We start from the raw sequence: 54,740 nt of genomic DNA on the forward strand, positions 1-54,740 counted from the left end.
GGCGCGGGGGGCCGGGGCCGCGGCCGGCGCCCCCGCCGCCCCCGGCGCCCCCCTGAGCTCCCTCCCCCCCCCCGGGCCCCCCGCCTTCGGCCCCAAACACCCCTCCCCCCCCCACGGCCAGGGAGTCGCTCTCGTCCCAGGACCTAGCGCTCCGCGGCCGGCGCGTGCATCTCGACGCTGATCTGGCTCGCGTCGAGCACCTTGAGCGTCTCGTCCATGGCCCCCGAGCTGTAGGTGCCGTGGTCGCGCACGTGCAGCAGTTCCTCGCGCTGCGCGGCCAGCACCGCGAGCCGCAGCTCTCGGTACTGCCGGTGCTGCTCGTCGGCCTCGGTGGCCTCGCGGTCCACGAGGTCGTCGTGGGCGATCTCCTGCCGCACCCGCTCGATCGTCTCCGGTGCGTAGGGGGTCCCGTCGGGGCGGACGAGCCCCGGTGCGTCGATGACCTCGGAGGCCACCCGCGACAGCTCGCCCAGGAGTGCGAGCCGCTCGTCGCTCTCGGTCGAGGCGTCGACCGTCAGGTCGAGCTTGCGGACGACCCACGGGAGGGTCCCGCCCTGGACGAGCAGCGTCCCTGCCGCGACGAAGAACGCGATGAGGATGAGCAGCGCGCGGTGCGGGGTACCGCTCGGGAGCGACTGCGCCGCGGCCAGCGTGACGACGCCGCGCATGCCCGCCCACACGAGCAGCACTCCCTCGCGGCGACCGAGCGGCTCCTGCGCCAGGTAGTCGATGTCCGCGATACGGCGCGTGAGGAAGGTCTGGACCCGGGCCATCCGCGACCGGAACCGCGGGTCGTCGGCCGCGAGCGGCTCGGCGCCCGGCCCGGGTCGCGCCGAGGACAGGCCTCCCGGCCCACCCAGGCCGGGGACCATCGTGCCGTGGGGTCCGCCGCCCGGCCCGCCGGTGGCACCACCGACCCCGCGCCCACCCGGTCCGCCACGCGCCCGTCGCGCGCGCCATCCCTTGCCCTGGCCACGGTCCTCGATCGAGGGCAGCTCGCCGCGCTCGAGCTTCTCGGTCACGGCCGAGAGCTTCTCGCGGACCTCGGGGTTGCGCCGGTTGGAGCGCTTCATGAGCCACAGCAGCACCGCGACGAACACCGACCGCAGCGCGATCACCACGACCGCCGCCATGAGCGCGAGCCCCGCGGCCATCCACAGGCTGCCGTGCTCCTCGCGGACCTCCTCGACGAGCCCGAACACCTCGAGCCCCATGAGCAGGAAGACCCCGCTCTCGAGCAGGAGCTCGACGGTCCGCCAGTTGGCCTTCTCGGCGATCCGGTCCTGCGGGCTCAGGTGCTTGGGTGCGCCGAGCCCGGTGACGATGCCGGCCGTGACGACCGCGACCAGGCCCGAGGCGCCCAGGTGCTCCGACGGCAGGAACGCGATGAACGGGACGACGAACGAGATGGCCGTGTTGGACGTCGCCTCACGCACGCGCGAGCGCAGCCACAGGTTGGCCTTGCCGACGACGAACCCGATCGCGACCGCGACGGCGACCGCGTAGACGAAGTCGCCCGCGACCTGCCCGACCGAGACGGTGGCGGCCGTGGCCGCGATGGCCGAGCGCAGCAGCACCAGGGCGGACGCGTCGTTGAGCAGGCTCTCGCCCTCGAGCACCGTCACGATGCGCGGCGAGACCCCGGCCTTCTTGACGATCGAGGTCGCGACCGCGTCGGTGGGGCTGATGATCGCCCCGAGCGCGATGCCCGTCGCGAGCCCGATCCCCGGGATGAACAGGTGGAACAGGAAGCCCAGGACAACGGCGCTGATGACCACGAGGACCACCGAGAGGCCGCTGATCGCCTTGAGATCTCGCCGGAAGTCCATGGCGGGCATGCTGACCGACGCCGAGTAGAGCAGCGGTGGCAGCACCCCGGCCAGGATCCACTCGGGGTCGACCTCGACGGCCGAGACCGCGGGCAGGAACGACACCGCGACGCCCAGCAGCACGAGGATCAGCGGGGCGGCGACCCCCAGGCGCGGCGCGAGGGCGGTCACGCCGACCACCGCCAGGACGCCGGCGATCAGGTAGGGGGCGAACTCCATGGGCTTCTCGTCTCGCTCGGGGAATTACTTCCTATCAGACGAAGCTTCTTCGGCCGTCACCGCTACGCGTCGCGCGAAACCCACTCGGCGGCCTGGTCGCGCGCGGTGCGCAGCATCGCCGTGGCCTCGTCCTGGTTGACGCGGGCCAGCGCGAGGGCGCCCAGCAGCAGCGAGAGCAGCATGCGTGCCCGCTGCGCGACGACCTCGTCCGCGAGCGCCGGGGTCGCGGCGCGCAGGGCCCCGGAGAGGGCGTCGGTGAGCTCGGCCCGGTAGGCGTCGACCACGGCGCGCAGCGCCTCGTCGTGCCCGGCGGGGCCGGTCGCGCAGTCGACCAGGAGGCAGCCGCGCCGCGGGGAGTCCGCGGGAAGCTGCCCGACGGCGGTGGCCAGGCCGTCGAAGTAGGTCACCACGGCGGCACCCGCCTCGGGCGGCGCGGCGCTCCCCTGGGCCGCCGTGACGAGGACGCGCAGACGGGGGCGGATGACGGCGTCGAGGTAGTCGTCAACGGCGGCGTCGAAGAGCCCGCGCTTGGATCCGAACGCGTGATAGAGGCTCGACCGGTTCAGCCCGGTGGCGCGCTCGAGGTCGGGGAGAGATGCTCCCTCCAGGCCCTGGTCCCAGAACACGTCCCGGGCAGCCTGCACCACCGTGGTGGTGTCGAACGACTGCGACCTGCCCACGTGAACCACCTCACTTTCCGCGCCTCGTATTGCACCGACCGGTACACAACTGTACCGTCGATTATTGGACCGAGCAGTTCACAATACCGTTTCCGTCGGCAGCGGCAGGCACGAGAGCCCGCCCCCTCACCCTGAAGGACACCTCCCATGACCGCGACCGCACTGGTCTTCGCCGGGCTCGCCGCACTGATCCACGTCTACATCTTCGTGCTCGAGTCGGTGTCCTGGACGTCCCCCCGGACCCGTGCGACGTTCGGGACCACCGAGCAGGAGGCGCAGGCCACCAAGGAGCTCGCGTTCAACCAGGGCTTCTACAACCTGTTCCTCGCGGTCATCACCGCGATCGGGATCGTCGTGCTCGCGGCCGGGCACACCGGCGTCGGCGCGGCCCTCGTGCTGAGCGCGACCGGGTCGATGGTCCTCGCCGGGCTCGTGCTGATCGTGTCGTCGCCCGCCAAGGCGCGGGCCGCGCTCGTCCAGCTCGTCCCGCCCGCGATCGCGGTCGTGCTCCTCGTGATCGCCCTGGTGTCCTGACCGCGAGCAGGCCTGCGCACGCCGACCACCCCACCCCAGCCCCACCGCCCGCCGCACCGGCCCACCCGGCCGGGCTGCGCCGTCGGGCACGCCCTCCAGAACCACGACCGAAGGACCGAGAGACCCTCATGACCTCCTCCACGCAGATCCAGCTCGTCGCCCGCCCCACCGGCTGGCCCACGCACGACGACTTCCGCACCGTCCAGGTCGAGCTCCCCGAGCTCGCCCCCGGCCAGGTGCGCGTCCGGAACGAGTTCGTGTCGGTCGACCCGTACATGCGCGGGCGCATGAACGACGTGAAGTCGTACACCCCTCCCTACGCGCTGGGCGAGACGATGACGGGCGGCGCCGTCGGGCGGGTCGAGGCCTCGACGGCCGCGGGCTTCGCGGTCGGCGACGTCGTGCTGCACCAGCTCGGGTGGCGCGACGTGGCCCAGGGAGACGCCGCCGCCTTCCGTGTGGTCCCCGAGATCCCGGGCGTCCCGCTGTCCGCCTACCTGGGCATCCTGGGCATGACGGGGCTCACGGCCTACGTCGGGCTGCTCGAGATCGCGGGCCTGCGCGAGGGCGACACCGTGTTCGTCTCCGGTGCGGCCGGGGCCGTGGGGACGGCCGCGGGCCAGATCGCGCGCCTCAAGGGCGCGGGCCGCGTCGTCGGGTCGGCCGGCACTCCCGAGAAGGTTGCGCTCCTGACCGAGCGCTACGGCTACGACGCGGCGTTCAGCTACAAGGACGGGCCGGTCGCCGACCAGCTCGCCGTGGCCGCGCCCGACGGGATCGACCTGTACTTCGACGACGTCGGCGGCGAGCACCTCGAGGCCGCGCTGGGCGCGTTCAACGACTTCGGCCGCGCGGCCCTGTGCGGTGCGATCTCGCAGTACAACGAGACCGGGCCCGCGGTGGGCCCGCGGAACATGAGCAACATGGTGACCCGCAGCCTCATGCTCAAGGGCTTCACTATCGGCAACCACCTCGAGCACTTCCCGGCGTTCTCGCGCGACATGGGCGCCTGGCTCCAGGCGGGCGACGTCGTGTTCGACGAGACCGTGGTCGACGGGATCGAGAGCTCCGTCGACGCCTTCCTCGACCTCATGCGCGGCGCGAACACGGGCAAGATGGTCGTGCGCGTCTGAGGTCTCCGACCGGCCTCGCGCCGGTCCGGCCCGGGGCCGCGCCTAGAACGCCACCGAGTGCGTCCTGAGCGCGGCCTCGTCGCGTGCGGGCGGGGCACCCGCCGGCCCGCCGCTCCCCCGGCTCTCCTGCCCGACGGCGTCACACGCCCCGGCCGGGCGCGTCACCCCGCGCTGGTCGAGGATCGGGCGCACGCCCTCGGCGAACCAGTGCGCTTCCTCGAGGTGCGGGTAGCCCGAGAGCACGAACTCGTCGAAGCCCGCCTCGTGGTACTCGTGCACGAGGTCGGCAACCTCCTCGTGGCTGCCCACGAGCGACGTCCCGGCACCGCCGCGCACGAGCCCCACCCCTGCCCACAGGCCAGGGTGCACCTCGAGCGAACGCGTGCGGCCGTCGAAGCGTTCGCCGTTGAGCGCGGCCATACGGCGCTGGCCCGTCGAGGACGACGAGCGGAACTGGGCCTGCGCGGCCGCGACCTGCTCGGGCGACCACGCGTCGAGGAACTTCTCGGTGACCCCCCACGCCTCGGCCGACGAGTCGCGGCTGATGGTGTGCAGCCGGATGCCGAACCGCAGGGTCCGCCCGCGCTCGGCCGCGAGCTCGCGCACCCGGTCGATCTTGGCCTTGGCCTGGGCGGGCGGTTCTCCCCACGTGAGATAGACGTCGGCGTGCTCGGCCGCGACGGGCAGCGCGGCGTCCGAGGACCCGCCGAAGTAGATGGGCGGCGCCGGGTCGGGCGGCACGGGGACCCGGCCGTCACGGATGCGGTAGTGCTGCCCGTCGAGGTCGAGCGGCTCGCCCGAGAACAGCCCGCGCACCACCGCCAGGAACTCGGCCGTGCGCGCGTAGCGCTCGTCGTGCTCGAGCCAGTCGCCGAACCTGCGCTGCTCGCTCTCGTCCCCGCCGGTCACGACGTTGAGACGCACACGCCCGCCCGAGAACCGCTGGAGCGTCGCGGCCATCTGCGCGGCGAGCGTCGGAGACACCAGCCCAGGACGGAACGCGACGAGGAAGTGCAGCCGCTGCGTCTCGCGCAGCAACGCCGCGGTGGTCAGCCAGGCGTCCTCGCACCAGGTGCCGGTCGGGGTCAGGACGGCCTCGTAGCCCAGGCGGTCGGCCGCGCGCGCCACGTCGGTGAGGTAGTCGAGTGTCGGGGCCCGGAAGGCCTGCGCCGTGCCGGGGGTCGTCGCGGCGTGCGAGGACCCGACGACGGTGCGCCCGTCCCCCGACGTCGGCAGGAACCAGTGGATCGCCGCGGTCATGTCTCCTCCGTCCGGCGCGGCCCGTCCGGCAGCCCGTCCTCGCGGGCCCGGCGGGCCGTTCGGTCGAGGAGGTCGCGGGTCGCGCGCGTCGGCGGACCGTAGGCCGGGAGAAGGGGGCGGTCAAGCAGATCGTGGAACCTCTCGCGGGCTGGGACGAGGGGTGCGCTCGCCCAGGAACGCGAAGGCCACGATCGCGACTCCGACGTAGAGCGGCACGAGCAGCAGGACGTCAGGGCTCGCGAGGTCGACCTCGACCCCCGTACCGCGCGCCGAGAGCACGACCCGGTTGACCGTGAGGAAGGCCAGGTGCGCGCCGACGCACGTCCACACGCTCCCGGTCCGGCTCGCCTCGCGCGCGTAGGCGAGCATGAGACCGAACACCACGAGCAGCATGGCGTACGAGACCGGCTCCTCCCCCGGCGGGACGACGCCCCACGGGAACGGCTCGACGCCCAGCAGGCGCGTGAGCCCGGCGCCCACGACGACCGACGTCGAGGCCGCCGCGAGGAACAGGGCCGTCGTGACCAGGATGGCGACCCACCGCGCATACCGGGACCGGAGCGTCGTGAGCACGTAACCGCGGAGCGAGATCTCCTCCGGCACGGCCTCGTAGAGCAGCGCGATCAACGCGTTGGTCACGAGGAACAGCAGCAGGTCTCCGGCCGCGACCGCGCGCCACGTCACCCAACCCGCCGCGGTCGCTCCGCCCAGGACGACCAGGGCCGCAGCCAGGACGACGCCGAACCCCAGCACCGCCGTCCGGACCGCGGTGAGCGGGCCGACCAACCCGATGCCGCGCAGCGGACGGCCGTCGACCCGGCGGCGCAGGACCAGGATCGTCGGGACGACCAGCACCGTCACGAGCAGCGCGGGGGCGAGGCGGGCGAGGAACCCGTCGAGTCCCCAGAGCTCCGCCGCCGCGATGCCGAGCGCGACCGAGGCACCGAGCCCGAGGCCCATGACGACGGCGCCGAGCACCGCGCGCGCGAGCGCGGACGGGAGCGGCGGTTCGGCCGAGACGGGCGAGGTCCGCAGGGCGGCCGACGGGGGCTCTCGGCGGCCCGGCGCACGAGGCGTGGCGCGTGCGGCCACCGGGGGCGCGGCATCGGCCGGTCGGGAGGTCCTCGTGCTGGGCGTGGTGGGATCCGCGTCGTCGGGGGCCATCGGTCCATCCTGCCGTCGGGCCGGCGCGCCACGCCAGGGTCCCGCCTCAGGTACGTCGTGCGCTCCTCCCCCGCAGGAGGGAGAGATGGTCCGTCGCGGGCCGGTGCCGCGTGGCGCCGGGACCCGCAAGAATCGTCCGCATGGTCATCGCCGCCCGGGCCCCCGGGTCCACCACCCCGCCGCCACCCTCCGCCACCGACGGCGAGCCCGGACGCTCATGGGAGACCGGAGCCAGTCCCGGGAGCGAGCGTGCGGACTGGCGGCCCTGGGTCTTCCCCGGCGTGCTCGCGCTGCTCGTGGGGCTGTTCACGCTCTACACCCCGATGTACTCGTCCTACGGGGCCACGGGGCTCTGGGGCGATGACCTGACCACCCTGACGAACATGAGTCCCGTCGTGTACCTGGGGATCCTCAGCGCGATCGTCGGGGTCCTCGTCTCCCGCCGTGCGACAGCCCTGGCCTGCCTGCTCGCCGGGTGGCCCTTCCTGGTCGTCCCCGTCATCGGGATGTTCGTCTGGTCGTGGTGGCTCGCCCTCCTCGCGATCGCGGTGGCCACCGCCTACGACGGCATCCGGCGGGCCGCCCTGCCGCTCGGGCTGACGCTGCTCGTCGCGGCGGGATACTGCGCATTCCCGGTCGTGGCGCTCCTCCCGGTCGGACCCGTGACCGCCGGCCCCGATCGCGGGGACACCGCGATCGTCTTGGTCCTGTATGCGGCAGCCAGCATCGCGGCCGTCGCGATCAGCGCCGCAGCCGGCACGAGCAACCGCGCAGCGCTCCGCGCCGCCGCCGCCGACCGCGCCTCCGAGCACGCCCTCGGCGTCGAGACCGTCGCGGTCGAGCGGGCCAGGATCGCTCACGACCTGCACGACGTCGTCGCGCACCACATCTCGCTCGTCGCCGTCCGCGCGGAGTCGGCACCGTACGTGCACCCGTCGATCGACGCCGAGTCGAGGGTCGTGCTCGCGGAGATCGCCGACGACGCCCGGCACGCGCTGGGCGAGCTGCGCCAGGTGCTCGCGGTGCTCCAACGCACCGAGGGTGCCGACCGGTCCCCTCAACCCGGAGCCGCGGACGTCGTGACGCTCGTGGACGCCGCCCGCTCGGCCGGGCAGCAGGTGAGGGTCGTCGGTGACGTGCCGGTGCTGCCGTCGGCGCAGGGGCTCGTCCTCTATCGCGCGGTCCAGGAGTCGCTCACGAACGCGCGACGCCACGCCCCGGGGCAACCGGTGACGCTGACGCTCGGGACGGGAGCGGCGCCGTCGGGCACGGATCAGTTGTCAGAACTGAGCCGGGCCATACCTCGGGCCACTTCTGACGACGAATCCCCGCTGGCGGGCTCCCACCAACCCACCGGTGCGTCCGACCCCGCAGCCGACGCCGCTCCCCCTGAGCCCGACAGCACCCCCGGCACCCGCGGCCCCTCGGAGACCCTGACCGCCCGCATCTCCAACCCTCTGGTCCCCCGCACCTCCCCCGCCGCCCCGGGCCGCGGGCTGCTTGGGATGCGCGAGCGCGTCGAGTCGATCGGTGGCTCGCTCACCGCAGGCGAGGTGGACGGCTCGTTCGTCGTCGAGCTGACGCTCCCCGCGGACGGGCCGGCGCCTGCGCCGGCCCCGGAGCACGCGGAGACCCACCTGCGCTACTCCGCGGGCGATCCCCTGGACGTCCACCTCCTCGACGTCCCGGACGGGACCGACGCATGACCCGCGTCGTGGTCGCCGACGACCAGCCCGTGGTCCGCTACGGCTTCGCCGCGATCCTCGACGCGGCCGACGACATCGAGGTCGTCGGCTCGGCTGGGAACGGCGCCGAGCTGCTCGACGTCGTCGCGGCCCACCGGCCCGACGTCGCGGTCGTGGACGTGCGCATGCCCGTCATGGACGGGATCGCGGCGACGGCCGAGATCTGCGCGCGCCACCCGGGCACGAGCGTCCTGATCCTCACGACGTTCGACCTCGACGAGTACGTGTTCGACGCGCTCCAGGCCGGGGCGTCAGGGTTCCTGCTCAAGGACACCCCGGCACCGCGCCTGGTCGAGGGTGTGCGTCTCGTCGCGGAGGGCTCGATGCTCCTGGGCCCGACCGTCACCCGCCGCCTGGTGGGCGACTTCGCGCAGCGCACTACCCGGGCCGCCCCAGGGATCGAGAACCTCACGGTCCGCGAGCGCGAGGTGCTGCTCACGGTCGCCCGCGGGCTGTCGAACGCGGAGATCGGTGCTGAACTGTTCATCACCGAGCAGACCGTGAAGTCGCACGTCTCGGAGGTGCTGCGCAAGCTCGCGTGCCGCGACCGGGTGCAGCTCGTGATCGCAGCGTACGAGTCGGGGCTGGTCGGGCTCTCGGAACGCGCCTGACCTTTGCGCTGCACGGGCCCGCGCCCTGGTGCGGGGGACGGCCCGCGCGGATACTGGCCGGATGCGCCGCGTGTCCCCGAGCAGGTCGCGGGTCGCCGTCCTCGCGGGCGGCGGTCTGCTCCTCGGCGCACTGAGCGGGTGCGTCGCGGGCAACCCGCCGCCCCCGTCCGCCACCTCGGTCGGGGCGCCCGCGCCCTCGGGGGGCAGCACCGCACCGACCCCCACCCCCTCGAAGCGCTCGCCCCCGGCGCCGCAGGTGCCTCCCGAGCCGGCCACCGCCTCACCGGAACCCGGTGCGCCGGTGTTCAGCGCCGCCGTCGGGCCGGTCACCCCCGAGCTCGCAGAGCGCATGACGCCCTCCTCATGGCGCGAGGGCTGTCCCGTCGGGCTCGCGGACCTGCGCTACGTGACGCTGACCCACCGGACGTTCGAGGGCGGTGTCGCGACGGGCGAGCTCGTCGTGCACGCCGACGTCGCGGACGGGCTCGTCGGGGTGTTCCACGACCTGTTCGACGCGGGCTACCCGATCCGGTCGATGCGGCTCGTCGACGACTTCGGGGGCGACGACGACGCCTCGATGGCTGCCGACAACACCTCGGCGTTCAACTGCCGCCCGGTCGCGGGCACGGACCGGTGGTCCGAGCACGCGTACGGCCGCGCCCTGGACCTCAACCCGGTCGAGAACCCGTGGGTCTCGGGCGACGCGGTCGAGCCGCCTGCAGGAGCCGAGTTCGCGTCGCGCCCTGCGGTCGCAGGCGTGATCGCGCCCGACGACGCCACGGTCCGCGCGTTTCTGGCCGCCGGGTGGCAGTGGGGCGGGTACTGGACCGGGCCGGTCGACCATCAGCACTTCTCGACGACCGGGACATGACGTCCTCACGGGCACTCGATCGTCCCTGCGCCCGGACCGTGCAGAAGGCCGGCCGCCCGACGATGCACGCACATCGGCAGATGGATCTTACGATGAGCCGTGAGTTCCGACTGGTTCGACCTGGCCACCCAGGGCACCGAGAGCGGTGAGCTGGCCCGGTCGATCGACTGGTCCGCCACCTCGATCGGCGCGCCCGACACCTGGCCCAAGACCCTGCGCGCCGCCGTGCGGCTGTGCTTCAGCACGCGCTTCCCCATCTTCATCGCCTGGGGCCCCGAGCTCCTGATGATCTACAACGACGGCTACCGTCCCATGCTCGGCGAGGACAAGCACCCGTCCGCGATGGGCTCGCCGGCGAGCATCGTGTGGGCCGAGATCTGGCCCGACATCGAGCCGTTGTTCGACTCGGTCCTCGCCACGGGCATCCCCACGTGGTCCAAGGACCAGCCCCTCCTCATGAACCGCTCGGGGTACGACGAGGAGACGGCCTTCACGTTCTCCTACAGCCCGCTGCGCGACGAGGAGGGCACGATCTGCGGCGTCATGGACGTCGCGACCGAGACCACCGACCACGTGGTCGACGCCCGGCGCCTCCAGACCCTCGGCACGCTGACCGCTGCGCTCCAGCGGCTGCAGGGCGACGTGGACGAGCTCGCGGCCGCGACGGTGGCCGTGCTCGGACGCAGCCAGGACGTGACCCGCGCAGACCTCTACCTGGACAGCTCGGCCGGGCTCGTGCCCTTCGCCTCGACGCACGAGCGGCACGACGAGTCGGTCCCACCGCACGTCCTGCGCGAGGTCGCCGACCGGCGCCGGCTCGACCACGTCGGCAGTGCTCTGGTCGCTCCCCTCGCGGCGACGCGCGACCGGGTCGCCGCGGGCGTGATCGTCCTCGAGGGCAACCCGCACCGGCCCGACGACGACGCCCAGCGCTCGTTCCTCCAGCTCGTGGCATCCGCGGTGGGCACGGCGCTGAGCAGCACGCTCGCCCAGATCCGCCAGGTCGACGAGCTGCGCACGGTCGCCAACGCGCTCCAGGACGCGATGCTCCCCGACGACCCGACTGCCCCCGGCTGGCACACCCGCTACCGCCCGGCAGATGACAGCCTGCTCATCGGTGGCGACTGGTACGACGTCGTCGACCTGTCGGACGGGCGGTTCGGCCTGGTCGTCGGCGACTGCGTGGGCAAGGGCCTGCGTGCTGCCGCCGTCATGGGTCAGCTCCGCAGCGCGAGCCGCGCCCTGCTCCTCGAGAACCTCGGTCCGGCCGCGACGCTCGAGGGCCTGGACCGCTTCGCCCGGACGCTGCCCGGGGCCGAGCTCGCGACCGTCCTGTGCGCGATCGTCGACGAGAACGCCCGGACCATCACCTACTCGGCCGCAGGTCACCTGCCGCCGCTCGTCGTCAACAAGGCCGAGACGTGCTGGCTCAACGACGGTCGGGGAACGCCACTCGCGCTCACCATACTTCCTCGCCAGGAGGCCACCGCGGAGCTCGACAGCGGTGACGCCGTGATCCTCTACACCGACGGGCTGGTCGAGCGTCGCGGCGAGCACCTGTCGGAGGGCCTGCGGCGGCTCGCGGACGTCGCGCTCGCGATCCGCGAGGAGCGCCCCGCGGCCGACCTCCCGGACGCGCTGCTCGCCGAGCTCCTCTCCGGCGGCGCGCGCGACGACGTCGCGCTGCTCCTCTACGAGGTCCCCTGACGCCGCAGCTGCGCGAGCCGCACGCGCGTCTCAGGCCAGGCCGGCGTCGTGCACGCAGATCGCGACCTGCACGCGGTTCTCGGCCCCGAGCTTGTCGAGCACCCGCCCCACGTGGGTCTTGACGGTCGCGACGCTCAGGAACAGCGCCGCGGCGATGTCCGCGTTGGACAGCCCGGACCCGATCGCGACCGCGACCTCCCGCTCACGCTCGGTCAGGCGCGACAGGCGCTCGCGCGCGGAGGCCGCGCGGTCGTCGGCCGGCGCCCGCGCGACCGCGGCGATGAGCTGCTGCGTGACCGACGGCGACAGCATCGAGCGCCCCTCGGCGACGAGGCGGACCGCCGCGACCAGCTCGGCAGGCGGGGTGTCCTTGAGCAGGAACCCGGCCGCGCCCAGCCGGAGCGCGGACAGCACCATGTCGTCAGCGTCGAACGTCGTGAGCACGATGACCTTGAGCCCCGGGTCCGCAGCGCGCGCGATCTCCAGGGCCGCGAGGCCGTCGCGGCGCGGCATCCGGATGTCCATGAGGACGACGTCGGGCCGGGCGCGCGCGATCTCCGTGACGGCCGCGACGCCGTCGGCGGCCTCGCCCACGATCTCGATCGACCGGTCGCCGCCCAGGATGAGGCGCAGCCCGGCCCGGACCAGGGTCTCGTCGTCGACCAGGACGACCCGCAGGGGTACCAGATCGGGGCCCTCGGGGTTCACGTCCACGGGAGCCACGCTCTCACGACGAAGGACCCGGCCCCGTCGGGCGCGGCACGGAGCTCGCCGCCCGTGAGGCGGGCGCGCTCGGCGAGCCCGGTCAGTCCCAGGCCCGACGGCGGCGCACCCGACGTGCGCGAGGCGGCGCCGTCGTCGGGCACGCGGATCGTGACGAGCGGGTTGGTGACCCGCAGGAGGAGCCCCTCCCCCGGCACCCCCGAGATCTCGACGCGCACGGGCGCTGCGGGCGCGTGCTTGCGCGCGTTCGTGAGCGACTCCTGGAGGATCCGGTACGCGCTCCGGCTCACCTGCTCCGGCAGGCCCGGGAGCTGCTCGCTCGTCGCGGTGGCGACCTCGCACTCGACGTCCGCGTCGCCACCACCGAGACCGCGGACCTCGTCGAGCAGGTCGGGCAGGGAGTCGAGCGTCGGCTGAGGGCGCTCGGGCATTCCCGCCGGGACGTCGGTCTCGCGCAGGACCCCGAGGACCTCGCGCAGCTCGGTCATCGCGAGGTGCGCGTTGTCCTGGATCACGGCCGCCGCCGCGGACGTCTCCTCCCGCGTGAGGTCCGTGCGGTACGCGAGCGCCCCGGAGTGCATCGCGACGAGCGAGATGCGGTGCGCCAGGACGTCGTGCATCTCGCGGGCGATGCGCGTGCGCTCGGTCGTCCGCGCCTGGTCGAGCCTCGCGGCCTGCTCACGCTCGGCCGTCTCGGCACGCTCGCGCAGCGAGACCAGGAGGTCGCGACGGTTGCCGATCGAGACACCGATCGCCACGAGCAGACCGTAGACGAGCACCGAGAGCACCGCGAGGACGGCACCCCACCACGGGAGGTCGAGCGTCGGGTGCAGAGCCTCGAACGCCAGGGTCGACGCCATCCACACGACCCCGACCGCGCTGATCTCCTGCCAGCGGCGACGGGTCGCGAGCGAGACCAGGACGATGCAGACCGCGCCGAGCGCGAAGCCCGAGAACCCGGACAGTGCCGCGAGGATCAAGGCGATCGTGAGGGGGGCGTGCCGGCTGAAGGGCATCAGGGCGATCGCCACCACGCCCAGGAAGAGGTCGAGCAGCACGACGAGCCCCTGACGGGCGGTGGGCTCGACCGGCACGTCCGAGAGCATGAGCCCGAAGGTCAGGAACCCCACGCCGAGCGCGACGGCCAGGCGCCAGAGGGTGCCCCAGGTGGAGCGGGGGACGTACGTGTCGGTCGGCATGCCGCGAGACTATGCGCGCGGCATGCCGGGGCACATCGGCAGTCGGGACGACCCTGCGTCAGACCAAAGGATCAGCCCTGAGCGGGCGGCCCTTGCGGTGAGTGCGGAGTTCTTGCGCGACACGCCGGGCGTTTCGCGCAAGAGCTCCGCACTCGGCGCGCGATCGTCAGCTCTCGCCGTTCGCCGCACGGTAGGCGGTCAGGACGGCCTTGGGCAGGCGGCCCTTGGGGCTCACGGTGTGGCCGTTCGCGAGTGCCCACGCGCGGATCGCCGCGGTCGTCTCGCCCGGCAGCAGGTAGGCGGTGCTCCTGGGCGCCGCAGCGGTGGCGGGCGCCGGCTCGGCAGCGGGCTTCGCCTCGGGGACCTCAGCCTCGGCAATGGGCTTCGCCTCGGCGACCTCAGCCTCGGGCTCGGCGACCTGCTCGGGCGACTCGGGCGACTCGGGCGACTCGGGCGACTCGGGCGACTCGGGCGCAGTCTCAGGCTCTGCGGCAGCAGCCTCTTCGACCACGTCGACCTCGGCCACCACGACGGCATTGTCGGCCTCGGTGGCCTCGCTGGGCTCCACCTCGGCGACGGGCTCGTCGATCGGCGCAGCGGGCGCGGACTCATCGACCGGCGCGGCCGACTTGTCGGCCTCGGGCTCGACGAGAACGTCGGCCGCTGCGGGCTTCGCCTCGTCGACCGGCGCGGCCGCTGCGGGCTTCGCCTCCTCGACCTCGACGGCCGCAACCGGCTCGGCAGGCTCGGCCGCGACGTCGGTGGTCGGCTCGACCGGCTTCACCGGCTCGGCCTCGGCGACCTCGGCAACCTCGGCAACCTCGGCAACCTCGACGACAGCCTCTGCCTTCGGGGCTTCCTCTCGCTCGAGGACCGCGATGGCGACCGGCGTCGCCGCGGGCTCGGCGACCGCAGCGGGAGCGCGCGTCTCGACAGGTGCCGGCTCGACGGCCGGTGCGTCGGGGGTCTTCTGAGCGACGTCGAACAGCGACGCGACGCTCACCACCGGTGCGTCCTCCGCCTTCTTCCGACGACCCTTGAACCAGCTCAGCAGACCCATGACGACCTCTCCGCGAACGATGCCCACACCGACCGATGTGCGCGCGTCAACTCTTTCACATCTCGGACGAAGGCCCCGCGAGCGCCCATGTCCTCCGGGCCCGGCGTCTCGACAACTCGCTCGACCCGGCCCCCCGGGTCGCGATGTACTGGATCGAGCACGCCCCGCACCGTCGATCGACCACGTCCCCCGCAACCCGCCAGGAGCCGCATGCCCCCCACCACCGCGCACCCCGCCGCCGCCGACCGCGAGCGCCTCGGCCTGCACGCGGACTGCGAGAGCTGCTTCGGGCTGTGCTGCGTGGCGCTGGCGTTCACGCGCTCGGCCGACTTCCCGATCGACAAGGACGCGGGCGACCCGTGCCGGAACCTGCGCCCCGACCACACCTGCGGGATCCACCCCGAGCTGCGCGAGCGCGGGTTCGTGGGCTGCACGGTCTACGACTGCTTCGGCGCGGGCCAGAAGATCTCGCGCTCGACCTTCGCGGGCCAGGACTGGCGCGAGCACCCCGAGGTGCGGTCGTCGATGTTCGCGCTGCTGCCCGTGCTGCGCCACGTCCACGAGCTGCTCTGGTACCTCACCGAGGCCCAGGCGCTGACTCGGGGCCACGACGACGCGCTGACCGCGCAGGTCGCTGCGGCCGTCGAGCGGGTCGACCTCCTCTCGACCGGTTCACCGGACGAGCTGCTCGCCCTCGACCTCGGCGCGCTGCGCGACAGCGTGAACCCGCTCCTGGTGCGCGCGAGCGAGGCGGCCCGTGCCCGGTCGGTGCACCAGCCGCGGGGCGAGCGAGCGGACCGCCGGGGTGCGGACCTGATCGGGCGGCGGTTGGCGGACGCGGACCTGCGGGGCGCGAGCCTGCGCGGCGCGCTGCTCGTGGGGGCCGACCTGCGGGGCGCGGACCTGCGCAGCGCCGACCTCGTCGGGGCGGACCTGCGCGGGGCGGACCTCTCGGGGGCCGACCTCACCGACGCGCTCTTCCTCACCCAGGTCCAGGTCGACGCAGCGAGGGGCGACGCGGACACGCGGCTCCCTGCGGGCCTGACGCGCCCGGCGCACTGGGGCGCACCGCGCGTGACGAGGTCGCGCTCCCGGCGCGCGTGACGGCGTCGGGCAGGACGACGGTCCGACGGCGCGGCGGCGCCCCCGGCGAGCCACCTCACCGGGGGCGCCGCTCCCGTCAGACCCGGCGTCCTCGCGTGCTGCGGACCAGCACGTAGCCTGCCGCGATCAGGAGGCTCGCGAGCAGGGCCACGGGCGCCCCGTCCGCGCCGGTCGAGGCCAGGCCACCCCCGACGGCCCGACGGCCTGACGGCGCAGCCGCGCCCTCTGCGCGCACGTCGTCACCTTCGTCAGGGAACCAGGACGAGCCGCGTGCCCGACGCGGTCCTCGCCTCCCAGGCCGCCGCGACCTCGCGCAGCGGGACCGTGACGACGTCGACCGCGGGCCGTACCTGCGGCAGCAGCGTCGCGAGCTCGGTGACCGCAGCGACCATGCCCTCGGGCGACACCGAGCCCTGACCGCTCCCGCTGACCTGCACGTTCGTCTTTCGCAGGGTCGCCGCGGGCAGCGTGATCGTGGGTCCTGCGGTCGCGCCGACGTGGACCCAGCGCACGAGGTGGGCGGGATCGGAGCGCGCACCCGTCACGGCCGCGAGCGCCAGCTCGGTCGGGGCTCCCCACACGTAGTCGACGACCACGTCGACGTCCGCGGCCTCGCGCGCGAGGCGTTCGGCGACGTCGTCGGCCGTGAGCGGCACGATCGCGTCGGCCCCCAGGCGACGCACGACCTCGAGCGAGGTGGCGTCCCGCCCCGCACCCACGACGCGGCGGGCATCCAGGTGCCGGGCGAGCTGGACGGACAGACGCCCTGCGTTGCCCGTGGCCCCCAGGACCAGGACGCTCTCGCCGGGCTGCAGGTCGGCGCGGTGCCGCAGTGCGAGCCATGCGGACATCGCGGGGTTCATGGCGGCCGCGAGCGTGACGTCGTCGAGACCGGGCGGCAGCTCGACGAGGCGCCCTTCGGGGACGGCGACGAGCTCGGCCATGCTGCCGCGCGGCGCATGGAGGCCCGCGAAGAACACCCGACGGCCGGCGTCGGTGCGGCCCACGCCGTCGAACCCGGGGACGAGCGGCAGCACGCCGTCGCTCGTGTAGTGGGTGCCGGCGGCCCCCGACCGGACGCGCGGGTGCAGGCCCGCGGCGAGGACGTGCACCAGGACCTCGCCCGGTCCGGGCACGGGGTCCGGGACTTCCGTGTACTGCGGGGGCCGGTCGAACGACGTGACGAGGGCGGCGTGCACGGTGGGTCCTCACTCTCGGGTCGTGCCGGACGGTCGGTGCCCGCCGGTCGGCGGGAGCGAGCAGGTCGCCCGTCAGACGGGCGCGGGCGGGACGAGCGGCGGAGCCGGTACCTGGCCCGTCACGACCCACTCGCCGGGGCGGTCGCGCAGCGCCTCGCCGATGGCCGCGACGACCGCCGACGTCACGTGCGGCTCGTTCGTGGGCGCGTGCCAGTAGCGGACGTGGACGGTCGTGCGAGCAGGCTCGACCGAGACGGTCAGGAACTCCGGGGCGGGCCGCTTGTGGACGCCGTGCGCCGTGCCGACCGCGTGCAGGACGGTGGTCGCGACCTCGTCGGGCAGGGCGTCGCCGAGCCGCACCTCGACCGTGGCTCGGCGCGCGCCGAGCACCGAGTGGTTGACGAGCGGTCCCGCGAGCACCGCGGCGTTGGGCAGGTGGACCTCGCGCCCGTCGACCGTGCGGATGACGACCGACCGGCCGTTGAGCTCCTTGACGACGCCCGTCCAGTCCATCGCCTCGATCTCGTCGCCCAGGCGCACGGGCATGCGGGTCTGGAGGATGATCGCGGCCCCGAAGTTGTCCGCGATCCCCCGCAGCGCGAGGACCGCGACGATCACGACGACGATCACCGCGCCGAGGATCGGTTCGGTGCGGAAGCCCAGGAACGCCAGGGCCAGCCCGATCCCCACGAGGAGCAGGAAGTAGTGCACCACGCGTGCCACGACGGCGAGGACCTGCGGCGACAGCCCCTTGGTGCGGGCGCCGATCGCGAGGATCGCCTTGCGGGACAGGCGCGACAGGATCCACGCGCCGAGCACCGCGAGCGCCGCGAACAGGACGTCCCACCCGGTGATGTCGCTGCCGGAGAACCAGCTCGTCACGGTGTCGATCACGTGGCTCCTCCCGGGCGTCGGTGCGCGGCGGCCGCCCGGGGGGTCCGGGCCCGACGGCGGCACGCGCCACGTCGATGCTCGCACCGTGGGAGGGGCTCGGCATCCGGACCGGGACCTGCGGCCCCGGTCCGCAGGGCGGAGGGTCCGACGGCAAAGATCATCCCTCCGGGGGACAACTCCCCATTGCGCAACGTCCGCCCACCACGGAGAGTGGAGAGGTGGCCCCACGCCACACCACCCCACCACCCTTGAGGGAGCCTTCTTCGTGCGTCTCGTCCGCGGTATCGCCGTCCTGTCCGTCGCCTCCGTCGGGGTCCTCGGCCTCGCCGCCTGCTCGTCCGGCACGGACGCGCCCGCCTCGTCGTCCTCCGTCTCCGCCTCGTCCGAGTCGGACAAGGCTCCTGCCGAGAAGGCCTCGTCGGACCTCACGGCCGAGAACTTCGTCCAGCGCATCACCGACGCGCAGATCGCGGCCGGCAGCGTCTCGATGGCGACCACGACCGAGGTCCAGGGCACGAGCATGGACATGACGGGCGACATCGTCTTCACGGACGGGTCGCAGAACCTCGCCATGACCATGACGGTGCCCGGCTCGGGCGAGATGCAGGTCCGGTTCGTCGACGGCATCTTCTACATGAACATGGGCGAGCTCAGCCAGAACAAGTTCGTCGCGATCGACCCTGCGGACGAGTCCAACCCCATGGCCTCGTCGTTCGAGGGCCTGACCGAGCAGATGGACCCCGCGGCGAGCGTCGAGGCGCTCGAGGGCGCGATCACGAGTGTCGAGAAGGAGGGCGAGCTGGTCGACATCGACGGCGTTAAGGCCCAGCAGTACACGGTCGTGGTCGACACGACCAAGCTCACGGGTTCGATCAAGGAGCAGGCGGACGCCGCGGGCACAGCCCTCCCCGAGACCCTGACCTACCAGTACTGGATCGACGCGGACGACCTCATGCGCAAGGTCGTCATGGACGTCATGGGCACGAGCATGGAGATGACGTTCTCCAACTGGGGTGAGGACCTCGAGGTCGTCGCCCCGTCGGCCGACGAGATCTCGACCGAGCCGCTCTTCTGATCCGAGCGTCCTCCTGAGGCCTCGGGCCTCCGACCCGACGGCGGTGCGCCGGCCTCCCCGGCCGCGCACCGCCGTCGTGCTGTCCCGTGACTCGCGCGCGTGAGCTCGCCGTTCGGGGTGCGTGGCGCCGTCGGGCCGGTCAGTCCGTGGGGCGGCGACGCATCTGCTTGGTCGTGGTGCGCTGCTTCTTCGCCGTGAGGCGTCGCTCTTGCGAGCCGCGCGTGGGACGCGTCGCCCGCCGCTGGCGCGCGGGCGGGGCGAGGCCCTCGGCGACGAGCGCCGCGAGACGGGTGCGTGCGGCCGCACGGTTGCGGAGCTGTTCGCGGTGCTCGGACGCCACCACGGTGAGGACGCCCCCGACGAGCCGCTTGTCCAGGCGTTCGAGCAGCCGCGCGCGCTGAGAATCGCTCAGGACGACCGATGCGGCGACGTCCCACGAGAGCTCGACCCGCGAGTCCGTGGTGTTGACTCCCTGTCCCCCCGGGCCCGAGGCACGCGAGAAGCGCCAGGCGAGCTCGCCCTCGGGGATCGTCAGGGCAGGGCTCACGGCGAGACCTCGGTGCGGGGTGGTGGACACGAGACCATCATCCCGGCTCGGGCGGTCCGGTCCACAGCGGACAGGAGGGGCCGGCCGCCTCGACCGCCCCTTCCGAGCGCAACTTCCTGGACGCGTGTGCCAGCCCTACGATGTGGCCCGGGTGCCACCGTCGGCCCCCACCCAGCACAAGCTAGGAGCACCATCGTGCATCTGTCCCGCGGCCTCGCCGCACTCTCGCTCGCGTCGGTCATGACCCTCACCCTCGGCGCGTGCTCGGGCGACACGGAGCCCGTCGCCAGCCCGTCCGCGAGCACCCCCGCGTCCACCCCGGACCCCACGCCGACCGAGGAGGTGTCGAACGAGCTCACGACCGAGAACGTGGTCGAACGCCTCACGGCCGCGCACCGCGCTGCGGGCAGCGTGTCGCTGTCGACGGCGGTCACGATGGACGACCTCCTGGTCGGGCTCACCGCCGACGTCGCCTTCCTCGACGGTACGCAGGACGTCCGGCTCGTGTACGACGTGCCGGACACCATCCAGATCGACGTCCGTCGGGTCGCCGCCACCTACTACGTGGGCGCGGGCGAGGCGAGCGGCAACCTGTTCAACACGATCGACATCGCCGACCCTGCGAGCGAGACCGCTCCCCTGGGACTGATCGCCGCCGCGCTCGACCCCACGCAGAGCCTCGTCTCGCTCGCGCCCGGGATCACCGGCCTCGAGAAGAGCGGTGACCCCGTGGTCGTCGACGGTGTCGAGACCCAGCCCTACGCCCTCACCGTGGACGTCACGAAGCTCGACACGGCCGCCCAGGAGATCATCGTCGGCGACGACGGCGTCCTGCCCACGACCATGACCGTCCAGCTCTGGGTCGGTGCGGACGACCTGATGCGCAAGCACGTCACGATCGTCGGTGCGCAGAACCTGGAGATCGCCTACACGGCCTGGGGAACGGCTCCTGCGGTGGTCGCGCCGGCCCCCGAGCAGGTGTCGGCAGAGCAGGTCTTCTGATCCGTCGTCCCCTCGCCCTCGCCGGTCGGCCGGGGCGAGGGGACGCACGACGCGAGCGCCGTCGTCGTCGCGCAGGGCCTCCCGCCCGACGGCGCCGCTCGCCTCAGGCGCTCGCCGCGCCCACGCGCCCCTCGGCACGGTCACGGATCCCGCGCAGCATGCGGGCGCTCATGACGAAGCTCACGGGCTGGACCGGTTCGACGATCGCGCCCGCCCACCAGCGCGTGTAGCCGTAGCGCTCGCGCACGACCAGGCGCGTGCCGCCGCCCGGTCCCGGGCGCAGCACGAAGGACCAGCTGAAGTCGTACGGCGGGGCGGACGCGCCGACCGGGACGGCACCGCGCAAGACCAGGTGATGCTCGGGGACCATCGCGGCGACGCGCAGCCCGAGGTCGGGGTGCAGCCGGACGTCGTCCCCCACCGCGAGGCGCTGCCACTGCGGGTCGATCCGGTCGGCGTTCTGGATGTCGCAGCCGACGAGGTTCTCGAGCCACTCGTAGCTGTAGAAGCCACCCCGGCCCTGACCGAGCTGGACGAGCCAGCGCCACACCTCGCGCGGTGGTGCGTCGATGCTGACCGCCCGGGTCGCGACGACCTCGGCCTGCGGGACGATCTCGTCGCCCGGGAGCACGTCGGACGGTTCGCCGTCCCTCGTCCCCCAGGTCATGGTCAGACGCCGGGTCAGGAGCAGGGCCCCGAGCACGGCCGCTGTCGCGACCGTCCTTCTGACGAGCGGTCTCATGGCGTCCTCCTCCGGTGCGGGACCTCGATCTGTCTCGATCGTCCCATCTCCGGGCGCTACCGTGGGAGCTTGTGACGAATTGCACAAGGGTGAGCGTGGAGGGCTAGGCCGACTCCCGCCGCACGATCACGGAGGGCGCGGGAGGCTCCGTGTGCGGCTCGCGCCCGAGCACGGCGCGGGCGGCACGACGACCGTGGGCCTCGGCGTCGATGCGTACCGTGGTGAGGGTCGGACGCCAGAGGGCACCGTGACGGCCCTCGTCGAACCCGATGACGGCCATGTCCTCCGGAACCCGGACCCCCAGGTCGGCGAGCGAACCGAGCACGACGAGCGCGACGTCGTCGCTGAACGCGGCGATCGCCGTCACCCCGGGATGGTGGCGACGCAAGGCGGCCAGCTCGCCTGGCGCCTCGGCCCTGTCGGCGAGCCACACCTCGGCCGGCGCGGGCAGCCCCGACGAGGCCGCAGCCTCACGGGCGTGCTCGAGGCGGATCTGCACGAAGCGCGCATCGACGCCGACGCCGGGAAGCGCGAGGGCGATCTCGCGGTGGCCCTGCGCGGCGAGATGACGGATCTGGGCGAGGCCGTGCGCTGCGAGCCCGGTGGACCATCCTCCTTCCCAGCCGGTGTCGTCACCCCCGTAGTACAGCGCGCCGAGGTCGAGGACGGCTCGGGGGGACACCGCGTCGACGATCTCGGCAGGCAGGGCCGCACCGTCGCGACGATGCGTCACGAGCAGGGTGTGATCGAGGGATCGGAGCTCGTCGTCGAGGCCGATGACGAAGCTCTCGAGACTGTGGCCCGACGGCAGACCCGCGACGTTGAGGAGCACCGTCCGCGTCGCGCCCTCCCTCAGGGCGCGCGCGATGCGGTGGGGGGTGTAGCCGAGCTGTCGCGCCGCGGCGCGGACCTTGTCCTGGGTCTCCGGCGAGATGGTCTGCCCAGGGGTCTCGTTGAGCACGAAGCTCACGGTCGCGGGCGACACGCCGCTCGCTCGGGCGACGTCCTTCAGGGTCGCTCGTGCTCGGCTCGCTCCTGGCATGAGGCCAAGCGTAGCTTGAACTAACTCGATTTAGTGGTTAGCGTGCGAAGAGGCTCGCGAGAGCACAACGAAAGCACCGAGGAGATCGTCATGAAGTCCGTCCACGTCACAGGTCCCGACACCGCCGACTGGGTAGAGGTCGAGAAGCCGGTCGCCGGCCCCCGCGACGTCCTGCTGAGGATCAGGGCGTGCGGCATCTGCGGATCCGACGCGTTCTACACGCACGTCGGAGGGATCCCGCCCCGTCAGGGCGCGACGCCGCTCGGGCACGAACCGGCGGCCGAGGTCGCCGAGATCGGCGCCGAGGTGACCGGGATCGAGGTCGGCGACCACGTGGTGATCGACACGACCGCCTTCGTGGACGGGCTGCTGGGATCCGGGGGCGAGCAAGGAGCACTCTCCGAGTACGTCGTCGTGAAGGAGTTCGCACCGGGCAAGCAGCTCAAGGTCGTCCCGAAGCACGTCCCGTGGCACGTCGCTGCCCTGAACGAGCCCATGGCCGTCGCGTACCACGCCGTCAACCAGACGCAGCCGCAGCCCGGGGACAAGGTCGTCATCTTCGGCGCCGGACCGATCGGCCTCGGTGCGCTGCTCGGCTACCGGCGCCGCGGGGCGAGCCACGTCGTCGTGGTCGACATCGTCCCCTCACGCCTGGAGAAGGCGCTCCAGATCGGCGCCGACGCGGTCATCAACTCGGCCGAGGAAGACGTCGCCGCGCGCCTGGTGGAGCTCCACGGCGACGGCGCGAGCGGGCTCGTCCGAGGCGTCCGTGCCGGGACCGACATCTTCCTGGACGCAGCCGGCGTCCCCTCGGTCGTGCAGACGATCGTCGGGCTCGTCAAGCAGGGCGCGACGCTCGGGATCGTCGCGGTGCACAAGAAGCCGGTCGAGCTCGACTTCCCGAGCCTGCTGGCGACCGAGCTCACCATCGTCTGGTCCGTCGCCTACCCGACGGAGATCTTCGAGGTGACCGACGACATCGTCGAGAACTGGGAGAAGTACGCACTCATCGTCAGCGACACGCTCCCGTTCGAGGACGCGCTCGACGCACTCGAGCTCGCGAGGACTCCGGGAGCGGCCGACAAGGTGGTCGTCACCTTCGACTGAACGCGAGCGGGCCTGCTCAGACCACCCGGCCGAACGCGAGGAAGTGGGGGCTCGCGGAGATCATGGCCGGGTCGGTCTCGAGCAGGCGGGCCGCCCGGATCGCGGACCCGAGCAGCAGCTCGGCCTGGTCGAGCGGCAGGTTGTCGAGCGCGGGCGCGCTGGGCCCCTCGACCCCGTAGACCGTGACCTCCCCGAGGCCCGCGTCCGCGAGCTCTCCCGCGAGCTCCTCGGGGTGGTGGAAGTACGCGGTCGTGAAGCTCGAGCGCGGGTCGTGCAGGCCGGTCTCGAGGGCCCTGCGCAGCGAGGGCTCGTTCTCGGCGGAGACCTCCCCCAGGGCCGCGAGCTCGAGCAGGCCCGCGTAGCGGCTGATGGCCGCCGCGACCACGAGGCCCCCGGGCCGCGCGACGCGCGCCGCCTCCCGCAGCGCGAGCGCCCGGTCGGGGCCCTCGGTCAGGTGGTAGAGCGGGCCGAGCAGGAGCACGACGTCGGCCGACGCGTCGGCGAAGGGCAGCGCCCGCGCGTCGCCGACCTGCGCCCGGACTCCCGGGATCTCGCCCGCCTGGGCCACGTGCGAGGGCACGGGGTCGATCAGATCGACCGTGTGGCCGACCTCGACGAGCCAGCGCGCGTGCACGCCCGTGGCCCCACCGACGTCGACGACGCGCGCCGGGGCCACCGGGAAGAACCGCTCGAGGAGCTCGCGCGTGCGCAGCAGCTCGAGGCGTCCGTGGGCCGTGCGGTGGAGCCGCGCGTCCTCCTGGTAGCGGTCGGAGTAGAAGTCGAGGATCGCGGGGTCCAGCGCGGGGTGGGTCACGCGGTCATCCTCGCGGGGAGCACCGACGCTGTCCAGGGTCCCCGGGCCCCGGTCTTCGCCGACACGCACCGGCACCGTCACGTGAGGTGGTCGAAGTCCCCGCGCACCCAGGCCGCGTGCCGGTCGGCCGAGCGGCGCACGACCGCGCGCGCATCGACCGGGATCACGCCCTCGAAGTTGTTGTAGAGGCGGTCGAACGCGAAGCGCTCGACGTGGGTCGCGACCCTGTCCACGACCGCTCCGGACAGCGGGATGCGGTTCGGATAGCTGCGCATGAAGCTGACCGAGGTCCGGTCGGGGTTGGCGAAGATCGTGTCCCCGCTGAGCAGGACCCCGCGTCCCTCCGCTCCCGCAGCCCAGTGGACGACCGCGCTGCCGGGGAAGTGCCCGCCCGGCTGGCTCAGGGTCACGCCCGGCAGGACCTCACGGTCCCCCGACCAGGTCTCGATCACCGGGTCGGGGCGTGCGACCCATCCCGCGTCGGCCTCCGCGACGAGGACCGGCACACCGCCGAGTGCGCGGCTCCACTCGACCTGGACGCCGAACATGTGCGGATGGCTCGCGACGACCGCCACGACCTCGCCCAGCTCACGGACCCGCCGCACGGCCTCGTCGTCGACATACCCGATCGGGTCCCACAGCAGCATCCCGGCCGGGGTCCGGACGATCTTGGACTCCTGCCCGATCCCCACGCCCGGGTGCCCCGCGAGCGCGAAGAGGTCAGGTTCGAGCTCGGTCACCGCGACCTCGTGGCCCTCGGCCGCGAGGTCGTCGAGCGTCGTCCACACCTGGCCGGCCGCGGGCACCCACTGGCGCTCGTCGGCGCAGATCGCGCACACCTCGGGGCGTTCGGCGTGCTCCACGGCGCACGTCCGGCAGATCCACCACGTCATCGGGGTCGTCCTCTCCGTCGTCGGTCCAGCAGGTTGCCGGAGCGAGCGAGACCCATGAGACACCCGGCCACCGACACGGGCAAGGCAGGTCGCCGGAGCCGCCCGGGTCGTGGTCCGGGGCGGCTCCGACAGGGCCTCACGGGTTCAGCGGCTCAGCACCTCGGCATCGCGCGGCTCGTCGCCGTCGGCCGCCGTGCCCCCGGCCGGCGGCACGTCCTGCCCGCGCAGCGGGTACGCCCAGAAGCAGAGCCACGCGAGGCCCGCCACGACGAACGGCACGCCGCCCATGAGCACGCGGATGCCGGTCGACACGGTCTCGGGCTGGGCGGCGACCGACAGGTCGGCGTCGTATCCGGACGTCGTGAGCACCACCGCGATGACGACGGCCTGGACGATGACCGACCCGCGCACCACGAACCCGTTGACCCCGAAGTACATGCCCTCGCGGCGCAGCCCGGTGCGACGCTCGTCGTCGTCGATCACCTGGCCCAGCGCGACCTCGAGGAGCTGCAGCATGCCCGCGACCCCGATGCCCACGAGGGCCGCGACGGCCATCGCTCCCGGCAGCGAGCCAGGGACCATGAAGAGCCCCACGGCCACGCCGTACACCGCGACCGACCACAGCAGAGCGCTGCGCGGCCCCACCTTGCGCACGACCCACGACCAGCCGACGATCGCCGGGATCGCGGCCACGAAGATGGGCGCGAGCACGAGCGTCGCGTCGGCCTCGGCCCCGCCGAGCACGTAGCGCACGTAGAACGGCACCGAGGCCAGCAGGATCGCGGTCGTCGACTGCAGCAGCAGCGACCCCAGCACGTACGTCACGAACGCCCTGTTCGCGAACGTGTACCGGAGCTGGTCCTTGAGGGGCAGCGCGGCCTCGCGCGCCTTGACCGCGGCCTCGTCGACGGGGCGCTCGACCATCCCCACGAGCGACCACAGGTAGAACCCGAGGCACAGGGCGCCGAGCACGAGCGCCATACCGACCCACCCGAGCGCCGACCCGTAGAGCAGCGGCGCGGCCGCGGTCCCCAGGATCATCCCGACCAGACCGAAGATCTGGCGGGGCGTGTTGCCCCGGGCGCGCTCCGCCGTCGTGCGGAAGATCTCCGGGAACAGCGCCGAGGTGTTGAGGACGACAACGACGTACGCGACGTCGTACACCGCGACCACGACGAGGAACCAGACCAGCAGGCCCTGCGCGCTCAGGTCCGGCGGCATCCACACGAGCGAGAACGCCGCGACGAGCGGGATGATCCCCAGGCCGATCCACGGGACGCGCCGCCCCCAGCGCGTGCGGTGACGGTCGGAGGCCGCGCCGACGAGCGGGTTGAGGACCGCGTTGAGGATGCCGTGGGCGACCATCGCGCCCGCGACCCAGCCCGCGGGGAGCTTGAGGTGGTCCACGTAGAAGAACACGACGAACGCGGAGAACGTCTGCGCCATGAGGTTCGCGGGGAACGCCGAGGCGCCGTAGGCGAGCGTCTGCGCGCGCGTGGGCAGCCCGGTCAGTCGGCGGTCGCGCAGCGTGGTCAGGGCGCTCATCGCGCACCCCCGACGGCGTCGCCCACCCGTGCGGCCGGCGCGCCCGAGGCGTCGCGCGCCCGGGGCGGCAGCCCCCGCTGCACGTCGCGCAGGTCGCGCCAGCCCACGCGCACGATCCCCTCCTCGGCGAGCACCTCCGCGACGTCGGGGTCGGCCAGGAGCCTGCGCTCGAACCCGCGCTTGGCGACCGCGAAGTTCGCGACGTCGCCCAGCTCGTCGTCGTCGAGCATGGGGTGCAGGAAGAACTCGGTCACCCCGGGCTCGGTCGCGCGCACCAGGTCGAGGAACGCGGCCTTCATCGAGGCGTAGTCCTCCTCCTCCGCGGTGCCCTCACCCAGCAGCTCGAACGGGTGCGTCAGCAGGTGGTCGAGGATCACGACCCCCGCGGCGTCGGCCGCGGCCGTGGCCTGGTCGAGCACCTCCTGGTAGGCGTCGGGCATGCCCATGCCGCCGATCGTGCGCGGGAGACGGAACGGCAGCCCGTGGCGCGCCGCGAGCTCGAAGACCTGCGGCAGGAACGTGCGTCCTGTCTCCACGCCGTAGACCGACCCCATGTGGTTGTCGAGGTGCGTGACGTCCATGCCGGCCGCGAGCGCCGCGTCGAGCTGGGCGGCGAGCTCGGCCGCGACGTCCGCGTCGCTCGCCTGCTCCTCGACCGTCCGGCAGTCGCCCGGGAAGTACCCGGCCGCGTCCACGAGCGTGGTCCCGACGCCCGTCAGGGGGCGCCAACGGTAGCTCGTCCACTCGCTCGTGAGCACCAGGTGGACGCCGAGGTCCAGGTCGGTGCGGCTCGCCGCGAACGCGAGCGCCTCGGGGGCCCACGGGCACGGCACCATGAGGGTCGTCGAGTCCAGGTGGCCGTCGACGAGCAGCTCGGTGATCGCGCGGTTCGCGGCCCGGCACATCCCGAAGTCGTCGGCGTTGAGGATGAGCGCCCGCGAGCCCGGCGGGAGGCCGAGCCGGGCGACGAGGTCAGAAGGTGCGGGCATCGTCGGGTTCCTGGGAGGTGGGGTCGGTGTCGGGGTGCGCGGCGTCGTCGGGCACGTCGCCCGACTCGGCCGCGTGGCGGACCGCGGCCGAGAAGGCCTGGTCGCGGAGCGTGTCCCGCGCGAGGGCGGCCGCGCCGAGCAGGACCGCGTCGGCCGCGACCGTGCTGGGCTCGACGACGATCGGCAGGATGCCGACCCTGTCCGCGAGGTACGCCTGGACGCGCTGCAGGACCGCCTCCTCGGAGGCCACGCCTGCGAGGAAGATCTTCTGCGGCTCGAGCAGGAGCGAGATCGAGGCGATCAGCACGGCGAGGCGTCCCGAGAGCTCCTCGACGACCGCGACCGCGCGCTCGTCGCCGCCCGCCGCGAGGTCGAGGACCTCGTGCGGTGCGAGGTCGGCGGGCAGGCCTGCGTCCCGCGCGGACGTCGCGAGGGACGCGGCGCCGATGCTCTCCGCGCCGAGCGCGCGGCCTGGTTGAGGCATGAACGCGACCTCGCCGGCACCGCCGGACGCGCCGCGGTAGAGCTTGCCGTCGATGACGATCCCGGCGCCGACCCCGATCCCGAGGCGCAGCAGGACGAACGAGCTCAGGTCCTTGCCCGCGCCCGAGCGCTGCTCGGCGATCGCGGCGAGGTTGACGTCGTTCTCGAGCAGGACGGGGCAGCCGAGGCCTTCCTCGAGGGCGGCGTGCAGCGAGGGCCCGCCCTTCTCGAGGCCGGGGACGCGGCGCACCATGGCGTGGTCGAGGTCCACGATCGCGGGGAGCCCGACGACGGCGCACCGGATCGCGACGGACGCGGTCCCCGCGTCGTGGCTCACCGCGGCGACGCAGTGGGCGGCGAGCTTCTCGACGACGTTCGCGCGGGCCGCGGGGTCCTTGGCGGACAGCGGCTGCTCGGCGCGAGCGCGGACGCGACCGACGAGGTCGATCAGTGCGACCCGGACGCGGACGTGACCGATGTCGACCGCGAGCGCGTACCCGTGCTCCGGGTCGACCCGGTAGAGCGTGGCCGCCGGGCCGCGGCGCTCGTGGTCGAGGCCCGCCTCCTCGACGACGCCCTGCTCGACGAACGTGCGCAGCGTGTGGGCCACGGTGGTCTTGGACAGGCCCGTGGCTGCGACGATCTCGGGTCTGCCGAGCGTGTCGTGGGCGTCGAGCACATCGAGGACGGCCCGGGCGTTGATCTCCCGGAGCAGTCGTTGGTCTCCTGCAAGAAGCATGTCTACCGCTCTCCGTTGACGGTCGTTCCCCTGGGACATGAGTAGGTCGGAAGGTTACCTACCGAGCGAGAGTACATCGGGGGTGTTTCGGGCGCGCGTCGAGCCGGGACGGTCGTCCCAGTACGGCCGCCGACCCGGGCGCTCCGACCGTCTCGCCCGGTTTTCCGCGGCTCTCGGGGTGAACCCCGAGCCGGAGATGGGGGGAATGCCCGATGTCCTCGTTGCGCCCGGCGGCCTAGCCTCGATCGTGGTGGGCCCCGCTGGGGGGTGGGGCCCACCGAGCAGATCTCCCGCCGGCGGGCAGCCGGCCTCCGACCGACACGACGCTCGACGACAGGGGCACGACATGCAGGCCACTCACCGACGACTCGCCACGGCAGGGCTCGTCGCCGTCGCGGCCCTCGCCCTCGGGGCGTGCGGGTTCGGACCCCGCTCGTCGGCCACCGACACCTACACCGAGGACGCAGGGATCACGGCGGTCCGCATCGACCTCGAGGCCGGGTCGGTCACGCTCCGTGGCTCCGACCCCGCGACCGGCCTGTCGATCGAACGCACCGTCGACTTCGTGGGCGAGTACCCCGCGCACGACACGCACCGCGTCGAGGACGGCGTCCTGGTGCTCGCGGGCTGCGGGCGGCACTGCTCGGCGAGCTACACCGTGGACCTGCCCGCGGGGCTGCCCGTCACGGGCGAGACGTCGCACGGGAGCATCGAGCTGGACCGGACCGGTGCGGTCGACGTCCGGACGAGCAACGGGTCCGTCACGCTCGCCGGGATCGACGCCAAGGTCCTCGCGCGGACCTCGAACGGGAAGATCGCCGGGACCGGGCTGGGCGGCACCGAGGGCGTCGACGTCGAGACCTCCAACGGGTCGATCGAGCTCACGCTCTCGACCCCGCAGGACGTGCGCGCGACGACCGACAACGGCGCGGTGCGCCTCACGGTTCCCGAGGGGAGCTACCGGGTCAGCGCGACGACGGACCTGGGCGGCACCGACGTCTCCGTGCCGGACGACCCCGACGCCGAGCACCACCTCGTCGCGGAGTCGTCGAACGGGCGCGTCACGGTCGCCCAGGGCTGAGGTTCCGGGCCGGGTGGTCGTCCCGGAGCGGACCGGGCCGGCCCGTGCCGGCCCCGGGACGACCACCGCTCAGAGCGGACCCAGCACCTCGCGCACGTCCGCGTCGAGGACCAGGGTGTCGAGCACCGCCAGGAGCATGCGTTCCTCGTAGCGGAAGTGGGACTCCATGATCGCGGCGACCCCCTCGAGGTGACGCTCGAGCTCGACCGGCGTCGCCGCCTGGTCGACCGCCGCCGTCAGGCCGCCCAGCAGGTGCGCGATCATCGAGTGGTCCTGCCTCAGGTTCCGCAGCGTCCCGACCAGCTCGGGGAGCGCGGCCGCGATCGCGGGGAACAGCTCGCGGTCCTCGCCCTCGTGGTGCCCCGTCAGCGCGGTGCAGAAGCCGTGGCAGAACAGCAGCAGGTCACGCGTCGCGGGTGCGGCGGGCTCGCCGTCGTCGAGCGCGGCACGGGTCACGCGCAGCGCCTCGCGCAGCCGCTCGTGCACCGAGCGCAGCTCGCGGCTCCAGGCGACGAGCCGGGTCGTCTCGAGAGGTTCGGTCTTCCCGACGAGCTCCGGCGTCTCGGCGAGGTGGTACTTGTCGCCCTCAGTCACGTGAGGGCGAAGGGGTCGACGTGGTCATCGTCGGGCTCCTTCGTGTCCGGCGCCTCCATGCCTGACACGGTCTGCCACCGGCACGCGACGCTGCCCAGACCCTACCCGGAGGCTCGCGCGCGGGGTGCGTGACGCCGTCGGGCCGGGCGAGGCCCTTCCTGCCCGACGGCGCGGCTCCCCCTCCGCAGCACGGCTCACGCCCGCGTGACCCACGCGGGGCGGCGCGCGTCGTCGACGCGCACGACCACGTCCGCGATGCGCTCCGGCGCTGTCTCCGCCCGGTACCGCGCGTACGCGGGCAGCGTCCAGGCGTCCGCGGGCTGCGTGCGGCGCGCGACCGTCGCGTCCTGGAGCGCGAGGTGGACGGTCACGTCGACGTCGAGCCCGCGCCCGAGCGACAGCGAACCGTCGAGCAGCACGACCAGCCCCGGGGGCGCCTCGACGTAGTCGGCGCGCGTCGAGCGCGACGTCACGGGGTCGCGCAGGCTCGGCAGGTAGCGCCCCTCCCCAGCAGGCCCGACGGCGGACAGCACCTCCCGGTTCAGCGCACCGACGTCGATCCACTCGTCGAGCAGGGAGTCCGGGTCCTCGTGCCCGTGCTCGAGCCGCACCGACGCAGGCCGCAGGAAGTCGCGGACGGCGACGCGCGCCGTCGGGCGGCCCGCGACGCGCAAGGGTTCGACGAGCTGGTCCGCGAGCGCCTCCGGGTGCGTCGAGGGGTGCCCGTCGACCAGGACACGCACCGCGCCCACCTCGCGCGGCCGCTCCGCGACGAGCGCGGCGACCCGGGCGACGAGGACCTCAGGACCGACAGGCTCGACGCGCATCGGGTCAGGATGTCACGACGTCGCGAGCAGCCCGAGGACCCAGCGGACGGACAGCCGCCCGGCGACGGCGATCTGGTCCGGGGAGGCACCGGCCTCGGCCGCCGCAAAGACGGCCTCCGCGACCGGTCCGAGGTCACGCTCGCCGGGCGCCTCCGGCAGGTCGGCCGCGAGCGCGGACAGGACGGCGAGCGCCGACGCAGGAGACGGATCCACGCGTCGAACCTACCAACGGGCGCGGGTCGACACACGACCATGACGGCGAGCAGCGCGCGGCGCCGTCGCCCACCGTTCATCTGCGACCCCTGCGCTTCACCTGCGCCGCCCCGGTCGTTCATGGGACCCACCTACCGTCCGTCGACGTGACCCCACGAACCAGCACCTCAGCACTTTCTCGCGCGGCTCTCGCCGTGCCCTCGGCCATGGCGATCGCCCTCACCCTGGGCCTCTCGGGGTGCGCCGCGGCCGACTCCGACGGCTCGGCAGGCACTGCGAGCACCCCCACGACCTCGGCCGACCCCGACGCGATCCTGCCCGGCCTCGGCTCCAAGAGCCCCTACCCCGTCCCCGGCGACGTCACGCTGTCTGCGCCGCCCGCCGGCTACGAGGCGGTCCTCACGCAGTCGATCGCCCGCCACGGGTCGCGCGCCCTGTCGTCCAAGAAGTACGACGACCTCAGCCTGCAGGTGTGGGAGGCCGCCGAGGAGAGCGACAGCCTCACGGCCCTGGGCACCGAGCTGCACGACGCGCTCACCGAGCTCGTCGAGGCGAACGAGACGGTGGGCTACGGCAACCTGAGCGCCCGCGGGATCCGCGAGCAGCAGGACCTCGGCGCGCGCACCGTCACGAGGCTCCCGTCGCTCTTCGACCGCATCGTCGACGAGCAGGGCTCGATCTCGGTCTCGTCCTCGGGCAAGGAGCGCGCCACGGACAGCGCGCTCAACTTCGTCGAAGGTCTGACGGCGCAGAACCCGACGGCAGGAGGGATGGTCGGTGAGGTCGAGGTCGACACGGCGACGCTCTACTTCCACGACACCGACGCCGCGTACCTCGAGTTCGAGGACACCGACCCGCGCCTCGACGTCGTGGCCGACGAGCTCGACGAGCTCCCGGAGACCAAGGAGGTCTCGCGGCGGATGCTCGAGCGCCTGTACTCCCCCGCGTTCGTGGACCGCCTCGAGAACGGCGACTTCGCCTTCACCGACCGGGGCAAGGGCGAGACCCAGGTCGAGGACGAGGTCGACGCCGCGGACATGCTCTACAACGCCTACATCATCACCTCGGGCATGGGCGACGAGATCTCGACCGACTGGAGCCGCTTCGTCACGGCCGAGGACGCCGAGTGGTTCACCTACCTCAACGACGCCGCGGACTTCTACGAGAAGGGCCCGGGCTTCGAGGGCGAGGACGTGACCTACCGCATGGCCGACGTGCTGCTGGACGACTTCCTGACGACGCTCACGGACGGGGCCGCACAGGGATCCCCCGGCGCCGTCTTCCGGTTCGCGCACGCCGAGGAGATCATCCCGTTCGCTGCGCTCCTGCGGCTCCCGGGCAGCGAGGTCAAGCAGGCAGAGGGAGACCTCTTCACCTACGACACCAACCCGTGGCGGGGCGAACAGGTCACCCCCATGGCCGCGAACGTCCAGTGGGACACGTTCGCCGACGCGTCCGGGCAGACCGTCACCCGCGTGCTCTACAACGAGCACGAGGTGACCCTCACCGCACCGTGCGTGCCGGTCGCCGAGGGGTCGCCGTTCTACACGACGGACGAGCTGGTGCGCTGCCTGCCGGAGATCGCCCCCGCGGTCGGCTGATCGCCGGGGGCTTCGGGATCGATCGCGTCCCGCCGTCGAGGCGGGCCCCAGGGTCCGGGAACGCACGAGGCCCCGTCCACAGTCCTGTGGACGGGGCCTCGTGGGCGGGAAGATCAGCCGACGCGGACGAACGTCGGGTTGTTCTGCCAGATCTTGCTGTACTTGACGGTGCTGCCCGGGGTCGTGGCCTCGATCTGCATGCCGTTGCCGGCGTAGATCGCGACGTGACCGGGGGTCCAGATGATGTCGCCGGGGCGAGCCTCGGAGGCCGAGACGGCGGTGCCCGCGTTGCGCTGCGCACCGGACTGGTGCGGGAGCGAGACGCCGAGCTGGCCGTACACGTACTGGACCAGGCCCGAGCAGTCGAAGCCGCTGGGCGAGGAACCGCCGTAGACGTAGGGCACGCCCACGTACTTCATGGCGATGTCGACGACCGACGAGCCGGAGGCCGCGGGCGCCGGAGCGGCGGCCTGGACCGTCTGCGTCGCGGCGGGCGTCGCACGCTCGACCGTGCGCGAGGCCGCGGCGGCGCGCTGCGGTGCAGGGGCGGGGGTCGGCTCGGGCTCGGGCTCGGGCTCGGGCTCCGGCGCGGGGGTGACCGCGACGGGGGCCTGCTCGATCGCGAGCGCCGCGTCGGCGGCGACCGTGACGACGGGGCTGGTCTGCAGTGCTTCGCGTGCCTGAGCGGTGACGGCGGCGAGGTCGACCGTGCCGACCGACGTCTTCGCCTGGTCGGTCGAGGGGGCTGCGTTCGCCGGGGCCGTGAAGACCGAGATCAGCAGACCGGACGACGCCGCGACGACTGCGCTGCGGCGGGCGACCGAGCTGACGCTCGACGCGGCGGAGCGCCCGAGCGACGTCAAGGGGGTGATGGGGCGGTGCGCAGCACGGTGGCGCGCGGAAGGACGTGAGGTCACGAGTGTTCTCCTGGACGCCTGAGAGGTCAGCTGTCGGGTTCGGGTCGGAGAAGCTCTACCCGGCCGTGCGGACCGAGGTCCGTGCGGCTTCACCCCAAGGACACCGTCTCCGGTGCCCACAAGAATGGGTCCCCCACCCCTGTCATGGGTGTAGTTCGTGGCCTCGGGAGGTGACAGGGTTCGGCGTCCACCCGAGGGCTCCGGCGAGAAGGTTCTCTGCGAAGCAGAATCGACGGTACATGGCAAGCGACGGATTGTCACAGTGAGGTAACGAACTCCGCGAGTCGGACATCGATCCCTTTCGACGACGAACCGCACCTTCCACGGGAGGGCGCGGCACGCCGTCGGGCACCTCGGGGCGCCCCGCCCCAGGCCGGCTTGGTCGCCTTGCCGTCCAACCACAAGGTGTCCGACTCGTCGCGGTGCGTACCCGTCGATCCCACGTGCTTGCTGTCGATCGTGGGGCCCTTCTTGATGACGTGGACGAGCGCCATCGCATGGCCGCGACCCAGGTCGTAGTCCTCCTTGAGCCACTCCACGATCACGCCGGCCTTGACCGACGGGTCGTCGTAGCCCTTCTCCTGCGCGATCGTCAGGAGCTCGCGCGGGGTGAGCCCCGTCTTGTCCTCGATGGTGTCCAGGTACGCCTGAAACGACATGGGAATCCTCGGCTCTCTCGGTCCAGCAGGTGCGGTCGAGGGGCAGACCGCACGGACCGGCAGAACTCATCGGTCCGGACGCGGGGCCTGCTTGCCGCGCAGCGCGTCGATCCCTGCCGTCTGCGCGTCGGCCCTCGACTGCGCTCGACCGTCCACAGGCCACGCGGTACACCCGGACCGCGCCGGGCGACCTTTGCTACTGTCCCCTACGACTGCTACGACTCCAGGGGGAATCGATGTCTTCGATGGTCGGTGCGGACGTCGGTCCACGTCGCGGGCACCGGGTCCGACGTGGAGAAGATCGCCGGGGACATCCGACGCGCGACGAACATCCGAGACGAGTCGGAGCTGGTCCTCGATCACGAGACAACGACCCGCGGACCGTCACTCTTGCCGACGGCCCCCAGCACGGCTATTCCGGCCCAGGGGACACGTGGTGCTGGCAGCACAGCGACTACTGGGACATGGACAGGGCCGCTCTCTTCATTCAAGCCGCGATCACCGTGGGACGAGACGAGCTGGTGGCCGTCCGATGAGACGCAGGCACCAAGCACTCGTCGTCATGTCCTTGCTGGCCTGCCTCACGACAGGATGCACCGGCCCCGAGAGATCGGTGGAGTCGATGCAGGACGTCAAGGCCGTCGCCGAGCAGGGCGAAGAGCTGCTCGGCGAGGTACGCACGGCGATCGACCAGGCCGTGGGGCCGGTCGTGTGGGAGGAGGAGCGCGACGAGCACTTCACCGAGACGGGCGAGGTCATCGACGGAATCCGCCTCGAGGAGTACAGGTCGGCGAACTGGGTGATCGACGAACCTCTCGTCGCGGACCCCGACACATGGACCGCAGCCCTCGAAGCCACAGCATCGACGCTTCAGGACCACGGGTACTCGACCGACACCCAGGTCCTCGGTCCCGAGGAGCACGCCGTCGTCGTCTGGCACGACGACACGGGGCGAAGCGTCGAGCTCGGCGGCAGCTCGGCCACCGTCCTGCACTTCGCGTCAGGCCCACAGCTCGGCGAGGCCACCACCCCGTAGCGGCCGCAGCGGTGACGATGCACGACCTCCCTGACTTGGTGAGTTGCTAAACTCACCAAGTCCCCAGGAGGTCCAGTGCCCACCACCGCCACCACGGCGCCGCTCTACGCGATCAAGGCCGAGCTCTTCCGCTCGCTCGCGCACCCCACCCGCATCCAGGCCCTCGAGGTGCTCAGCGCCGCACCCCACCACGAGGCCCCCGTGTCCGACCTGCTCGCCGCGACCGGTGTCGAGGCCTCGGTCCTGTCCCAGCACCTCGCGGTCCTCAAGCGCGCAGGTGTGGTGGAGTCGTCGCGCACGGGCAACACCGTCGTCTACCGGCTGAGCCGGCCCCTGGTCGCCGAGCTGCTCGTCGTGGCACGCGCCTTCCTGCGCGAGACCCTCGACGCGTCCGGCCGCCAGCTCGCGGCTGCGGACGAACTGCCCCCGCTCCACGGGGAGAGCGAACGGACCGGACAGTGAGCCGGGCGGGTCGCTCGGTACGCGACCTGCTGCCGTCGCGATCCGACGTCGACCTCCGGCCGAGGACGCTGCGCTCCGACCTGCTCGCCGGGATCACGGTCGGCGTGGTCGCCCTGCCCCTCGCGCTGGCCTTCGGCGTGAGCGCGGGGGTCGGCCCCGGCCCCGGCCTCGTGACGGCCGTGGTCGCGGGCATCGTGGCCGCTGTGTTCGGCGGCTCGCGCGTCCAGGTCAGCGGGCCGACGGGCGCGATGGCCGTCGTCCTGGCCCCCATCGTCGCCCAGCACGGCCCCGCGGCCGTGCCGCTCGTCGCGATCCTCGCGGGCGTCGTCGTGCTCCTGGCCGGGGTGACGCGGCTCGGCCGGGTCGTGACCTTCATCCCGTGGCCCGTGGTCGAAGGGTTCACGGCCGGGATCGCCGCGATCATCTTCCTCCAGCAGGTTCCCGCCGCCCTGGGCGTCACGGGCGCGGTGGGCGGCAACCCGCTCCGCGTGGCCGTCGACTCCGCCGTCGTCGCGTTCGGCGACGGCCCGACCGCCCTGTGGACGCTCGGGACGGTGGCGCTCGTGGCCGTCGTGATGCTCGTCCTCCCCCGCGTCGCGCCCGCACTGCCCGCCTCGCTCGTCGCGGTCGTGCTCGCGACCGTCGTCGCTCAGCTCGTCGACGCACCCGTCGCACGCATCGGCGCGCTCCCCGACTCCCTGCCGCTGCCGTCCCTGCCACACCTCGACGCCGGGATGCTGCGGTCGCTGATCGGCCCCGCGGTCGCTGTCGCGGCGCTCGCCGCGATCGAGTCCCTCCTCTCGGCCCGCGTCGCCGCGGCCATGCCGTCCCCCGAACCGGCCGGGCGGCGCGGGGCGACCGGGAGCGCGGCCGTGCCCGACGACGCGACCCACCGCTACGACCCCGATCGGGAGCTCGTGGGCCAGGGGCTCGCGTCGATCGCGAGCGGAGCGTTCGGCGGCATGCCCGCGACCGGGGCCATCGCCCGCACCGCGGTCAACGTGCGCGCCGGGGCCCGCACGCGGCTCGCGGCCGTCGTGCACTCGGTCGTGATCCTGGGCGTCATCTACCTCGCGACCGGCCCCGTCTCCGCCATCCCGCTCGCCGCGCTGTCCGGGGTCCTCATGGTCACCGCGGTGCGCATGGTCTCGGTCTCGACCCTCCGGGCCGTGCTGACCTCGACGCGCGCGGACGCCGTGGTGCTCGTCGTGACAGCGGTCGTGACCGTCGCGGTCGACCTCATCGAGGCCGTGCAGATCGGGCTGCTCGTCGCGGCCTTCTTCGCGCTGCGCTCGGTCGCGAAGGCCGCCGCCGTGCACCGCGAGCCCCTCCCCGGCCCGGCCCGTCCGGGCGACGAGCACATCGCGCTCTACCGGCTCGACGGCGCGATGTTCTTCGGTGCCGCCGACCGCATCCACGCGCAGATCCGGGACGACCAGGACGCCCTCGTCGTCGTCCTGCGGCTCTCGCACCTGCGTCTGGTCGACGCGACGGGCGCGCACGCGCTCGGGGAGCTCGTCGCGGACCTCGAACGCTCGGGCGTCACGGTCCTGGTCAAGGGCATCCAGCCCGCCCACCTGCCCGTGCTCACGCGCGTCGGCGTCCTCGACGAGCTGCGCCACGAGAGGCACCTCTTCGAGGACCTCCCGCCCGCGATCGAGCACGCACGTTCGCACGTCGCACGGGCCCAGGAGGCGGCCCCCGACGGGGAGTCCCGAGCAGCGCTCAGCGGTTGACGTCGAGCGTCAGCAGCACCGTGACCGTGTCGCCCAGCTCGACGTCCTCCGCCGCGCGGACCCGGTCCTTGAGCGGGACGACGTACAGCCCGTCCTTGGCGAACAGGGACGTGGTCCACATCGTGTCCCCGATGCGCGCCGAGACCGGGATCATGCCCCAGCCGTAGGTCACGAGCGACGCGACCTCGCGGATGCGCGTGCTCTCGGCGTCGGGCACTGACACGAAGTGGAACGGCGCGGGTCCGCGCCAGTGCCACACCTCGCCCACGGCCTCGATCTCCATCCGCCCAGCATCGCCCCTGCACGCCGAGCCCGCACCGGTGCGCGGCCGCCGGGTGCCCGCGGGCACCGGGGCTGGCAGACTCTGCCTCCATGACGCCCGACCTCGCCATGCTGCGCGACCTCGTCGAGTCGACCCCGGAGATCCGGCGGTGGCCGGGGACCGGGGCCCCGAAGAGCTGGGTCCGGGCGGCCGAGACCCGGGTGGGGCGGCTCCCGGCGTCGTACCGCTGGTGGCTCACGGAAGCTCGCGCGAGCCGCGTCGGGCATGTGGACGTCGCGTCCCTCGCGGACCCGGGGCACGTCGCGGAGGCGGACGACGCCCTCACCGCCGGGTGGCGCTTCACCGGCGACAGGTTGTGCTTCGCGAACGAGCCCGACGGCGCGGAGACCTTCTCGTTCGCTCTCGACCGCACCGATGCCGGCGGTGAGCACCCCGTCGTGCGCGTCGACGGCATCGACGGGTCCGAGGAGGTCGTCGCCGAGACGTTCGCGGGGTTCGTGTCCGTGCAGGTGGCCCTGCTGCGCGGCCTGGGCGACGGGCCGAACCCCACGATCGCCGAGCTCTGGCGCTCGACGCCGGGCGTGCTGCGACCCGACGGCCTCACGGTCCACGGCCCGCACCGCTTCTCCGAGGCCAACGCGGCGCACGACGTGCCGCACCTCGCACCCCGCTGGGTGCTGGTCGGTGAGGACGGTGAGGGGGCGGGTCTGTTCATGCGGCGTCACGGCCGCGACCGGACGAGCCTCCACCGCCTCGACCTCGCGACGTTCGCAGAGTCGCGCCCCGGTGAGGGCGGGTCGCGCATCGAGGCCGACGGCGAGGTCGTGACGACCGACCTGCTCGGCTGGCTCGGCCTGCTCGGCGGCGGCCCCGCCGCCTGAGGGCGCCGCGCGGGACAGGTCGGTCGTCGTCGGGCCGACGACTGACCGCAGCCGCCTAGCGTCTCGTCGCGGCCGCCACCGCTCGATCGAACGCGCCCGCGAGCGCCTCGCGCACCGCGTCCGGTTCGGCGGGCGCGCACCGTGACGCCACGGTCGCGGCCAACGCGGCGAGGTCGCGCTCGGGGCCGCCCAGGACGTTGCGCTGCGTGAGGATCACCGGCCGCCCCCAGGCGACGCGAGGTCGGGAACGTTCTGGTCGAGCAGGTCCGCGAAGGTCTCCGCGAGGACGTACCGCTCCCCCGTGTCGTGGTCGGACGTCACGACCGGCCCGTCGTCCGTGACGACGAGCGGGCTTCCCGACCCGTCGAACCCGATCACGAGGCCTTCCTCCGCGACGTCCCAGCCGTCCCTGCGAAAGGTGCGCGTCAGGGTCGCGACGTCGGTGTCCTCGAGCAGCGGGGCGTTGCGCAGCCCGTGGACGGGGACACCCACGAAGCAGCCGCCGTGCCGCTCGACGAGCTCCACGTAGCCCGGGTCGAGAGCTACCCCGAGGCCGCGCACGGCCTCCTCGAGCCGGGCGCACGTCGCGGGCTCGCCCGCACCGTAGAGGGCGACGGCCGCGTCGAGCCGGGCCAGGAGGTCGGGTGGGAGCGCCATGCCGGCCACCGTAGCCGCGGGGTGGGACACCCTGCCCGACGGCGCCGCTCACGCAGGTGCGTGTGTCACCGGCGAGCGTGACGATGAGGCGACACGTCCCGCCCCTGACCCGCGAGGTGCACCATGACCAGGTTCGTCGTCGACGCCGGCACCGCCCTGCGACTCGTCGCGGAGGACGCCCAGGTCCCGGACGCCCACGGGCTGCTCGCCCCGACGCTCCTGCGGTCGCAGACCCTGTCAGCGCTGCACGAGGCCGTGCACCACGGCGACCTGACGGCCGCGGTCGGGCGCGAGCGCCTGGCGCAGGTCGGCCGCCTCCCGGTCAGGTTGTTCGGGGACGCCGTGCTGCGTCGCACGTCGTGGAAGGTCGCCGACGAGCTGGGCCTGGCCTCGACGTACGACGCCGAGTACGTGGCCCTCGCCCGGCTCCGGGGCATCGCGCTCGTGACCGCGGACGCCGACCTGGCCCGTGCCGTCGTCGGGGTGATCGAGACCGCGCCGTACGAGGCGCTGCTCGGCGGGGAGGCATGAGCGGCGGCCGTCGGTCGGGGGACGAGCCTCAGGAGCCCTGCGCCGCCTGGCGGTCGAGCGCGCCGATGCTCGCCTCGACGATCTGCGCCTGCGCGTCGGCGCGGCTCGTGGTCGGCCGACCGTCTCCCGGTTGCTCGCCGTAGTCCGCGAAGAAGGCGTGGACGCCCCCTGGTACCTCGACGAAGTCGGCGGTGGCGGGCAGGTCGGCGCGGGACGCCTCGATCTTGTCGGGCGTCGTCAGGCCGTCGCTCGATCCCCACACCGAGGTCACCTCGACGTCGGCCGCGCTCATGTCACCCGACGGGTACGACGCGTGCAGGAGCAGGCCCGTGACCTCGTCGTCGTGCGCGGCGGCGAACGACGCCGCGACGACCCCGCCCAGGGAGTGACCGCCCACCGCCCAGGTGTCGACCTCGTCGAACGCTGCCATCGCCGACGCCGACTGGTTCGGCGACGTGAAGGCGATGCCCAGCGGTTCCTTGAGAGCCACGACCAGGTACCCGGCCTCGGCGAGCGGGCGGAGCACGGCGGCGGTCGCACGCACGTCCACCCGGGCGCCGGGCGAGTAGACCAGGCCGGTCGTCGCCGCACCGTCCTGCGGGACGAACGCGATCCAGCCCGCCTCGTCGCGGACCTCGACCGAGCCGTCGCTCTCGAGAGCTGCGAGCGCGGGCGCCGTCGCGGGGAAGGGTCGGAGCCACACGACGGCCGCCGCCAGGACGACCAGGAGGGCGATCCCGACACCCGCTGCGACCCCACGCAGGACCCGGCGAGCCCGCGGTCGCCGTGGCGACGGACCACGATCACGTCGGCGGGCACCCAGGAGGGCCGCGGCGAGCACGAGTAGACCCGCGACCACGCTCGCTCCGAGGACCGCAGCGAGAGACCAGTGCTGGTGGCGGACGGTGTCGCCGGTCGTCGCGACGACCCAGACGGGCGCTGCGACCAGCGCGACCCCCAGGACGACGAGCAGCAACCGCCCGAGGGTCGTGGCAGGAGATGACCTGGGCGGGACGGGCGGATCTGCCTCGGTACCCGATGCCGCGCTCGACGTGTTCACCGGTGCTCCGCACTTCTCGACGACGCCGCAGGGGCTGGGCGTCCGTCACGCTAGCAGCAGCGGGCTCGGCGACGAGGTCGGCAGCGTGCGGGACGACGCCTCCTCTGGACACACTGGTCCGGGCGCGCGCGATGAGTTCCGGGAACGCCCAGGGTCTACCCCGACGACACCACGAGACGGGCCGCGAGCAGACCGGGCCGCTCGAGCTCGACCGACCGAGAGGCTCCGCCATGACCGACATCGAGACCCGCACGCTCGAGGCGCCGGGTGCGACCGTGACCTACGACGTCCGCGGCGACCTGAGCGCCGCCACCCCCGAGGTTCCCGCGCTGCTGCTCATCGGCTCGCCCATGGGGGCCGACGGGTTCGGCACGCTCGCCTCGCACTTCACCGACCGCCCGGTCGTCACGTACGACCCCCGCGGGGTCTCGCGCAGCGTCCGGCCCGACCCCGGGTCGCCCGTCCGCCCCGAGGACCACGCCGACGACCTGCACCGCGTGATCGACGCCCTGGGCGTCGGGCCCGTCGACATCATGGCGAGCAGCGGCGGTGCGATCAACGCGCTCGCCCTCGTGGCCGAGCATCCCGAGCAGGTACGGACCCTCGTGGCCCACGAGCCGCCGTCGGGCCCTGCGCTGCCCGACCGCGACGCCGCGCTCGCCGCGGTCCAGGCCGTGGCGGAGACCTACCGGACCCAGGGGTTCGGCGCCGGCATGGCGCGGTTCATCGCCCTGACGAGCTGGGAGGGGCCGCTCCCCGACGACGTCACCGAGCTCCCCGCGCCGGACCCGGCCGCGTTCGGCTTCCCCGCCGAGGACGACGGGAAGCGCGACGACCCGCTGCTGGGGCAGAACCTCATCTCCTGCACCCACTACGAGCCTGCGTACGACGCACTCACCTCGGCCTCGACCCGCGTGGTCCTGGCGGCGGGCGACGAGTCTGGTCAGCAGATGGCCGCACGCGCGGCGCGAGCCATCGCGAAGAACCTCGGCTCCGAGGCGGTCGCGTTCCCGAGCGGGCACGGCGGCTTCCTGGGCGACGAGTACGGGATGCCGGGCGACCCTGCGGGCTTCGCCGCGGCCCTGCGGACCGTGCTCGACGGCGACGGTCCGCGCTGAGGATCTCTCGGAGGGCGGCGGGCTCCCGCGAGGTGGGCCCGCCGCCTGGGTGAGCACCGTCGTCGGGCACCTGTCGCACCGCGTCCCCCAGATGCCAGCAGCGGCGACCGCGAGGACCATGGCCGCATGACGAACCTGCTGACCGCCGACCCGCCGCCCGACACCGTGGCCCGACGCATCGGGCGCATCGCGCTCGGCCTGAGCCTGGTCTTCGCCGGGATCGGGCACCTGACGTTCTCGCGGGACGAGTTCCAGGCCCAGGTCCCCGACTGGTTCCCGGTCGACGAGGACGTCACGGTCCTCGCGTCGGGGGCCGTCGAGATCGCGCTCGGCTCGTCGCTCATCGTGCTCTCGCGCCGACGCGTCGCGGTGGGGCTCGTCGCGGCCGCGTTCTTCGTCGTGATCTTCCCCGGGAACATCGGTCAGTGGCTCGAGCACAAGGACGGGTTCGGGCTCGACACCGACGCCAAGCGGCTCGGGCGGCTGTTCTTCCAGCCCGTGCTCGTCGCGTGGGCGCTGTGGTCGACGGGCGCGTTCAAGGCGCTGCGCACGCCGCGGGACTGAGGAGACCTACCTGTGCGACGCAGCGTCCCCCGACACCGCGGGCATGCCCAGCGCGGCGTCGACGAGCGTCTCCGCCGCGGCGCGAGCGCGCGCCGCCACGGCAGGGTCCCCCGAGATCGCGGCGGTCGTCTGCGCTCCCTCGGCGAGGATGACGAGCTGACCTGCGAGCGCGGGAGGGGCCCCGACGTCGTCGACCAGTCGCGCGACGAACTGCTCGAACGAGGCCTTGTGCGTGCGGACGGCGTCGGCGACCGCAGGGTGGGTGGTCCCGAGCTCGCCGAACGCGTTGATGAAGGCGCACCCGCGGAAGTCGTCGGCGCAGAACCAGTCGGCGAGGTAGTCGTAGATCGCGAGGAGCCGGGCGCGCGGGTCCGGCTCGCCCTCGACGCGCTCGGTGATCCCCCGCTCCCACTGCTCGTGCTTGCGCGCGAGCACGGCCAGGACGATGTCGTCCTTCGAGGGGAACGTCGCGTACAGGCGCCGCAGGGACACGCCCGACTCGCGGCGCAGCTCGTCCATGCCGACGGCCGCGTAGCCCTTGGCGTAGTAGAGGCGGTCGGCGGCGTCGACGATCTTCTCCCGGGCTTCCTCTGCAGTCATGCCCACCATCCTACTTGCACCGAGAACGATCGTTCTCTAGAGTCAGGACCAGCGGCGAGAACGATCGTTCTCACGCTCCAACCGTGAAGGGACGCATCATGGGCCAGATCACCTCCGGCAACGAGAACAGCACCCCCGTCGAGCTCTACTACGAGGACCACGGGACGGGGCAGGCCGTCGTCCTCGTCCACGGCTACCCGCTCGACGGGAACAGCTGGGAGCGTCAGTCGCGCGTCCTGCTCGACGCCGGGTACCGCGTCATCACCTATGACCGCCGCGGGTTCGGTCAGTCGAGCAAGGTCGGTACCGGTTACGACTACGACACGTTCGCGGCCGACCTCGACGCCGTCCTCGAGACCCTCGACCTGCGCGACGTGATCCTCGTCGGCTTCTCCATGGGCACGGGCGAGCTCGCCCGCTACGTCACGAACCACGGCCACGACCGCGTCGCCAAGCTCGCGTTCCTCGCCTCGCTCGAGCCCTTCCTCGTCCAGCGCGACGACAACCCCACTGGCGTCCCGCAGGAGGTGTTCGACGGGATCGCCGAGACGGCCCGTGCCGACCGCTTTGCCTGGTTCACGCAGTTCTACAACGACTTCTACAACCTCGACGAGAACCTCGGCGAGCGCATCTCCCAGGAGGTCGTCACCGCGAGCTGGAACACCGCGACCGGCTCGGCCCCCGTCGCCGCGTACGCCGTCGTGCCCACCTGGATCGAGGACTTCCGCGACGACGTCGCGGCCGTCCGGGCGAGCGGCAAGCCCGCGCTCATCCTGCACGGCACGGCGGACCGCATCCTGCCCATCGACTCGACGGGCCGTCCGTTCCACGCGGCCTTCCCCGAGGCCGACTACGTCGAGGTCGACGGCGCACCGCACGGCCTGCTGTGGACCCACGCGGAGGACGTCAACCGGGCGCTGCTCGCGTTCGTCCAGAAGTAGCCGTCGCCCCGCGCGGCGCACCGGGCCCCGTGGTCCGGTGCGCCGCGTCGGCGCGCGGGGTGGGCGACCGCCGGGCTACACGGTCGCGGGGAACGCCTTGCGCGCGACCACCACGACGACGAGCCCCACGAGCACCAGCGCCGCCCCCACGAACGGCAGCCACCCGGCGCCGTACCCCGCGAGCACCGCGCCACCGAGGGCCGCTCCCCCACCGATCCCGATGTTCGCGGTCGAGTTCACGAGTGCTCCCACGACGTCGGGCGACGCGCCGTGCGTCCGGATCGCGGCCGTCTGGAAGATCGACGCCACGCCGCCGAACCCCGCTCCCCACACCGCGGCGGCCACGAGCACCGGGGCGAGGGCGGGGAACGCGAGGCCCAGTGCGCACAGGCCCACCGTCAACGTCACCAGGACCACGAGGACCGTCCTGCGCGGCCGACGGTCGAGCGAGACCCCCGCGTACCAGGTCCCGACCAGCCCCAACGCGCCCAGCCCGAGCAGCACGGGTCCCACGCCCGCGACCGAGAGCCCTGCGGCCAGGAGCAGCACCGACACGTAGGTGTAGACCGTGAACTGACCCAGGTAGACGAGCGCGTTCGCGGTCGAGACCACCGCCAGGCGCGAACGTCGGGCAGCCTGCCCGTGACCGTCCCCCCGCGCGCCGCCTCCGCCCGCCACGGCCGGCAGGAGCAGCGCGACCAGCACCGTGGTGAGCGCGCAGACCCCGGCGAGGACCGCGAACGCGGTCCTCCAGCCCACGGCCGCGCCCAGCGAGGTCGACAGCGGCACGCCGAACACGAATCCCGCCGACGCCCCGGCGGTCACGAGCGCGAGCGCACGTCCCGTGAACAAGGGCTGCACGAGCCGCGCGCCGTACCCGATGCTCACCGAGAAGAACAGCGCGTGCGCGATCCCTCCGACGGCTCGCCCCGCCGCGACGACCGCGAACGACGGCGCCACCGCGACCAGGGCGTTGCTCACGGTGTACGCGACGAGCGTCCCGAGCAGCAGCCCCTTGCGCGGCAGGCGCACGGTCGCGAGCGTCAGGGGCACCGCGAGCGCGGCGACCATGAACGCGTAGACCGTCACGAGCAGGCCGGCGGTCGACTCCGTGACGTCCAGCTCGTCGCTCATCAGCGGCAGCAGGCCCACCGGGAGCAGCTCGGTCGTCACGGCGAGGAAGGTCGCGAGCATGAGCGCGAGGATCCCGCCGGCGGCGTCGCGCACGGTCCCCGGGCGCCAGCCGGGCCCGGTGGTCGGCGCAGCATCGGTCACCCAGGCATCTTGGCACGGCACGTCCCCCTCCTCGCGCCCCGAGGCAGGGACGGTGCCGCGAGGTCACACCTAGGGTGAGGAGCAGGACCCGAGGAGACGGGAGGCGCTCATGACCCAGGCCGTCCTGCTCGCCCTGCCGTTCCGTGACCGCTGGCTCGTGCAGAACAGCCGCCCGGCGCGTCCCGAGCCACGGGGTCGACCTCCTGGGCGAGCGGTACGCGATCGACTTCGTCGGCGTCGACGAGCGGCACCGCACGGCCGCGGCGCGTGACTGGCGCACGCTCGTCGCGACCGAGCCGCCCGAGCGCTTCGTCGCGTTCGGGCGCCCGATCCTCGCGCCTGCGGACGGTGTCGTGGCCCAGGTGCACGACGGCGAGGACGACCACGCGGCCCGTCGGTCCCAGCCGGCCCTCGTGCCCTACGCGCTCGGGGCCGCGGGGAGGCTGCGCGAGGGCGTGCACGCGGTAGCGGGGAACCACGTGACGATCGCGCTCCCCGGTGCCCGGGCGTACGTGTCGCTCGTGCACCTGCGACGCGGGTCGCTGCGGGTACGGGTCGGTGACCAGGTGATGACGGGGCAACCGCTCGCCGAGTGCGGGAACTCCGGGAACTCGACCCAGCCCCACGTGCACGTGCAGGTCGCCGACAGCCTCGACCTCACGGTCGCCCAGGGGGTCCCCGTCGCGTTCCGGGACTTCCGCGAGTGGCTCCGCGGCCGGGGCGAGCCCCTCGACCGGGTGACGGGCCTGCCGGGCGAACGCTCCGTCGTCGAACCCTTGATGCTCACCGGGACCTGAGGCGGACCGAGCGGGCCCGCCGGGACGCACAGGAAGCGTCGGCTAAACGCTTCACCCCCTGGCCCCCGGCACCTCGCCCTCCTCACCATGGGCCGGGTCCGCACGACCGTGCGGGCGACGCCGCCAGAGACGAGGACGTCCGATGAGCCGCACCCCCCTCCCACCCGACGCCGCCCCCGGGCGCCTCGCCCCCGTCGTCGCGGGCCTCACGACGGCCGCGCTGCTCGCGACCCTCGCAGCCGTGGGCGTCGGAGCCGCCGCGCGCACGGCCCACGCCGCCGAGACCCCGGGCATCCATGTCGCCGACGGGCGGGTCGTCGAGGGCGACGGCACCGACCTGGTGCTGCGCGGCGTGAACCACGCGCACACCTGGTTCACGGGCCAGACCTCGTCGATCGAAGCCATCAAGGACGCGGGCGCGAACTCGGTGCGCGTCGTGCTCTCGAGCGGCGACCAGTGGACGCGGAACACCCCCGAGGACGTCGCGCACATCGTCGACCTCTGCGAGGAGAACCGGCTCGTGTGCCTCCTCGAGGTCCACGACACCACGGGCTACGGCGACCAGTACGCGCCCGCCGCGGGCACGCTCGACCAGGCCGTCGACTACTGGGAGGACCTGTACCCCACGCTCGCGGGGACCGAGGACTTCGTCATGGTCAACATCGGCAACGAGCCGTTCGGCAACGACGCCGCGACCAACACGCGCTGGGGTGCCGAGACGTCCGCGGCGATCGGGCGCCTGCGAGACATCGGGTACGAGCACGCGATCGTCGTCGACGCCCCGAACTGGGGACAGGACTGGACGAACGTCATGCGGGCCGAGGCCGACGAGGTCTTCGCGTCCGACCCCGACGCCAACACGATCTTCTCGATCCACATGTACGGCGTGTACGCGCAGGCCTCGACCGTCACGCAGTACCTCGAGCACTTCGTCGACGCCGGGCTGCCGTTGATCGTCGGGGAGTTCGGCTGGCGCCAGACCTCGTCGGACGTCGACGAGGACGTCGTGCTCGCCGAGGCCGAGCGCCTCGACCTCGGGTGGCTCGCCTGGTCGTGGAGCGGCAACACCGACCCCTACCTCGACATGGTGCTGGGCTTCGACCCGGCGAACCCGAGCGCCTGGGGCACGCGCGTCATCGACGGGCCCGACGGCCTGCGGGACACCGCGGTCGAGGCGTCGTGGTTCGGCGGCACGGTCGAGCCCACCGAGGAACCCACGGAGGAGCCGACCGAGCAGCCCACCGAAGGGCCCGAGGACTGCACCGCGGCGCTGCGCGTCGTGGGCTCGTGGCCCGGTGGGTGGCAGGGCGAGGTCACGGTCACGGCGGGGGCCGTGTCGATCGCCGGCTGGTCGGTCGGCGTCCCGCTCCCCGCGGGGGTCTCGGTGACCCAGCTCTGGGGCGGGGTCCACACGGCCACGCCCGACGGCGTCGTCGTGACCCCCGCGGCCTGGAACGGGACGCTCGCGGCGAGCGCGTCCGCGACGTTCGGGTTCATCGGGACGGGCGCCGCGCCGTCGGGCAGTGCCGTGACCTGCGCGGGGTCCTGACGGGTCCGCCGGGCGCTCCTCGCGGGGAGCGCCCGGCGGGACGCGCAGGCTCGTGCCCGACGGCGCCACCCGGGTCAGGTTCCCGCCTCGCCCCGGACGCGACGAGTCTCAGGCCACGGGCTGGAGCCTGAACAGACGGACCACCCGGCCCGACTCCCGCTCGTAGGCGCGGTACCCCGGCCACTGCGCCTGGATGAGGTCCCACACGGCCTCTCGCTCGCCGTCGTCCTCGACGAGCGACGCCCGCACCCTCATGTCCCGGCCGCGCACCGTGATCGCGGCGTCGGGGTGCGCCAGGAGGTTGTACGTCCAGGCCGGGTGCCGGTCGCGCGCGAACGACGTCCCTGCCACGATCGCCCGGCCGTGGCCGTCGGGCGTGTACATGAGGTAGGTGCTGCGCGGCTCGCCCGACCGCGCTCCCGTCGTGTGCAGGACGAGCGAGGGCACGAGGATCGCGCTGAGCTGGAGCCGCCCGCCCGACGCACGGGCGAGCACCCGCTCGACCGGCGGCAGCGCGACCGGCGCGATCCTGCGGAAGACGCGCGTGCGCGTGAGCGGGGCGACGACCGACCGGACGACCTGCAGCAGGGAGGTCATGCCCCCATGATGGCCGCGACGGCTGCGGGGTGCGCGTCCGGGGTGGCTCGCTCGCGTGACCGGGCGCCTGGTCCGTCAGCGCGCGGCGTACTCCGCGTCGCTCACGTGCTCGAGCCACCTCGTGGTGGCCGCCGGGTCGTCGGCGTTCTCGAGCATCGCGAGGTGCTCCATGAAGTCGTCCGCGGTCGCGCCGTGCCAGTGCTCCTCGCCCGGCGGGCAGTAGACCGTCTCACCGGGACGCACCTCGACGACGGCCTGCCCGCGAGACTGGACCAGCGCCACGCCCGACACCACGTGCAGGGTCTGTCCCCTGGCGTGCGAGTGCCACGCGGTCCGCGCCCCCGGCGCGAAGCGCACGAGCGCGACGACCATGCGCTGCGACGGGTCCTGCGGCAGCGCGATCGGGTCGAGCCACACGTCGCCCGTGAACTGCTCGGGCGGGTTCTTGGTCGTCGCGGGCTTGGTCAGCTTCTGCATCAGAGGTCCTTCTCGGTGGGGGTGGTGGTCGGACGTCCCGTCGGCCCGGTGGTCGCGGCGGGCGCGTCGGCCCGCACCCCGTGGCCCTCGGCGGCCGTGCCGCCCGCCTCCGCGGCCCGCGTCGCGGCCCACGAGGCGAGGAGCTTGAGCCCGTCGTCGGACGGCGAGCCGGGGACCGCGGTGTAGACGTTGAGCTGCAGCCCGGCGTCCGCGGGCAGCTCCAGCGCCTCGTAGTCGAGCTCGAGCCGGCCCACCACGGGGTGGTGGAAGACCTTGGTCCCCGTCCGGTGGAGCCGCACGTCGTGCGACGCCCAGAGCCGACGGAAGTCCTCGCTACGGGTCGACAGCTCCCCGACCAGCGCGGTGAGCGCCGAGTCGAACGGGTTCTTGCCTGCCTCGGCCCGCAGGATCGCGACCGCGTCATGCGCGATCCGGTCGTACCGGTCTCCCCAGAACTCGCGCGCGGCGTCCGGGTCGAGGAACTGGAACCGGGCCGTGTTGACGGGTCTGTTCGCGATCCGCTCGGGCGAGTCGTAGATCGGCGCGTACAGGGCTCTGCCCAGGGAGTTCGTGCCCAGCACGTCGAGCCGACCGTTGCGCACGAACGCCGGCGCGCCGTCCATCGCGTCGAGGATCCGCTGGACGGCGGGCCGCAGGACCGGGGCCGGGGCGCGGCGGGCCCGCGACCTCGCGGCGCCCGACGCGTTGGCGGCTCGCGCCAGGTCGAACAGGTGGCGGTGCTCGGCCTCGTCGAGCTGCAGCGCCTGGGCCAGTGCCTCGAGCACCTCCTCGGACACCCCGCCGAGGCTCCCGCGCTCGAGCCGCGTGTAGTAGTCGACGCTCACCCCCGCGAGCATCGCGACCTCCTCGCGGCGCAGGCCAGGGACCCGACGGTTGGTGCCGTACGCGGGCAGACCGGCCCGGTCCGGGGTGATCCGGGCGCGGCGCGTCGTGAGGAAGTCGCGGGTCTCCGCCTTCAGGTCCATGCCTACGACGGTACGTCCAGGGTCGGGTCGCGGGGAGGTACTGGCGGTACCCGGGTACGGGCCCGGGACCACCGGGCCCTCGTGAGCCGGGTACCGGCAGGGCCTGCCACGTCCTGGCGACAGTCCCTAGCGTGGGAGCTCCGAGACCCCCACCGAGAGGCACGACCACTTCATGCGAGCAACGTTCATGTACGGCCCGGGCGACGTCCGCGTCGAGCAGGTTCCGGACCCGGTCCTCCAGGCTCCGACCGACGCGATCGTCCGGGTCACCCTGGCCTGCGTGTGCGGGTCCGACCTGCACCCGTACCACTCGATGCCCGCGAGCGCCGAGGGCGTCCCCATGGGGCACGAGTTCATCGGCGTCGTCGAGCAGGTCGGCGACGGCGTGACCGGTCTGACCGAGGGCGACCTGGTCATCTCCCCCTTCGCGTTCTCCGACAACACGTGCGTCTTCTGCCGCGAGGGCGTCCACACCTCGTGCGTGCACGGCGGGTTCTACGCCGCCGGAGGTGTGGGCGGGGCGCAGGCCGAGAAGGTCCGCGTGCCGCAGGCGCAGGGGACGCTCGTGAAGATCCCGTCCGACGTCGACCCGACGCTCCTGCCGTCGCTGCTGACGCTCTCGGACGTCTACCTGACGGGGTACCACGCGGCGCACCAGGGCAAGGTCGGTCCCGGAAAGACAGTGACCGTGATCGGTGACGGCGCGGTCGGGCTGTCCGCGGTGCTGGCCTCGAAGCAGCTCGGCGCGGACAGGATCGTCCTCATGGGTCGGCACACGGCCCGCACGGACCTGGGTCGGCGCTTCGGCGCGACCGACGTCGTGGCCGAGCGCGGCGCCGAGGGCATCGCGAAGGTCCTCGAGCTGACGGGCGGCGAGGGATCGCACGTGGTGCTCGAGGCCGTCGGGCACATGCCCGCGTACGAGCAGGCCTACGGCGTGGTGCGACCAGGAGGCGTCGTGTCCCGCGTCGGGGTCCCTCAGTACGAGGACGCCCCGGTCGGGTTCGGGTCGCTGTTCGGCAAGAACGCGACGCTGACCGGTGGGCCCGCCCCGGTGCGCGCCTACATCGAGGCGGCGATCCCCCAGGTCCTCGCGGGAGAGATCGACCCCGGCCAGGTGTTCGACGCCGAGGTCTCGCTCGACGACGTCGCCGAGGCCTACCGCCTCATGGACACGCGCGAGGCTCTGAAGGTGATCGTGCGGCCATGATCTCTTGACTTCCGCGAGATACCAATCGATCATCGATAGATGAACGAGACGTTGGCGATGCTCCTGCGCCTGACACTCTTCGCCCTGGGCCTGGGCACGCTCCTGGCCCAGGGCCTGACCCCGGTCCTGGCCGGCGAGCTGAGCGCCCCGTACCCCGAGGTCGCCCACCTGGTCGTCCCCTATTCCGTGGCGGCGATCCTCGCGATCGTCTGCGTCCAGGTGGCGCTCGTCGCGGTGTGGAGGTTGCTGTCGATGGTCAGCGGCGACCAGATCTTCGACGTCGCGTCCCTGAAGTGGGTCGACACGATCACGGCGAGCGCCGCGGTCGCGACGGTCCTGTCGGCCGCCGTCTGGGTCCACCTGGCCCTGGTCGAGCAGGTCGGCGGACCGGGCGTGGTCCTCGGCCTCACCGCGTGCGTCCTGGTCGGGACGGCCCTGGCGCTCCTGATGGTCGTGATGCGGGGCCTGCTGAGCGCCGCGATCGCCGACCGCCGCGAGCTCGCCGAGGTGATCTGATGCCCATCGTCGTCGACCTCGACGTCATGCTCGCCCGGCGCAAGATGTCCGTGGGCGACTTCGCGGACGCGGTCGGGATCTCGCCCGCGAACGTCGCGGTCCTCAAGAACAACCGGGCCAAGGCCGTCCGCTTCACGACCCTCGACGCGATCTGCCGGGTGCTCGACTGCCAGCCGGGGGACGTCCTGCGCTGGGAGCCGGACCCCGCGGACCAGGTTCACCTTCCGCCCGACGGCGGCGGGCCCGCCCGGTAGCCCGGCGACGCTCCCGGGTCACGGCGCCACGTCGTACGTGAGGCGCAGCGCCCCCGTCTCGGTCGGCTCGGACGCGGCCAGGCGCCAGCTCGACGCGGGCAGGCCGTCGTCGAACAGCTGGTCCCCGCCGCCCGAGATCTCGGGGCACAGCATGAGGCTCAGGCGGTCGAGCCGGCCCGCGGCGACGAGCTGTCGCAGGATGGACGCGCTCGACATGACCCACACGTCGCCGCCGGCCTGCTCCTGGAGGTGCGCGACGACGTCGGGCGGGCTCTGCGTGGTCACGCGCGCCCCCGACCACTCGGCCTCGGTGAGCGTGCGCGAGAAGACGATCTTCTCGACGTCGTTCAGCTAGCGCGAGAACTCCCGGCTGCGCGGGTCCGCGGACTCGTCGCCCGCGACGGCGGGCCAGTACGAACGGAACCCCTCGTAGTTCTTGCGGCCGAGCAGGACCGTGGTGCTGGTCCGCATGAGGTCCTCCAGGAGACCGAACGCCGCGTCGCTCACGGCGTGCGGGGCCACCCATCCCATGTTGTTCTCGCCGCCCGGCCCGTTGATGCGACCGTCGAGCGAGACGGAGATGTTGCCGACAGTGGTGCGTGAGCTCGTAGCCATGGTGCGATCCTCCTGCGAAGCGTCGGGTGTCGCACGGTAGACGGCCCGCGGGGTGCGAACTCATCGGTCCGCACCCCCGAGCGCTCCGGATGCGCGAGCCGTGATCGGCTGCATGGCTCCGAGACATGTCACGATCCAAGCCAGCCTCCCCCGCCATCGTCCGGCAGCAGCAGGTCTTGCGAGACAGCCTGCCCTTCCACGACACCCAGGACTTCGACGACACCAGTCGCGGGCTCCTCGGCCGACGCAGCCCGAACGCGGTGACCGCCGCAGACGGCCGCGTCGTCTGGGACGACGACACCTACGACTTTCTCCAGGGCGACGCCCCGGACACGGTCAACCCGAGCCTGTGGCGCCAGTCCCGGCTCGTCGCGACGCAGGGCCTGTTCGAGGTCGTCGAGGGCATCTACCAGGTGCGCGGGTTCGACCTCTCCAACGTCACCTTCATCGAGGGTGAGACCGGCGTGATCGTGCTGGACCCCCTCATCTCGACGGAGACCGCCGCGGCGGCGCTCGCGCTGTACCGCGAGCACCGCGGTGACCGCCCGGTGACCGGCATCATCTACACCCACTCGCACGTCGACCACTTCGGCGGGGTCAAGGGGGTCACGACCCAGGAGGACGTCGACTCCGGGCGCGTCACGGTGGTCGCCCCCGAGGGGTTCACCGAGCACGCGGTCGCCGAGAACGTGTACGCCGGCAGCGCGATGGCGCGGCGCGCGGGCTACATGTACGGGGCCGCGCTCGCGCGGGGGCCGCAGGGCGCGATCGGTGCCGGACTGGGACAGACGACCTCGACCGGGACGGTCACGCTCATCGCGCCGACCCTGTTCGTCACGACGACGGGGCAGGAGGAGACGGTCGACGGCGTCCGGATGGTCTTCCAGATGGCGCCGGACACCGAGGCGCCGTCGGAGATGCTCATCTGGTTCCCGGACCACAAGACCCTCTGCGCGGCCGAGGACGCCACGCACACGCTGCACAACCTCCTGACGCTGCGTGGCGCGGTGGTCCGCGACCCCCACGTGTGGTCCCGCTACCTCACCGAGTCGATCGACCTGTTCGGCCGGGAGATCGAGGTCGTCTTCGCGTCCCACCACTGGCCGACGTGGGGCAACGAGCGCATCGTCGAGTACCTCTCGCTCCAGCGTGACCTGTACGCCTACCTGCACGACCAGACCCTGCGGATGCTGAACCAGGGGCTGACAGGGGCCGAGATCGCCGAGCAGATCGTCCTGCCGCCGGTGCTCGAGCAGTCCTGGCACGCACGCGGCTACTACGGCTCCGTGAGCCACAACGTCAAGGCCATCTACCAGCGGTACATGGGCTGGTTCGACGGCAACCCGGCCCACCTGTGGGAGCACCCGCCGACCGAGAAGGCACAGCGGTACGTCGACTTCATGGGCGGAGCGGACGCGGTCGTGTCCAAGGCGCGCGCGGCGTTCGACGACGGCGACTTCCGCTGGGTCGCGGAGGTCGTCAACCACGTCGTGTTCGCCGACCCGGACCACGCGGCCGCACGCGAGCTGCTCGCGGACACCTACGAGCAGCTCGGGTACGGCGCGGAGAACGGCACGTGGCGCAACTTCTTCCTCAGCGGCGCGACCGAGCTGCGGGACGGCAGCTTCGGCACCCCGACCGAGACCGCGGCACCGGACATCCTCGCCGCGCTCAGCCCGACCCTGCTCTTCGACGCCCTCGCGGTCCAAGTCGATGGGCCTCGGGCCTGGGACGAGAACCTGTCCGTCGACGTCGTCCTGACGGACACGGGCGACCGCTACCGCCTGTGGCTG

The 54,740-nt window shown here is 73.2% G+C and carries 59 protein-coding genes, 1 pseudogene and 1 riboswitch (1 of these 61 cut by a window edge); of the genes and pseudogenes, 26 read left to right on the forward strand and 34 right to left on the reverse strand.

Features of this window, described 5'->3' with window-relative positions; all coding sequences use genetic code 11:
• Positions 1-143: 143 nt before the first annotated feature.
• Positions 144-2,048: a cation:proton antiporter gene (locus ACFWGN_RS02245; RefSeq protein WP_377615499.1), complete on the reverse strand. Its 1,905-nt coding sequence runs from the start codon at positions 2,046-2,048 to the stop codon at positions 144-146.
• A gap of 62 nt (positions 2,049-2,110) precedes the next feature.
• On the reverse strand, positions 2,111-2,728 hold the full coding sequence (locus ACFWGN_RS02250) for a TetR/AcrR family transcriptional regulator (RefSeq protein WP_377615500.1): 618 nt from the start codon (positions 2,726-2,728) through the stop codon (positions 2,111-2,113).
• A gap of 147 nt (positions 2,729-2,875) precedes the next feature.
• On the opposite strand from ACFWGN_RS02250, the gene ACFWGN_RS02255 reads away from it, so the two are divergent.
• Together ACFWGN_RS02255 and ACFWGN_RS02260 are read left to right on the forward strand one after the other, a co-directional pair.
• A complete protein-coding gene (locus ACFWGN_RS02255; RefSeq protein ID WP_377615501.1) occupies positions 2,876-3,262 on the forward strand; it encodes a DUF1304 domain-containing protein in 387 nt (128 codons plus the stop codon).
• Positions 3,263-3,390: 128 nt separating this feature from the next.
• Positions 3,391-4,395, forward strand: coding sequence for an NADP-dependent oxidoreductase (locus ACFWGN_RS02260; RefSeq protein ID WP_377615502.1), 1,005 nt, complete (start codon positions 3,391-3,393; stop codon positions 4,393-4,395).
• A 42-nt stretch (positions 4,396-4,437) separates the two neighbouring features.
• Here ACFWGN_RS02260 and ACFWGN_RS02265 read toward each other — a convergent pair whose 3' ends face one another.
• Both ACFWGN_RS02265 and ACFWGN_RS02270 read right to left on the reverse strand, forming a co-directional pair.
• Entirely contained in the window at positions 4,438-5,655 is a 1,218-nt protein-coding gene (locus tag ACFWGN_RS02265) for an LLM class flavin-dependent oxidoreductase (protein WP_377615503.1), read from the reverse strand.
• A gap of 120 nt (positions 5,656-5,775) precedes the next feature.
• Entirely contained in the window at positions 5,776-6,819 is a 1,044-nt protein-coding gene (locus tag ACFWGN_RS02270; protein WP_377615504.1) for a CPBP family intramembrane glutamic endopeptidase, read from the reverse strand.
• Between the two features lie 140 nt (positions 6,820-6,959).
• Between ACFWGN_RS02270 and ACFWGN_RS02275 the strand changes: the two genes are divergently transcribed.
• From ACFWGN_RS02275 to ACFWGN_RS02290, 4 genes are all read left to right on the forward strand, one after another.
• Positions 6,960-8,525 carry a sensor histidine kinase gene (locus tag ACFWGN_RS02275; RefSeq protein WP_377615505.1) on the forward strand — a complete coding sequence of 522 codons (1,566 nt, stop codon included), beginning with the start codon at positions 6,960-6,962 and terminating at the stop codon, positions 8,523-8,525.
• A complete protein-coding gene (locus tag ACFWGN_RS02280) occupies positions 8,522-9,175 on the forward strand; it encodes a response regulator (RefSeq protein WP_377615506.1) in 654 nt (217 codons plus the stop codon). Before ACFWGN_RS02275 ends, ACFWGN_RS02280 begins: the two co-directional genes overlap by 4 nt.
• A gap of 61 nt (positions 9,176-9,236) precedes the next feature.
• Positions 9,237-10,046 (forward strand): M15 family metallopeptidase, encoded by an 810-nt coding sequence (locus tag ACFWGN_RS02285; RefSeq protein ID WP_377615507.1) that lies wholly within the window; start codon positions 9,237-9,239, stop codon positions 10,044-10,046.
• 99 nt (positions 10,047-10,145) lie between these two features.
• Entirely contained in the window at positions 10,146-11,753 is a 1,608-nt protein-coding gene (locus ACFWGN_RS02290) for a PP2C family protein-serine/threonine phosphatase (protein ID WP_191801640.1), read from the forward strand.
• Positions 11,754-11,783: 30 nt separating this feature from the next.
• Here the strand turns inward: ACFWGN_RS02290 and ACFWGN_RS02295 are convergent, their stop codons facing one another.
• The 3 genes from ACFWGN_RS02295 to ACFWGN_RS02305 all read right to left on the reverse strand — a co-directional run bounded on the left by ACFWGN_RS02295 (position 11,784) and on the right by ACFWGN_RS02305 (position 14,762).
• On the reverse strand, positions 11,784-12,467 hold the full coding sequence (locus ACFWGN_RS02295; protein WP_377615508.1) for a response regulator: 684 nt from the start codon (positions 12,465-12,467) through the stop codon (positions 11,784-11,786).
• Positions 12,458-13,675, reverse strand: a complete 1,218-nt coding sequence (locus ACFWGN_RS02300) for a sensor histidine kinase (RefSeq protein WP_377615509.1) — start codon at positions 13,673-13,675, stop codon at positions 12,458-12,460. Before ACFWGN_RS02300 ends, ACFWGN_RS02295 begins: the two co-directional genes overlap by 10 nt.
• Positions 13,676-13,841: 166 nt before the next feature.
• A complete protein-coding gene (locus ACFWGN_RS02305; RefSeq protein WP_377615510.1) occupies positions 13,842-14,762 on the reverse strand; it encodes a histone-like nucleoid-structuring protein Lsr2 in 921 nt (306 codons plus the stop codon).
• A gap of 183 nt (positions 14,763-14,945) precedes the next feature.
• Here ACFWGN_RS02305 and ACFWGN_RS02310 point away from each other — a divergent pair, with 183 nt between their 5' ends.
• Complete coding sequence (locus ACFWGN_RS02310) at positions 14,946-15,839, forward strand: pentapeptide repeat-containing protein (protein WP_377615511.1); 894 nt, start codon at positions 14,946-14,948, stop codon at positions 15,837-15,839.
• A 76-nt stretch (positions 15,840-15,915) separates the two neighbouring features.
• On the opposite strand, the gene ACFWGN_RS02315 is transcribed toward ACFWGN_RS02310, so the two are convergent.
• The 3 genes from ACFWGN_RS02315 to ACFWGN_RS02325 form a co-directional block, all read right to left on the reverse strand.
• Positions 15,916-16,074, reverse strand: coding sequence for a hypothetical protein (locus tag ACFWGN_RS02315; protein WP_377615512.1), 159 nt, complete (start codon positions 16,072-16,074; stop codon positions 15,916-15,918).
• 13 nt (positions 16,075-16,087) lie between these two features.
• Positions 16,088-17,038 (reverse strand): zinc-binding alcohol dehydrogenase family protein, encoded by a 951-nt coding sequence (locus ACFWGN_RS02320; protein ID WP_377615513.1) that lies wholly within the window; start codon positions 17,036-17,038, stop codon positions 16,088-16,090.
• A gap of 72 nt (positions 17,039-17,110) precedes the next feature.
• Complete coding sequence (locus ACFWGN_RS02325) at positions 17,111-17,932, reverse strand: mechanosensitive ion channel family protein (RefSeq protein ID WP_377615514.1); 822 nt, start codon at positions 17,930-17,932, stop codon at positions 17,111-17,113.
• A 265-nt stretch (positions 17,933-18,197) separates the two neighbouring features.
• Here ACFWGN_RS02325 and ACFWGN_RS02330 point away from each other — a divergent pair, with 265 nt between their 5' ends.
• Complete coding sequence (locus ACFWGN_RS02330; RefSeq protein ID WP_377615515.1) at positions 18,198-19,007, forward strand: LppX_LprAFG lipoprotein; 810 nt, start codon at positions 18,198-18,200, stop codon at positions 19,005-19,007.
• A gap of 139 nt (positions 19,008-19,146) precedes the next feature.
• Here ACFWGN_RS02330 and arfB read toward each other — a convergent pair whose 3' ends face one another.
• On the reverse strand, positions 19,147-19,584 hold the full coding sequence (arfB, locus tag ACFWGN_RS02335; RefSeq protein ID WP_377615516.1) for an alternative ribosome rescue aminoacyl-tRNA hydrolase ArfB: 438 nt from the start codon (positions 19,582-19,584) through the stop codon (positions 19,147-19,149).
• 165 nt (positions 19,585-19,749) lie between these two features.
• Between arfB and ACFWGN_RS02340 the strand changes: the two genes are divergently transcribed.
• Positions 19,750-20,556 (forward strand): hypothetical protein, encoded by an 807-nt coding sequence (locus tag ACFWGN_RS02340; protein WP_377615517.1) that lies wholly within the window; start codon positions 19,750-19,752, stop codon positions 20,554-20,556.
• Positions 20,557-20,659: 103 nt separating this feature from the next.
• On the opposite strand, the gene ACFWGN_RS02345 is transcribed toward ACFWGN_RS02340, so the two are convergent.
• Positions 20,660-21,298, reverse strand: coding sequence for an SRPBCC family protein (locus ACFWGN_RS02345; RefSeq protein ID WP_377615518.1), 639 nt, complete (start codon positions 21,296-21,298; stop codon positions 20,660-20,662).
• A gap of 103 nt (positions 21,299-21,401) precedes the next feature.
• Positions 21,402-22,340, reverse strand: a complete 939-nt coding sequence (locus ACFWGN_RS02350) for a LacI family DNA-binding transcriptional regulator (RefSeq protein WP_377615519.1) — start codon at positions 22,338-22,340, stop codon at positions 21,402-21,404.
• 90 nt (positions 22,341-22,430) lie between these two features.
• On the opposite strand from ACFWGN_RS02350, the gene ACFWGN_RS02355 reads away from it, so the two are divergent.
• Positions 22,431-23,447 (forward strand): zinc-binding dehydrogenase, encoded by a 1,017-nt coding sequence (locus ACFWGN_RS02355; protein ID WP_377615520.1) that lies wholly within the window; start codon positions 22,431-22,433, stop codon positions 23,445-23,447.
• Positions 23,448-23,463: 16 nt separating this feature from the next.
• Here ACFWGN_RS02355 and ACFWGN_RS02360 read toward each other — a convergent pair whose 3' ends face one another.
• From ACFWGN_RS02360 to ACFWGN_RS02380, 5 genes are all read right to left on the reverse strand, one after another.
• Positions 23,464-24,261 (reverse strand): class I SAM-dependent methyltransferase, encoded by a 798-nt coding sequence (locus ACFWGN_RS02360; RefSeq protein WP_377615521.1) that lies wholly within the window; start codon positions 24,259-24,261, stop codon positions 23,464-23,466.
• A 77-nt stretch (positions 24,262-24,338) separates the two neighbouring features.
• Positions 24,339-25,154, reverse strand: a complete 816-nt coding sequence (locus tag ACFWGN_RS02365) for a hydrolase (protein WP_377615522.1) — start codon at positions 25,152-25,154, stop codon at positions 24,339-24,341.
• Positions 25,155-25,298: 144 nt separating this feature from the next.
• Complete coding sequence (locus ACFWGN_RS02370; RefSeq protein WP_377615523.1) at positions 25,299-26,699, reverse strand: MFS transporter; 1,401 nt, start codon at positions 26,697-26,699, stop codon at positions 25,299-25,301.
• Positions 26,696-27,688 (reverse strand): polysaccharide deacetylase family protein, encoded by a 993-nt coding sequence (locus ACFWGN_RS02375; protein ID WP_377615524.1) that lies wholly within the window; start codon positions 27,686-27,688, stop codon positions 26,696-26,698. The genes ACFWGN_RS02370 and ACFWGN_RS02375 overlap by 4 nt, the downstream gene beginning before the upstream one ends.
• The gene (locus tag ACFWGN_RS02380; protein ID WP_377615525.1) at positions 27,672-28,910 is read right to left on the reverse strand and encodes an ROK family protein; all 1,239 of its coding nucleotides are present in this window, start codon (positions 28,908-28,910) and stop codon (positions 27,672-27,674) included. The genes ACFWGN_RS02375 and ACFWGN_RS02380 overlap by 17 nt, the downstream gene beginning before the upstream one ends.
• Before the next feature lie 346 nt (positions 28,911-29,256).
• On the opposite strand from ACFWGN_RS02380, the gene ACFWGN_RS02385 reads away from it, so the two are divergent.
• Entirely contained in the window at positions 29,257-29,991 is a 735-nt protein-coding gene (locus ACFWGN_RS02385) for a DUF4097 family beta strand repeat-containing protein (protein WP_377615526.1), read from the forward strand.
• Positions 29,992-30,060: 69 nt separating this feature from the next.
• On the opposite strand, the gene ACFWGN_RS02390 is transcribed toward ACFWGN_RS02385, so the two are convergent.
• The 3 genes from ACFWGN_RS02390 to ACFWGN_RS02400 all read right to left on the reverse strand — a co-directional run bounded on the left by ACFWGN_RS02390 (position 30,061) and on the right by ACFWGN_RS02400 (position 31,625).
• Positions 30,061-30,585, reverse strand: coding sequence for a hemerythrin domain-containing protein (locus tag ACFWGN_RS02390; protein WP_377615527.1), 525 nt, complete (start codon positions 30,583-30,585; stop codon positions 30,061-30,063).
• A 194-nt stretch (positions 30,586-30,779) separates the two neighbouring features.
• The gene (locus ACFWGN_RS02395) at positions 30,780-31,412 is read right to left on the reverse strand and encodes a uridine kinase (protein ID WP_377615528.1); all 633 of its coding nucleotides are present in this window, start codon (positions 31,410-31,412) and stop codon (positions 30,780-30,782) included.
• A gap of 12 nt (positions 31,413-31,424) precedes the next feature.
• On the reverse strand, positions 31,425-31,625 hold the full coding sequence (locus tag ACFWGN_RS02400; protein WP_377615529.1) for a hypothetical protein: 201 nt from the start codon (positions 31,623-31,625) through the stop codon (positions 31,425-31,427).
• Positions 31,626-31,771: 146 nt separating this feature from the next.
• Between ACFWGN_RS02400 and ACFWGN_RS02405 the strand changes: the two genes are divergently transcribed.
• The gene (locus ACFWGN_RS02405; RefSeq protein ID WP_377615530.1) at positions 31,772-33,226 is read left to right on the forward strand and encodes a histidine-type phosphatase; all 1,455 of its coding nucleotides are present in this window, start codon (positions 31,772-31,774) and stop codon (positions 33,224-33,226) included.
• Between the two features lie 113 nt (positions 33,227-33,339).
• On the opposite strand, the gene ACFWGN_RS02410 is transcribed toward ACFWGN_RS02405, so the two are convergent.
• Together ACFWGN_RS02410 and ACFWGN_RS02415 are read right to left on the reverse strand one after the other, a co-directional pair.
• Positions 33,340-34,143 carry a C40 family peptidase gene (locus ACFWGN_RS02410; protein WP_377615531.1) on the reverse strand — a complete coding sequence of 268 codons (804 nt, stop codon included), beginning with the start codon at positions 34,141-34,143 and terminating at the stop codon, positions 33,340-33,342.
• Positions 34,144-34,339: riboswitch (cyclic di-AMP (ydaO/yuaA leader) on the reverse strand.
• A 175-nt stretch (positions 34,340-34,514) separates the two neighbouring features.
• Positions 34,515-34,802 (reverse strand): annotated as a pseudogene (locus tag ACFWGN_RS02415) (DUF4287 domain-containing protein); the annotation flags it as partial.
• 532 nt (positions 34,803-35,334) lie between these two features.
• Here ACFWGN_RS02415 and ACFWGN_RS02420 point away from each other — a divergent pair.
• From ACFWGN_RS02420 to ACFWGN_RS02430, 3 genes are all read left to right on the forward strand, one after another.
• Positions 35,335-35,838, forward strand: a complete 504-nt coding sequence (locus ACFWGN_RS02420; protein ID WP_377615532.1) for a hypothetical protein — start codon at positions 35,335-35,337, stop codon at positions 35,836-35,838.
• A 75-nt stretch (positions 35,839-35,913) separates the two neighbouring features.
• A complete protein-coding gene (locus ACFWGN_RS02425; RefSeq protein ID WP_191801693.1) occupies positions 35,914-36,300 on the forward strand; it encodes a helix-turn-helix transcriptional regulator in 387 nt (128 codons plus the stop codon).
• On the forward strand, positions 36,297-38,036 hold the full coding sequence (locus tag ACFWGN_RS02430; protein WP_377615533.1) for a SulP family inorganic anion transporter: 1,740 nt from the start codon (positions 36,297-36,299) through the stop codon (positions 38,034-38,036). The genes ACFWGN_RS02425 and ACFWGN_RS02430 overlap by 4 nt, the downstream gene beginning before the upstream one ends.
• On the opposite strand, the gene ACFWGN_RS02435 is transcribed toward ACFWGN_RS02430, so the two are convergent.
• Positions 38,026-38,319: a DUF1905 domain-containing protein gene (locus ACFWGN_RS02435; protein ID WP_377615534.1), complete on the reverse strand. Its 294-nt coding sequence runs from the start codon at positions 38,317-38,319 to the stop codon at positions 38,026-38,028. The genes ACFWGN_RS02430 and ACFWGN_RS02435 overlap by 11 nt on opposite strands.
• Positions 38,320-38,408: 89 nt before the next feature.
• Between ACFWGN_RS02435 and ACFWGN_RS02440 the strand changes: the two genes are divergently transcribed.
• The gene (locus ACFWGN_RS02440) at positions 38,409-39,200 is read left to right on the forward strand and encodes an SMI1/KNR4 family protein (protein ID WP_377615535.1); all 792 of its coding nucleotides are present in this window, start codon (positions 38,409-38,411) and stop codon (positions 39,198-39,200) included.
• Positions 39,201-39,255: 55 nt separating this feature from the next.
• On the opposite strand, the gene ACFWGN_RS02445 is transcribed toward ACFWGN_RS02440, so the two are convergent.
• Together ACFWGN_RS02445 and ACFWGN_RS02450 are read right to left on the reverse strand one after the other, a co-directional pair.
• The gene (locus tag ACFWGN_RS02445) at positions 39,256-39,417 is read right to left on the reverse strand and encodes a hypothetical protein (RefSeq protein WP_377615536.1); all 162 of its coding nucleotides are present in this window, start codon (positions 39,415-39,417) and stop codon (positions 39,256-39,258) included.
• On the reverse strand, positions 39,414-39,857 hold the full coding sequence (locus tag ACFWGN_RS02450; protein WP_377615537.1) for an SMI1/KNR4 family protein: 444 nt from the start codon (positions 39,855-39,857) through the stop codon (positions 39,414-39,416). Before ACFWGN_RS02450 ends, ACFWGN_RS02445 begins: the two co-directional genes overlap by 4 nt.
• A gap of 123 nt (positions 39,858-39,980) precedes the next feature.
• Here ACFWGN_RS02450 and ACFWGN_RS02455 point away from each other — a divergent pair, with 123 nt between their 5' ends.
• On the forward strand, positions 39,981-40,388 hold the full coding sequence (locus tag ACFWGN_RS02455) for a type II toxin-antitoxin system VapC family toxin (RefSeq protein ID WP_377615538.1): 408 nt from the start codon (positions 39,981-39,983) through the stop codon (positions 40,386-40,388).
• A gap of 28 nt (positions 40,389-40,416) precedes the next feature.
• Here ACFWGN_RS02455 and ACFWGN_RS02460 read toward each other — a convergent pair whose 3' ends face one another.
• Positions 40,417-41,364, reverse strand: coding sequence for an alpha/beta hydrolase (locus ACFWGN_RS02460; RefSeq protein WP_377615539.1), 948 nt, complete (start codon positions 41,362-41,364; stop codon positions 40,417-40,419).
• A gap of 314 nt (positions 41,365-41,678) precedes the next feature.
• On the opposite strand from ACFWGN_RS02460, the gene ACFWGN_RS02465 reads away from it, so the two are divergent.
• Both ACFWGN_RS02465 and ACFWGN_RS02470 read left to right on the forward strand, forming a co-directional pair.
• Entirely contained in the window at positions 41,679-42,566 is an 888-nt protein-coding gene (locus ACFWGN_RS02465) for an alpha/beta fold hydrolase (RefSeq protein WP_377615540.1), read from the forward strand.
• Positions 42,567-42,692: 126 nt separating this feature from the next.
• Positions 42,693-43,130, forward strand: a complete 438-nt coding sequence (locus ACFWGN_RS02470) for a hypothetical protein (RefSeq protein ID WP_377615541.1) — start codon at positions 42,693-42,695, stop codon at positions 43,128-43,130.
• A 6-nt stretch (positions 43,131-43,136) separates the two neighbouring features.
• Here ACFWGN_RS02470 and ACFWGN_RS02475 read toward each other — a convergent pair whose 3' ends face one another.
• Positions 43,137-43,730 carry a TetR/AcrR family transcriptional regulator gene (locus ACFWGN_RS02475; RefSeq protein WP_191801712.1) on the reverse strand — a complete coding sequence of 198 codons (594 nt, stop codon included), beginning with the start codon at positions 43,728-43,730 and terminating at the stop codon, positions 43,137-43,139.
• A gap of 98 nt (positions 43,731-43,828) precedes the next feature.
• Between ACFWGN_RS02475 and ACFWGN_RS02480 the strand changes: the two genes are divergently transcribed.
• Positions 43,829-44,671 carry an alpha/beta fold hydrolase gene (locus tag ACFWGN_RS02480; protein WP_191801929.1) on the forward strand — a complete coding sequence of 281 codons (843 nt, stop codon included), beginning with the start codon at positions 43,829-43,831 and terminating at the stop codon, positions 44,669-44,671.
• A 75-nt stretch (positions 44,672-44,746) separates the two neighbouring features.
• On the opposite strand, the gene ACFWGN_RS02485 is transcribed toward ACFWGN_RS02480, so the two are convergent.
• Positions 44,747-45,946, reverse strand: a complete 1,200-nt coding sequence (locus tag ACFWGN_RS02485) for an MFS transporter (protein WP_377615542.1) — start codon at positions 45,944-45,946, stop codon at positions 44,747-44,749.
• 143 nt (positions 45,947-46,089) lie between these two features.
• On the opposite strand from ACFWGN_RS02485, the gene ACFWGN_RS02490 reads away from it, so the two are divergent.
• Positions 46,090-46,743, forward strand: coding sequence for a M23 family metallopeptidase (locus ACFWGN_RS02490; protein WP_377615543.1), 654 nt, complete (start codon positions 46,090-46,092; stop codon positions 46,741-46,743).
• Positions 46,744-46,885: 142 nt separating this feature from the next.
• Positions 46,886-48,292, forward strand: coding sequence for a cellulase family glycosylhydrolase (locus ACFWGN_RS02495; protein WP_377615544.1), 1,407 nt, complete (start codon positions 46,886-46,888; stop codon positions 48,290-48,292).
• A gap of 108 nt (positions 48,293-48,400) precedes the next feature.
• On the opposite strand, the gene ACFWGN_RS02500 is transcribed toward ACFWGN_RS02495, so the two are convergent.
• From ACFWGN_RS02500 to ACFWGN_RS02510, 3 genes are all read right to left on the reverse strand, one after another.
• Positions 48,401-48,889 (reverse strand): nitroreductase/quinone reductase family protein, encoded by a 489-nt coding sequence (locus ACFWGN_RS02500; protein WP_377615545.1) that lies wholly within the window; start codon positions 48,887-48,889, stop codon positions 48,401-48,403.
• Positions 48,890-48,964: 75 nt separating this feature from the next.
• Complete coding sequence (locus ACFWGN_RS02505; protein WP_377615546.1) at positions 48,965-49,366, reverse strand: cupin domain-containing protein; 402 nt, start codon at positions 49,364-49,366, stop codon at positions 48,965-48,967.
• Positions 49,366-50,352 (reverse strand): helix-turn-helix transcriptional regulator, encoded by a 987-nt coding sequence (locus ACFWGN_RS02510; RefSeq protein ID WP_377615547.1) that lies wholly within the window; start codon positions 50,350-50,352, stop codon positions 49,366-49,368. Before ACFWGN_RS02510 ends, ACFWGN_RS02505 begins: the two co-directional genes overlap by 1 nt.
• Before the next feature lie 172 nt (positions 50,353-50,524).
• Between ACFWGN_RS02510 and ACFWGN_RS02515 the strand changes: the two genes are divergently transcribed.
• The 3 genes from ACFWGN_RS02515 to ACFWGN_RS02525 are packed head-to-tail and all read left to right on the forward strand — an operon-like array spanning position 50,525 to position 52,332.
• Positions 50,525-51,562: an alcohol dehydrogenase catalytic domain-containing protein gene (locus tag ACFWGN_RS02515; RefSeq protein WP_377615548.1), complete on the forward strand. Its 1,038-nt coding sequence runs from the start codon at positions 50,525-50,527 to the stop codon at positions 51,560-51,562.
• Between the two features lie 39 nt (positions 51,563-51,601).
• Positions 51,602-52,078: a DUF2975 domain-containing protein gene (locus tag ACFWGN_RS02520; protein WP_377615549.1), complete on the forward strand. Its 477-nt coding sequence runs from the start codon at positions 51,602-51,604 to the stop codon at positions 52,076-52,078.
• Positions 52,078-52,332 (forward strand): helix-turn-helix domain-containing protein, encoded by a 255-nt coding sequence (locus ACFWGN_RS02525; RefSeq protein WP_377615550.1) that lies wholly within the window; start codon positions 52,078-52,080, stop codon positions 52,330-52,332. Before ACFWGN_RS02520 ends, ACFWGN_RS02525 begins: the two co-directional genes overlap by 1 nt.
• A gap of 18 nt (positions 52,333-52,350) precedes the next feature.
• Here ACFWGN_RS02525 and ACFWGN_RS02530 read toward each other — a convergent pair whose 3' ends face one another.
• Positions 52,351-52,683 carry a dihydrofolate reductase family protein gene (locus ACFWGN_RS02530; RefSeq protein WP_377615781.1) on the reverse strand — a complete coding sequence of 111 codons (333 nt, stop codon included), beginning with the start codon at positions 52,681-52,683 and terminating at the stop codon, positions 52,351-52,353.
• Entirely contained in the window at positions 52,684-52,947 is a 264-nt protein-coding gene (locus tag ACFWGN_RS02535; protein WP_377615551.1) for a hypothetical protein, read from the reverse strand.
• A gap of 125 nt (positions 52,948-53,072) precedes the next feature.
• Between ACFWGN_RS02535 and ACFWGN_RS02540 the strand changes: the two genes are divergently transcribed.
• Positions 53,073-54,740, forward strand: the 5' portion of a protein-coding gene (locus tag ACFWGN_RS02540) for an alkyl/aryl-sulfatase (RefSeq protein ID WP_377615552.1). Its footprint extends 222 nt past the window's final position; the window shows 1,668 of its 1,890 coding nt (coding positions 1-1,668); it begins with the start codon at positions 53,073-53,075; its stop codon lies beyond the right edge, outside the window.

The sequence above is a fragment of the Oerskovia sp. NPDC060338 genome, assembly GCF_042726295.1.
Lineage (GTDB): Bacteria > Actinomycetota > Actinomycetes > Actinomycetales > Cellulomonadaceae > Oerskovia > Oerskovia merdavium.

Coding starts and splice junctions, on each gene's coding strand:
- ACFWGN_RS02245 (WP_377615499.1), bottom strand. CDS start 2,048: ATGGAGTTCGCCCCCTACCTGATCGCCGGCGTCCTGGCGGTGGTCGGC.
- ACFWGN_RS02255 (WP_377615501.1), top strand. CDS start 2,876: ATGACCGCGACCGCACTGGTCTTCGCCGGGCTCGCCGCACTGATCCAC.
- ACFWGN_RS02260 (WP_377615502.1), top strand. CDS start 3,391: ATGACCTCCTCCACGCAGATCCAGCTCGTCGCCCGCCCCACCGGCTGG.
- ACFWGN_RS02265 (WP_377615503.1), bottom strand. CDS start 5,655: ATGACCGCGGCGATCCACTGGTTCCTGCCGACGTCGGGGGACGGGCGC.
- ACFWGN_RS02270 (WP_377615504.1), bottom strand. CDS start 6,819: ATGGCCCCCGACGACGCGGATCCCACCACGCCCAGCACGAGGACCTCC.
- ACFWGN_RS02275 (WP_377615505.1), top strand. CDS start 6,960: ATGGTCATCGCCGCCCGGGCCCCCGGGTCCACCACCCCGCCGCCACCC.
- ACFWGN_RS02280 (WP_377615506.1), top strand. CDS start 8,522: ATGACCCGCGTCGTGGTCGCCGACGACCAGCCCGTGGTCCGCTACGGC.
- ACFWGN_RS02285 (WP_377615507.1), top strand. CDS start 9,237: ATGCGCCGCGTGTCCCCGAGCAGGTCGCGGGTCGCCGTCCTCGCGGGC.
- ACFWGN_RS02300 (WP_377615509.1), bottom strand. CDS start 13,675: ATGCCGACCGACACGTACGTCCCCCGCTCCACCTGGGGCACCCTCTGG.
- ACFWGN_RS02310 (WP_377615511.1), top strand. CDS start 14,946: ATGCCCCCCACCACCGCGCACCCCGCCGCCGCCGACCGCGAGCGCCTC.
- ACFWGN_RS02345 (WP_377615518.1), bottom strand. CDS start 21,298: ATGAGACCGCTCGTCAGAAGGACGGTCGCGACAGCGGCCGTGCTCGGG.
- ACFWGN_RS02350 (WP_377615519.1), bottom strand. CDS start 22,340: ATGCCAGGAGCGAGCCGAGCACGAGCGACCCTGAAGGACGTCGCCCGA.
- ACFWGN_RS02355 (WP_377615520.1), top strand. CDS start 22,431: ATGAAGTCCGTCCACGTCACAGGTCCCGACACCGCCGACTGGGTAGAG.
- ACFWGN_RS02365 (WP_377615522.1), bottom strand. CDS start 25,154: ATGACGTGGTGGATCTGCCGGACGTGCGCCGTGGAGCACGCCGAACGC.
- ACFWGN_RS02370 (WP_377615523.1), bottom strand. CDS start 26,699: ATGAGCGCCCTGACCACGCTGCGCGACCGCCGACTGACCGGGCTGCCC.
- ACFWGN_RS02375 (WP_377615524.1), bottom strand. CDS start 27,688: ATGCCCGCACCTTCTGACCTCGTCGCCCGGCTCGGCCTCCCGCCGGGC.
- ACFWGN_RS02380 (WP_377615525.1), bottom strand. CDS start 28,910: ATGCTTCTTGCAGGAGACCAACGACTGCTCCGGGAGATCAACGCCCGG.
- ACFWGN_RS02385 (WP_377615526.1), top strand. CDS start 29,257: ATGCAGGCCACTCACCGACGACTCGCCACGGCAGGGCTCGTCGCCGTC.
- ACFWGN_RS02395 (WP_377615528.1), bottom strand. CDS start 31,412: ATGCGCGTCGAGCCTGTCGGTCCTGAGGTCCTCGTCGCCCGGGTCGCC.
- ACFWGN_RS02420 (WP_377615532.1), top strand. CDS start 35,335: ATGAGACGCAGGCACCAAGCACTCGTCGTCATGTCCTTGCTGGCCTGC.
- ACFWGN_RS02435 (WP_377615534.1), bottom strand. CDS start 38,319: ATGGAGATCGAGGCCGTGGGCGAGGTGTGGCACTGGCGCGGACCCGCG.
- ACFWGN_RS02440 (WP_377615535.1), top strand. CDS start 38,409: ATGACGCCCGACCTCGCCATGCTGCGCGACCTCGTCGAGTCGACCCCG.
- ACFWGN_RS02450 (WP_377615537.1), bottom strand. CDS start 39,857: ATGGCGCTCCCACCCGACCTCCTGGCCCGGCTCGACGCGGCCGTCGCC.
- ACFWGN_RS02455 (WP_377615538.1), top strand. CDS start 39,981: ATGACCAGGTTCGTCGTCGACGCCGGCACCGCCCTGCGACTCGTCGCG.
- ACFWGN_RS02465 (WP_377615540.1), top strand. CDS start 41,679: ATGACCGACATCGAGACCCGCACGCTCGAGGCGCCGGGTGCGACCGTG.
- ACFWGN_RS02470 (WP_377615541.1), top strand. CDS start 42,693: ATGACGAACCTGCTGACCGCCGACCCGCCGCCCGACACCGTGGCCCGA.
- ACFWGN_RS02475 (WP_191801712.1), bottom strand. CDS start 43,730: ATGACTGCAGAGGAAGCCCGGGAGAAGATCGTCGACGCCGCCGACCGC.
- ACFWGN_RS02480 (WP_191801929.1), top strand. CDS start 43,829: ATGGGCCAGATCACCTCCGGCAACGAGAACAGCACCCCCGTCGAGCTC.
- ACFWGN_RS02495 (WP_377615544.1), top strand. CDS start 46,886: ATGAGCCGCACCCCCCTCCCACCCGACGCCGCCCCCGGGCGCCTCGCC.
- ACFWGN_RS02500 (WP_377615545.1), bottom strand. CDS start 48,889: ATGACCTCCCTGCTGCAGGTCGTCCGGTCGGTCGTCGCCCCGCTCACG.
- ACFWGN_RS02505 (WP_377615546.1), bottom strand. CDS start 49,366: ATGCAGAAGCTGACCAAGCCCGCGACGACCAAGAACCCGCCCGAGCAG.
- ACFWGN_RS02510 (WP_377615547.1), bottom strand. CDS start 50,352: ATGGACCTGAAGGCGGAGACCCGCGACTTCCTCACGACGCGCCGCGCC.
- ACFWGN_RS02515 (WP_377615548.1), top strand. CDS start 50,525: ATGCGAGCAACGTTCATGTACGGCCCGGGCGACGTCCGCGTCGAGCAG.
- ACFWGN_RS02520 (WP_377615549.1), top strand. CDS start 51,602: ATGAACGAGACGTTGGCGATGCTCCTGCGCCTGACACTCTTCGCCCTG.
- ACFWGN_RS02525 (WP_377615550.1), top strand. CDS start 52,078: ATGCCCATCGTCGTCGACCTCGACGTCATGCTCGCCCGGCGCAAGATG.
- ACFWGN_RS02535 (WP_377615551.1), bottom strand. CDS start 52,947: ATGGCTACGAGCTCACGCACCACTGTCGGCAACATCTCCGTCTCGCTC.